The organism is Cupriavidus sp. AU9028 (genome assembly GCF_019795295.1).
Classification (GTDB): Bacteria; Pseudomonadota; Gammaproteobacteria; order Burkholderiales; family Burkholderiaceae; genus Cupriavidus.
Map to the genome: position 1 here is coordinate 56,316 of NZ_JAIMCG010000017.1, position 56,269 is coordinate 112,584.

At 67.0% G+C, this 56,269-nt stretch carries 44 protein-coding genes (1 of these 44 running past the window's edge); 29 read left to right on the forward strand and 15 right to left on the reverse strand.

Annotated features, from left to right (window positions below):
- The 3 genes from K6V06_RS17335 to K6V06_RS17345 form a co-directional block, all read right to left on the reverse strand.
- A protein-coding gene (locus tag K6V06_RS17335; RefSeq protein WP_222245373.1) for a tripartite tricarboxylate transporter substrate binding protein crosses the window boundary here: on the reverse strand, positions 1 to 351 show its beginning. The gene continues 618 nt to the left of window position 1, outside the view; 351 of the gene's 969 nt are visible here — the first part of the coding sequence; the start codon lies at positions 349 to 351; its stop codon lies off the left edge, out of view.
- Positions 352 to 520: 169 nt separating this feature from the next.
- On the reverse strand, positions 521 to 1,411 hold the full coding sequence (locus K6V06_RS17340) for an oxaloacetate decarboxylase (protein ID WP_222245374.1): 891 nt from the start codon (positions 1,409 to 1,411) through the stop codon (positions 521 to 523).
- 11 nt (positions 1,412 to 1,422) lie between these two features.
- Entirely contained in the window at positions 1,423 to 2,586 is a 1,164-nt protein-coding gene (locus K6V06_RS17345; protein WP_222245375.1) for a TauD/TfdA family dioxygenase, read from the reverse strand.
- A gap of 129 nt (positions 2,587 to 2,715) precedes the next feature.
- Here K6V06_RS17345 and K6V06_RS17350 point away from each other — a divergent pair, with 129 nt between their 5' ends.
- Positions 2,716 to 3,615: a LysR family transcriptional regulator gene (locus K6V06_RS17350; protein ID WP_222245376.1), complete on the forward strand. Its 900-nt coding sequence runs from the start codon at positions 2,716 to 2,718 to the stop codon at positions 3,613 to 3,615.
- 602 nt (positions 3,616 to 4,217) lie between these two features.
- The gene (locus tag K6V06_RS17355; protein WP_222245377.1) at positions 4,218 to 5,639 is read left to right on the forward strand and encodes a hypothetical protein; all 1,422 of its coding nucleotides are present in this window, start codon (positions 4,218 to 4,220) and stop codon (positions 5,637 to 5,639) included.
- Here the strand turns inward: K6V06_RS17355 and K6V06_RS17360 are convergent.
- Positions 5,629 to 8,781 carry an FAD-binding and (Fe-S)-binding domain-containing protein gene (locus tag K6V06_RS17360; protein ID WP_222245415.1) on the reverse strand — a complete coding sequence of 1,051 codons (3,153 nt, stop codon included), beginning with the start codon at positions 8,779 to 8,781 and terminating at the stop codon, positions 5,629 to 5,631. The genes K6V06_RS17355 and K6V06_RS17360 overlap by 11 nt on opposite strands.
- Positions 8,782 to 8,852: 71 nt before the next feature.
- Between K6V06_RS17360 and K6V06_RS17365 the strand changes: the two genes are divergently transcribed.
- The 3 genes from K6V06_RS17365 to K6V06_RS17375 all read left to right on the forward strand — a co-directional run bounded on the left by K6V06_RS17365 (position 8,853) and on the right by K6V06_RS17375 (position 14,002).
- Positions 8,853 to 9,641 carry a FadR/GntR family transcriptional regulator gene (locus K6V06_RS17365; protein WP_222245378.1) on the forward strand — a complete coding sequence of 263 codons (789 nt, stop codon included), beginning with the start codon at positions 8,853 to 8,855 and terminating at the stop codon, positions 9,639 to 9,641.
- A 422-nt stretch (positions 9,642 to 10,063) separates the two neighbouring features.
- Entirely contained in the window at positions 10,064 to 11,863 is a 1,800-nt protein-coding gene (locus K6V06_RS17370; RefSeq protein WP_222245379.1) for a methyl-accepting chemotaxis protein, read from the forward strand.
- A 294-nt stretch (positions 11,864 to 12,157) separates the two neighbouring features.
- Positions 12,158 to 14,002, forward strand: a complete 1,845-nt coding sequence (locus tag K6V06_RS17375) for a hypothetical protein (protein WP_222245380.1) — start codon at positions 12,158 to 12,160, stop codon at positions 14,000 to 14,002.
- 24 nt (positions 14,003 to 14,026) lie between these two features.
- Here the strand turns inward: K6V06_RS17375 and K6V06_RS17380 are convergent, their stop codons facing one another.
- The 3 genes from K6V06_RS17380 to wrbA are packed head-to-tail and all read right to left on the reverse strand — an operon-like array spanning position 14,027 to position 16,576.
- Positions 14,027 to 15,460 (reverse strand): FAD-binding oxidoreductase, encoded by a 1,434-nt coding sequence (locus K6V06_RS17380; protein WP_222245381.1) that lies wholly within the window; start codon positions 15,458 to 15,460, stop codon positions 14,027 to 14,029.
- Between the two features lie 58 nt (positions 15,461 to 15,518).
- The gene (locus K6V06_RS17385) at positions 15,519 to 15,950 is read right to left on the reverse strand and encodes a DUF2069 domain-containing protein (protein ID WP_222245382.1); all 432 of its coding nucleotides are present in this window, start codon (positions 15,948 to 15,950) and stop codon (positions 15,519 to 15,521) included.
- A gap of 11 nt (positions 15,951 to 15,961) precedes the next feature.
- Positions 15,962 to 16,576, reverse strand: coding sequence for an NAD(P)H:quinone oxidoreductase (wrbA, locus tag K6V06_RS17390; protein WP_222245383.1), 615 nt, complete (start codon positions 16,574 to 16,576; stop codon positions 15,962 to 15,964).
- A gap of 234 nt (positions 16,577 to 16,810) precedes the next feature.
- Here wrbA and K6V06_RS17395 point away from each other — a divergent pair, with 234 nt between their 5' ends.
- On the forward strand, positions 16,811 to 18,142 hold the full coding sequence (locus tag K6V06_RS17395; RefSeq protein ID WP_222245384.1) for a YihY family inner membrane protein: 1,332 nt from the start codon (positions 16,811 to 16,813) through the stop codon (positions 18,140 to 18,142).
- Positions 18,143 to 18,277: 135 nt separating this feature from the next.
- On the opposite strand, the gene K6V06_RS17400 is transcribed toward K6V06_RS17395, so the two are convergent.
- On the reverse strand, positions 18,278 to 19,111 hold the full coding sequence (locus tag K6V06_RS17400; protein ID WP_222245385.1) for an alpha/beta fold hydrolase: 834 nt from the start codon (positions 19,109 to 19,111) through the stop codon (positions 18,278 to 18,280).
- Positions 19,111 to 20,430 carry an O-acetylhomoserine aminocarboxypropyltransferase gene (locus K6V06_RS17405; RefSeq protein WP_222245386.1) on the reverse strand — a complete coding sequence of 440 codons (1,320 nt, stop codon included), beginning with the start codon at positions 20,428 to 20,430 and terminating at the stop codon, positions 19,111 to 19,113. The genes K6V06_RS17400 and K6V06_RS17405 overlap by 1 nt, the downstream gene beginning before the upstream one ends.
- Positions 20,431 to 20,775: 345 nt before the next feature.
- On the opposite strand from K6V06_RS17405, the gene K6V06_RS17410 reads away from it, so the two are divergent.
- The 3 genes from K6V06_RS17410 to aroC all read left to right on the forward strand — a co-directional run bounded on the left by K6V06_RS17410 (position 20,776) and on the right by aroC (position 24,478).
- A complete protein-coding gene (locus tag K6V06_RS17410) occupies positions 20,776 to 21,222 on the forward strand; it encodes a CBS domain-containing protein (protein ID WP_222245387.1) in 447 nt (148 codons plus the stop codon).
- A 145-nt stretch (positions 21,223 to 21,367) separates the two neighbouring features.
- A complete protein-coding gene (locus K6V06_RS17415) occupies positions 21,368 to 23,275 on the forward strand; it encodes an MFS transporter (protein WP_222245388.1) in 1,908 nt (635 codons plus the stop codon).
- A 102-nt stretch (positions 23,276 to 23,377) separates the two neighbouring features.
- Positions 23,378 to 24,478, forward strand: a complete 1,101-nt coding sequence (aroC, locus tag K6V06_RS17420; protein ID WP_222245389.1) for a chorismate synthase — start codon at positions 23,378 to 23,380, stop codon at positions 24,476 to 24,478.
- Positions 24,479 to 24,501: 23 nt separating this feature from the next.
- Here aroC and K6V06_RS17425 read toward each other — a convergent pair whose 3' ends face one another.
- Positions 24,502 to 25,635, reverse strand: coding sequence for an NAD(P)/FAD-dependent oxidoreductase (locus tag K6V06_RS17425; RefSeq protein ID WP_222245390.1), 1,134 nt, complete (start codon positions 25,633 to 25,635; stop codon positions 24,502 to 24,504).
- A 73-nt stretch (positions 25,636 to 25,708) separates the two neighbouring features.
- Complete coding sequence (locus K6V06_RS17430) at positions 25,709 to 26,407, reverse strand: FadR/GntR family transcriptional regulator (RefSeq protein WP_222245416.1); 699 nt, start codon at positions 26,405 to 26,407, stop codon at positions 25,709 to 25,711.
- Positions 26,408 to 26,655: 248 nt separating this feature from the next.
- Here K6V06_RS17430 and K6V06_RS17435 point away from each other — a divergent pair, with 248 nt between their 5' ends.
- Positions 26,656 to 27,600, forward strand: a complete 945-nt coding sequence (locus K6V06_RS17435) for a flagellar brake protein (protein ID WP_222245391.1) — start codon at positions 26,656 to 26,658, stop codon at positions 27,598 to 27,600.
- Positions 27,601 to 27,748: 148 nt separating this feature from the next.
- On the opposite strand, the gene K6V06_RS17440 is transcribed toward K6V06_RS17435, so the two are convergent.
- Positions 27,749 to 29,434 (reverse strand): electron transfer flavoprotein-ubiquinone oxidoreductase, encoded by a 1,686-nt coding sequence (locus K6V06_RS17440; protein ID WP_222245392.1) that lies wholly within the window; start codon positions 29,432 to 29,434, stop codon positions 27,749 to 27,751.
- 340 nt (positions 29,435 to 29,774) lie between these two features.
- Here K6V06_RS17440 and K6V06_RS17445 point away from each other — a divergent pair, with 340 nt between their 5' ends.
- The 7 genes from K6V06_RS17445 to K6V06_RS17475 all read left to right on the forward strand — a co-directional run bounded on the left by K6V06_RS17445 (position 29,775) and on the right by K6V06_RS17475 (position 35,427).
- Positions 29,775 to 30,560: an SDR family oxidoreductase gene (locus tag K6V06_RS17445; protein WP_222245393.1), complete on the forward strand. Its 786-nt coding sequence runs from the start codon at positions 29,775 to 29,777 to the stop codon at positions 30,558 to 30,560.
- 353 nt (positions 30,561 to 30,913) lie between these two features.
- Positions 30,914 to 31,585 (forward strand): TRAP transporter small permease, encoded by a 672-nt coding sequence (locus tag K6V06_RS17450; RefSeq protein WP_222245394.1) that lies wholly within the window; start codon positions 30,914 to 30,916, stop codon positions 31,583 to 31,585.
- Positions 31,582 to 32,886, forward strand: a complete 1,305-nt coding sequence (locus K6V06_RS17455) for a TRAP transporter large permease (RefSeq protein WP_222245395.1) — start codon at positions 31,582 to 31,584, stop codon at positions 32,884 to 32,886. Before K6V06_RS17450 ends, K6V06_RS17455 begins: the two co-directional genes overlap by 4 nt.
- 78 nt (positions 32,887 to 32,964) lie before the next feature.
- On the forward strand, positions 32,965 to 33,993 hold the full coding sequence (locus K6V06_RS17460; RefSeq protein WP_222245396.1) for a DctP family TRAP transporter solute-binding subunit: 1,029 nt from the start codon (positions 32,965 to 32,967) through the stop codon (positions 33,991 to 33,993).
- Between the two features lie 88 nt (positions 33,994 to 34,081).
- The gene (locus K6V06_RS17465; RefSeq protein ID WP_222245397.1) at positions 34,082 to 34,483 is read left to right on the forward strand and encodes a thioesterase family protein; all 402 of its coding nucleotides are present in this window, start codon (positions 34,082 to 34,084) and stop codon (positions 34,481 to 34,483) included.
- A 160-nt stretch (positions 34,484 to 34,643) separates the two neighbouring features.
- Complete coding sequence (locus K6V06_RS17470; RefSeq protein WP_222245398.1) at positions 34,644 to 35,213, forward strand: hypothetical protein; 570 nt, start codon at positions 34,644 to 34,646, stop codon at positions 35,211 to 35,213.
- Positions 35,200 to 35,427 (forward strand): hypothetical protein, encoded by a 228-nt coding sequence (locus K6V06_RS17475; protein WP_222245399.1) that lies wholly within the window; start codon positions 35,200 to 35,202, stop codon positions 35,425 to 35,427. Before K6V06_RS17470 ends, K6V06_RS17475 begins: the two co-directional genes overlap by 14 nt.
- 104 nt (positions 35,428 to 35,531) lie before the next feature.
- On the opposite strand, the gene K6V06_RS17480 is transcribed toward K6V06_RS17475, so the two are convergent.
- Positions 35,532 to 35,996: a rhodanese-like domain-containing protein gene (locus tag K6V06_RS17480; protein ID WP_222245400.1), complete on the reverse strand. Its 465-nt coding sequence runs from the start codon at positions 35,994 to 35,996 to the stop codon at positions 35,532 to 35,534.
- Between the two features lie 650 nt (positions 35,997 to 36,646).
- On the opposite strand from K6V06_RS17480, the gene K6V06_RS17485 reads away from it, so the two are divergent.
- The 4 genes from K6V06_RS17485 to ntrC all read left to right on the forward strand — a co-directional run bounded on the left by K6V06_RS17485 (position 36,647) and on the right by ntrC (position 41,850).
- A complete protein-coding gene (locus K6V06_RS17485) occupies positions 36,647 to 38,062 on the forward strand; it encodes a 3-hydroxylaminophenol mutase (protein ID WP_222245401.1) in 1,416 nt (471 codons plus the stop codon).
- 139 nt (positions 38,063 to 38,201) lie between these two features.
- Entirely contained in the window at positions 38,202 to 38,843 is a 642-nt protein-coding gene (locus K6V06_RS17490; protein WP_255581921.1) for a DUF4124 domain-containing protein, read from the forward strand.
- Between the two features lie 17 nt (positions 38,844 to 38,860).
- Positions 38,861 to 40,000, forward strand: a complete 1,140-nt coding sequence (gene glnL / locus K6V06_RS17495) for a nitrogen regulation protein NR(II) (protein ID WP_222245402.1) — start codon at positions 38,861 to 38,863, stop codon at positions 39,998 to 40,000.
- Positions 40,001 to 40,071: 71 nt separating this feature from the next.
- Complete coding sequence (ntrC, locus tag K6V06_RS17500; RefSeq protein WP_255581922.1) at positions 40,072 to 41,850, forward strand: nitrogen regulation protein NR(I); 1,779 nt, start codon at positions 40,072 to 40,074, stop codon at positions 41,848 to 41,850.
- A gap of 45 nt (positions 41,851 to 41,895) precedes the next feature.
- Here the strand turns inward: ntrC and K6V06_RS17510 are convergent, their stop codons facing one another.
- Positions 41,896 to 43,146: an Hsp70 family protein gene (locus K6V06_RS17510; RefSeq protein ID WP_222245403.1), complete on the reverse strand. Its 1,251-nt coding sequence runs from the start codon at positions 43,144 to 43,146 to the stop codon at positions 41,896 to 41,898.
- A gap of 103 nt (positions 43,147 to 43,249) precedes the next feature.
- Positions 43,250 to 44,044: an HAD-IIB family hydrolase gene (locus K6V06_RS17515; protein WP_222245404.1), complete on the reverse strand. Its 795-nt coding sequence runs from the start codon at positions 44,042 to 44,044 to the stop codon at positions 43,250 to 43,252.
- A 194-nt stretch (positions 44,045 to 44,238) separates the two neighbouring features.
- Here K6V06_RS17515 and ugpB point away from each other — a divergent pair, with 194 nt between their 5' ends.
- From ugpB to lpdA, 8 genes are all read left to right on the forward strand, one after another.
- On the forward strand, positions 44,239 to 45,564 hold the full coding sequence (gene ugpB, locus K6V06_RS17520) for a sn-glycerol-3-phosphate ABC transporter substrate-binding protein UgpB (protein ID WP_222245405.1): 1,326 nt from the start codon (positions 44,239 to 44,241) through the stop codon (positions 45,562 to 45,564).
- Between the two features lie 108 nt (positions 45,565 to 45,672).
- The gene (ugpA, locus tag K6V06_RS17525) at positions 45,673 to 46,554 is read left to right on the forward strand and encodes a sn-glycerol-3-phosphate ABC transporter permease UgpA (protein ID WP_222245406.1); all 882 of its coding nucleotides are present in this window, start codon (positions 45,673 to 45,675) and stop codon (positions 46,552 to 46,554) included.
- An 87-nt stretch (positions 46,555 to 46,641) separates the two neighbouring features.
- Complete coding sequence (gene ugpE / locus K6V06_RS17530) at positions 46,642 to 47,490, forward strand: sn-glycerol-3-phosphate ABC transporter permease UgpE (protein WP_222245407.1); 849 nt, start codon at positions 46,642 to 46,644, stop codon at positions 47,488 to 47,490.
- A gap of 228 nt (positions 47,491 to 47,718) precedes the next feature.
- On the forward strand, positions 47,719 to 48,831 hold the full coding sequence (locus K6V06_RS17535; protein WP_222245408.1) for a sn-glycerol-3-phosphate import ATP-binding protein UgpC: 1,113 nt from the start codon (positions 47,719 to 47,721) through the stop codon (positions 48,829 to 48,831).
- 245 nt (positions 48,832 to 49,076) lie between these two features.
- Complete coding sequence (ugpQ, locus tag K6V06_RS17540; protein WP_222245409.1) at positions 49,077 to 49,847, forward strand: glycerophosphodiester phosphodiesterase; 771 nt, start codon at positions 49,077 to 49,079, stop codon at positions 49,845 to 49,847.
- A 370-nt stretch (positions 49,848 to 50,217) separates the two neighbouring features.
- A complete protein-coding gene (locus K6V06_RS17545; protein WP_222245410.1) occupies positions 50,218 to 53,070 on the forward strand; it encodes a 2-oxoglutarate dehydrogenase E1 component in 2,853 nt (950 codons plus the stop codon).
- 96 nt (positions 53,071 to 53,166) lie between these two features.
- Positions 53,167 to 54,405, forward strand: coding sequence for a 2-oxoglutarate dehydrogenase complex dihydrolipoyllysine-residue succinyltransferase (gene odhB / locus K6V06_RS17550; protein ID WP_222245411.1), 1,239 nt, complete (start codon positions 53,167 to 53,169; stop codon positions 54,403 to 54,405).
- A 159-nt stretch (positions 54,406 to 54,564) separates the two neighbouring features.
- Positions 54,565 to 56,001 carry a dihydrolipoyl dehydrogenase gene (lpdA, locus tag K6V06_RS17555; RefSeq protein ID WP_222245412.1) on the forward strand — a complete coding sequence of 479 codons (1,437 nt, stop codon included), beginning with the start codon at positions 54,565 to 54,567 and terminating at the stop codon, positions 55,999 to 56,001.
- The last annotated feature ends 268 nt before the right edge of the window (positions 56,002 to 56,269 follow it).

Here is a 56,269-nt window from a genome sequence, read left to right on the forward strand (position 1 = left end):
GCCGGCGGCGACCAGGTCGCGCTCGGGCGTCAGCGATGCCTGCGGGTTCAGCGCCTTCAACGGGGCCAGCGCGCCGGTGGAGGCCAGCAATGCGGTATAGCCGTCGGGCGCGGAACGCGCGACCAGTTCGGCGCCGACCAGGCCGGCCGCGCCGGCACGGTTCTCAACCACCACGCTCTGGCCCAGCGACTTCGACAGTCCCGCGGCAACGATGCGCGCGGTGGCGTCGATATTGCCGCCCGGCGGGAACGGCACCACGAGTTTGATCGGCTTGTCGGGATAGGCGGCCGCTGCGGCAGTGGTGGCGGCGCAAAGAAGGGCGCCAAGGAAGGCGCGCAATTGGGGCTTCATGGGGTTGTCTCCCTGTTTCTAATGATTCGGCTTGGGGCTGCCGATGTCTTGCCGTCGTCCCCGCGCAAGCGGGGACCCAGTGGCTTTGAAACCGCGATAGGGCGGGAAGGAAGTCGCTGGGTCCCCGCCTGCGCGGGGACGACGAGGTGGTTGCTGCAACTGCCGGAGGTCAGGCGGGATCGTCTTCGGCGTACCTGCGTCCTCTCTCCAGCAATTCGGGCGTTCCAATCAGCCCGTTCAACGCATCGAAGTCGTTCATCTCGTCCTTGAACCCGCGCGTGCTGCCGTCGGCCTTGAGGCCGGCGAAATAACGCTGCAGCTGGCGCGAGGCGAAACGCACGGTGCCGCCGGGGTAGATCACGATGCGATAGCCGCGCGCACCGAGTTCGCCGGCGCTGTGGATCGGGGTCTTGCCGCCTTCGACCATATTGGCCAGCAGCGGCACGCGGGAGGCAAAGCGGCCGCAGACGCGGTCCATGTCGGCGGCCGATACCACGGCCTCGATAAAGAGCGCATCCACGCCGCATTCCAGATAGGCTTCGGCGCGTTCGATGGCGGCTTCGAGTCCTTCCACCGCCACCGCGTCGGTACGGCCGAGGATCAGCGTGTCGGCGCTGTGGCGCGCGTCGAGCGCGGCCTTCAGCTTGCCGCACATCTCGCGCACCGGCACCACCGTCTTGCCGGCCAGATGACCGCAGCGCTTGGGAAAGCCCTGGTCCTCGAGCTGGATCATGGCGGCGCCGGCACGCTCGAAGGCGCGCACGGTGCGCTGGGTATTCAACGCATTGCCGTAACCGGTGTCGCCGTCGACGATGATCGGCAGCGACACGCGATCGGCGATGCGGGCGAGGACATCGGCGGTCTCGCTGGCGGTGGTCAGCCCCACATCGGAGCGGCCGAGCAGGGTGTAGGCGACCGCGCCGCCCGACAGGTACAGCGCTTCGAAACCGGCCTGTTCGGCCAGCAGGGCGGACAGCGCGTCGTAGACGCCCGGCGCCAGTACCGGCTCGGACTGGCGCAGCCTCTCCTTCAGGGAAGCGCTTTGCGCTACGTTCTGCATCGCCGGCTCCATCAGGCGGATGCCATGTCGGCATTGGCGGCGGCGACGATGCGCGCCATGTCTTCCTGTCGCACCTGCGGCTGCCACGGCTCGTAGGTCATCCCCAGTGCCGCGGCCTGCCGCTTCTCGTAAGCGAGGAATTCCTGCGTGATCGCGCTGCCGCGCACGCCGCCGCGCACCGCACCGGGCCGCACGTCGCCGAAGTACTCCTTCCAGTTGTCCGGCAGCGGTTGCGAGCCGGGGACCGACAGCCACAGGCGGAACAGATGGCGCTTGCGGTCGGGTTCGTCGAAGTCCTCGAAGGGCGTGCGCGAATGCAGCGTGACGTAGTTGTTCAGCAGCTGCATGTCGCCTTCCTCCAGATCCATGGAGTAGCACAGCAGTTCGCTGGGCATCAATTCGTCGAGCAGGTCCAGCGCCTCTTCCTGTGCGCGGGTCAGGCGCGGCACTTCCGGGAAGTCGCGCTGCGCGGCGACGGTGTTCTTGCGGTTGGCGCGCGCGGCGAAGAACTCCGGGTGATTGCCGAAGATCGGGCAGCGGTAGTAGGGCGGCTGCACCGGGTCCTGGGTGCCCTGGTAGCTGTGGAACCAGGTGCCCTTGAGGACCGGAATCAGGTCCGGGCGGCGGCGCTCGACTTCCTCGTACAGCGCAATCGAGCTGATGACCTTGCTGCTGCCGCCGGACTTGGCGGTGCGCCGGCACAGCAGCCCGACCACGTCGCAGGAGTCCTGGTGGAAGTCCAGTCCCGCGTTGGTGTTGTAGCCACGGCCGCCCTTGACCTTGTATTCGCCGCCTTCATTGCGCACATCGTTCATGAACTGGCTGGCGCGGTTCTGCGTGCGGCCCACGCCCATGTAAAGGCTCATGCCCCAGTAGGCCAGGCGCGCTTCCTCTTCGGTCCACTCGCCGACCGGGAAGCCCTTGACCAGGCACATGCCCCAGCGTCCCTGGGTGGTGTCGATGGCGCGCTTGAGCACGTCACGCGCGGCGTCGTTGAGCGGGAAGTCCGCCTGCTCCATCTCGAGCAGCGGCTTGTTCAGGGTCCTGGCGTGGTTCAGCGCCTCGCGCATGCCCTGGATTTCGGCCTCGGAGAGGCGCAGGATCCAGGAGTTGTCTTGGCGGACCTGCTGGGCGGTCCAGGCTTGCGGGCGCTGGGAGGCGGGGGTACCGGACATTGAGGGGGTCTCCACTTGTGGTGCGGGTTGTGCGCGTTGTGCGGGTTGTGCATCGATGTGAAGACAGTCTATGGTCTGGCGTATGATTAAAAAAGCGAACTTATTTGAGACTCCTCATAAGAGTTTTTGATGAAGCTGGAAACCTTTCATACCCTTGAAGCCGTGCTGCAGACCGGCACTTTTGCCGCCGCCGCGGGCCAGATGAACCTCACGCCCAGCGCGGTAAGCATGCAGATGAAGCAGCTGGAGCAGTATCTGGGCAAGCCGCTGTTCGACCGTTCCGGCCTGCAGGCGCGGCCCAACCGGCTGGCGCACGAGGTGTCGGACGCCATGCGGCAGGCGCTGCTGAACCTGGAAGCACTGCGCGCCAGCAGTGGCCTGGCGGTGGAGGGCGTGGTGCGCGTCGGTGTCATCGAGTCCCTGCAACCGGTGGTGCTGCCGGGGCTGCTGCGCCATCTGCGCGAGCGTCATCCGCGCCTGGAGCTGCGCCTGGTGCGGGGACGCAGCAGCACGCTGACCGCGGCGGTGAAGGCCGGCGAGATCGACGCCGCGCTGGTGGCGCAGCCGGTCGATGGCGGCTCGGTGCGGCTGCGCTGGACCCCGATGCTGCGGCGGGAGCTGGTGCTGATCGCACCGCCGGGCGCCACCGAGGGCAATGCCGGCTCGCTGTTCCGGCTGTACGACTGGATTCGCTACGACCGCCATACGGTGACAGGGGCGATGGCCGTGCAGTACGTCAACAGCCATATCCCCGAGATCCGCGGCACGCTGGAGTTCGACAGCGCCCCGGCCATCGTGGCGATGGTGCACGCCGGGCTGGGGGTGTCGATCGTGCAGACGCCGGACCCGGTAACCCTGCAGAGCTACCCGGTGCGCATCGTACGGCTTGGGCGTGCGGCGCCGGTGCTGACGCTATCGATGGTCACGCGCAAGACCGACGACGACAATCGCTCGGTGGAAGCGGTGCGCGATGCCATGCGCATGACGCTCGGGACCTTCCAGCGGCAATCGGTGGCCGCGGCGCATTGAGGTCGCAGGGCCGCGGAAGGGACGTGCAGCGACAGCTTCCGGAATTTGCCGACAATCGGGCGGCGTTGCAGATTGAATGATGACGGGTTTGAACTGTTCGAATTGCCGAACTGAACATGCCCGATCGCCTCTTCTCTCCGCTGTCCTGCTTCTCCCCGCGCAAGGTAGTTCCGGAATTGCCCCTGCATGAGGGGACCATCCCATGGAAAGGGTACCGGGTGACCCTCGTCGCGACGCCGAGTGGCGATGTCGAGGCGGTGCAGTCGGGGCGCCCCCCGTCGCTGACGTTATGGCAGCGCTTCCTTTATCTGCTGCGATCGCTGTTCGGGCGGCCCGGTGGAAGCCGGTGGCGGTTGTCGGAGCGAGAGTGCGGCGAGGCACACGCGCTTCTCGCCGTCCTGCGGCGCCGCAGGGGCCTGCCCGCCCCTGCGGTGAGCGCGTCGCCGAAGCCGAGGCCCGGCAGTCCTGTGTCGTGCAGTGGGCGATTCCCGGGCAGGATGCCCGGCCTGCAACTTGTCCAGTTGCCCGTGGAATGTCTTTGGAGGGTGGTGCGACGCCTGGGGCTTCACGATCTCCTGCGCATTTCGCGAGCGAGCCGGCAGATGCACGGCATCTTCCGTCGCTACTCCGCATTGCTGCTTCTGCCGGCCCTGTACTGGGAACGCGGCACGCTGGTGAAAGACGAGGCGCACTTCCGCGCCTTGCTCAAGACGGTCAGCGACGCTCCCATCCGAGACGCCGAAAAGGTGGTGGCGCTGCACGCGATGGCGGTGAGCCTGGCGCGGTTCCCCTGCAACTCCGCACCGGCACTGGAGCTGCTCGACGTGCTCGTGCGCCTGTCGCCGAGGGCACTGATGAAGACGCGCCTGGCGGTACCACGGGCGTGGAGTATCGCCGCGGCAATCGCGTTCGCGCTATACCGGCAAGGCGGCGTTGACTTCCTGCATGATGCAGTGCTGGAGAGGCTTGGCCGGCTTTCGGTGGAGGTGCGAAGCCAGGTTGCGCTCGGTTATGCCGAGCAGTTGCACGTCATCTGCATGCAGACCGGAGACCGTGAGACGCGTGTTGGCATGGCGCCCATCGCTGGGCTCGTGCCGGCCAGGATTGCGCAGATGCTGGCAGCAATCGAGCGATCCTCCGAACCCGTGTCGCTGGCGGAGCGGGTTGCGCTGCTGCGGCAGGCCATCGATTCCAGGTGGGAAGCGCGCATCATCACCTGGCTGCTGGAGGTCTGGGTGCACCATATCGACGACGACGAGCCCCTCGAGCACGCGCGGGCCATCTGGCAAGCCATCGCGCATTGGTTCCGCGTGGATCCGCCCACCAGCCCGCTGCTGCAGCCCTGGGCTGCGCGGCTCGAGCTGGCGATCGCTGTCTGCCTGCGATTGACACTGACCGGCGAGCCGGGACAGGAAGCGCTGCTCGTCGAACCATCGTCCCTGCCGTCGCCAGAGGCGGCTGCGGCATTGCAGTTCGCACACGTCGTGGTGGCGACCCGGGTCGCCGTAAGCGAAGACGGGCCGCTGCTCCGACATGCCGAGGCGATGGTGCAGGACTTGCCGCCGGCGCTGCGGGAAGCCGGGCGTTGTCTGCAAATTGTCCTGGCAGCGCGGGACGCAGCGACGATACGCGTCGCGATCCGGTCCTGTCAGCGACTGCAGTCCAGGGAGCGTTATCCCGTGCTGCAATGCATCTTGGCATCGGTGTGGAACCTGCCGGAGGACGAGCGCGTGCCTGCTGCCGCTGCGGTATTGCACGCCTTCCTTGCCTTGCCGCCAGCCGAGCGGCCCTGTCGCTACGACGCCCCGGCCCTGCTGGAAGTGATGAAGTCCTTTCTGCGAGCCGTGCCCGCCTGGTGGTGGACCCCGTGCAATGGGGAGATAGCCGACTTCCTTCTGGCGACCGCCCGGTCCCTGGTGGAAGCCGAGCGGCGCGTCATGCTCGCTGTCATCGAGGAAAGCCTCTACATCGTGCCGGAGGAAGCGAGGCACGACCTGCGGCAACGCCTGCTCGTCATGCGGTAGAGCCCTCGTGCTGGTTCCGCTCACGGGGAGCCGCATCCTTCGTTTCCGTCCCGAGGTGCGCAAGCAGGACCTCGATTGGATGCCGCAATCTCTTGTCCGAGAATCGCTTCACCTGGCTGCGGCACGAATAGCCGGTCGCCAGCCATTCGCCACCTTCGTCATCGGCTTGCTGCATCAGCGGCTCCCAGCTTTGGCCATAGATCACGCGGGAGGTTGCCACATTGCGCGCTTCGTGCCCGTAGGTGCCGGACATGCCGCAGCAGCCGGTCGCCTGTGGGAGCAGCCGAAGCCCGGCGCGGGCGAACAGCGCCGGCCATAGCGCGGCGGTGGCGGGGGAGGTCGTCTTCTCGGTGCAATGGGAGAGCAGCCGATAGGTGGGGAGCGCGGGATCGGCCTTCGCTTGCGCGTGCGGCCAGGCCTGCATCAGCCATTCCTGCGGCAGCAATACCGGCGGGCAATCGGTCGCGCCATCGGTCTTCGCGTATTCCTGCCGGTACACCAGCGTCATGGCAGGGTCCAGGCCCACCATCGGAATGCCGCTCGCGGCGAGCGCCTTCAGCATGGCCGCGTTGCGACGCGCGGCACGGGCAAAGGGCTGCAGGAAGCCCTGCACCTGCAGCGGCTTGCCGTTGGGCCGGAAGGGCGCCAGCCACACGGTATAGCCCAGCCGCACCGCCAGCTCCACCAGGGCTGCGAACACCGGTGTGTCGAACCAGCGGGTGAAGGCATCCTGTACCAGCACCACGCTGCGGGATCGCTGCGCGTCGGATAGCGCGGCCAGGCCTTCCGGGCTGGCGTCGCGCACGTCCAGCCGGCGGCGCAGCGCACCGAGATCGAAGCGGCTGAGCAAGGGACTGTCGACCATGCCGGCGTGGCGTTGCAGCGCGCGGCGCACCAGCGGGGAGGACATCGCCGCGTTGTAGGCGCGCGGCATGCGCGCGAGCCAGGGCAGGGTGGTTTCCAGCGAGCCAATCAGGTAGTCCTTCAACGGCCGCGCATAGCGGCTGTGATATCGCTCGAGGAACCGCGCGCGAAACTCCGGCACGCTGACCTTGACAGGGCATTGCCCCGCGCAGCTCTTGCAGGACAGGCAGCCCGCCATGGCTTCGTAGACTTCATGGGAAAAGTCCTCCCGGTCGCGGCGCGTATTGCGCCAGCGCGTCGGCAGGCTGCGCAGCGCGGCCACTGCGCCGGTCTGGACCGGCCGCAGCACGTCCACGCCGGCCGCCTGCTGCAGGCGCAGCCATTCGCGCATCAGGGAGGCGCGCCCCTTGGGAGAGTGGCGGCGCTCGCGCGTGCCCTTCCACGACGGACACATCGCATCATCAGGATCGAAGTTGTAGCAGGCGCCATTGCCGTTGCAGTGCATCGCGGTGCCGTAGCTTTGCCAGACGCGCTCGTCGATGGTCCGGTCCGCATCCCCTCGCATCGGCACTTCGTCGATCCTCAGCAACGGGGCCTGGGGCACGGTGGCGGGCGTGGCGATCTTGCCGGGGTTGAGCTGGTTGTAGGGATCGAACGCCGCCTTCAGTTCCTGCAGGGCGGGATAGAGCGGGCCGAAGAACTTCGGTGCGTACTCGCTGCGAACGCCCTTGCCGTGCTCGCCCCACAGCAGGCCACCGTAGCGCTGCGTCAGTTCGGCCACGCCATCGGAGATGGTGCGGATCATCGCCGCCTGGGCCGGGTCCTTCATGTCCAGCGCGGGCCGGACGTGCAGCACGCCAGCGTCGACGTGGCCGAACATGCCATAGCGAAGGCCGTGGCTGTCCAGCAGCGCGCGGAACTCGGCGATGTAGTCGGCCAGGTTCTCCGGCGGCACCGCGGTGTCCTCGACGAACGGTTGCGGGCGCGCTTCGCCCTGCACGTTGCCCAGCAGGCCGACGGCGCGCTTGCGCATCGCGTAGACCTGTTCCACCGCCTTCTGGCCGCGCGCGATGGTATGGCCCAGGCGCATCACGCTGTTGTCCTGCTGCAGATGGGCGACGAAGGCGGCGACGCGCGCATCGAGTTCGTCGGCGTCGTCGCCGCTGAACTCGATCAGGTTGATGCCACGCGTGGGCGGCTGGGCGTCGCCTTGCGGGAAGTACTGCGCCACGCCGGTCCAGACGATGTCCTTCATCGCCAGCATCAACACGGTGGAATCGACGGTCTCGATCGACAGCGGCCGATGCGCCATCAACGCTTGGGCGTCGCGCAGCGCGTCCATGAAGCCGGCGTAGCGCACGTTGACCAGCACGGAATGCCGTGGGATCGGCAGCACGTTCAGCTCGGCCTCCACCACGAAGGCGAGCGTTCCCTCGGCACCGCACAGCACGCTGTTCAGGTTGAAGCGCCCATCGGGCTCGCGCAGATGGGCCAGGTCGTAGCCGGTCAGGCAGCGGTTGAGCCTGGGAAAGCGCGCCGCGATCTGCTCGCGCCGGGTTTGCTCGATCCGTGCCGCACAGCGGTAGGCGTCGCCGATGCGGCCGGGCTGCTCCAGCGCGCTGTGCAGATCCTCCTCGCTCAGCGGCCGGCTTTCGAAGCGCTCCCCGCCGAGCAGCACGCAATCGAGCGCCAGCACGTGGTCGCGCGTCTTGCCATAGGTGCAACTGCCCTGGCCGCTGGCATCGGTATTGATCATGCCGCCAATGGTCGCGCGGTTGCTGGTCGACAGCTCCGGCGCGAAAAACAGGCCGTGCGGCTTCAGCGCGGCGTTAAGCTGGTCCTTGACCACGCCGCCCTGCACACGTACCCGGCGGGCGGCCGGATCGATGGCGAGGATGGCATTCATGTGGCGCGACATATCTACCACGATCCCGTCGGTCAGCGACTGCCCGTTGGTGCCGGTGCCGCCGCCGCGCGGCGCCAGCGCGATGGCGCGGTGCGCCGGTTCGCCGGCCACCCGCGCCAGGACCTGCACGTCGGCGGCGTCGCGGGGGAAGACGGCCGCCTGCGGCAGGCGCTGGTAGATCGAATTGTCGGTGGCCAGTACGGTGCGGTCGGCATGGCGCACCGAGATCTCGCCGCGGAATCCGCTGGCGCGCAGTGCATCGAGAAACGACCGGTACGCCTGCGCGGTGGGCTCGGGCGGCAGTACCGGGGCGATCGCGGCGGCAGACGAAGGCCGCGCGGCGGGAATGACGGTGGTGGGCAAGGCAGGCATGCGGCTGCGGCGATCCAGGGGATTCATCATACGTATGATGTTACAGTAACAGCCACCGCGCGCGAGCGGATATGCTTCACGTTTTCCTGCCCGCCAATTCCACCGACGCCTCGTTGCCCATGCAGCCGCCTTCGCTCTCCCTTCCCGAACGCGTCTACGCCACGCTTTCCGCGCAGATTCGCAACGGCAGTCTGCCGCCCGGCACGCGCCTGCCGATCGAGCCGGCGCTGTGCGAACGCTATGGCGTCAGCCGCACGGTCCTGCGCGAAGCGATTGCCCGGCTGAAGGCGGAAGGGCTGCTGGACGTACGGCAGGGCAGGGGCACCTATGTGCTGCCCGCCAGCGCCGCCACGAGCTTTCGCTTTGCCATCGACGGCGCTGGGCAGGCCGAGCAGATCGCGCAGATCCTCGAACTGGCCGAATTGCGGCTGGGCGTGGAGATTACCGCGGCGGGGTTGGCGGCCCAGCGTCGCAGCAAGCCACAACTGGCGCAGCTCAAGCGCTGCCTGGATGCGATGGAGGACGCGGTGCGCAACGGCACCGATGGCAGCGGGGCAGACCTGGCCTTTCACGCGGTGGTCGCGCAGGCCACCGGCAACTCGCAGTACCGGATGTTCATGGATTTCCTCGGCGGGCGTTTTGCCACAGCCATTGCCACATCGCGGTTGCACAGTGCGCACCGGGGCATGACCGAGGAAGCGCAGCGCGAGCACCGGGCGATCTATGAGGCGATCGCCGCTGGCAAGCCCGCTAGCGCCGAGCGTGCGATGCGGCGGCATATCGAGGCGGCCGCGGCCCGCCTTGCGGACGGACAGCCGGCCCGTGCGAAGGACCAACGGGGGCAGTCAACAGCACAATGATGGCCCATGGTCGGGCTCGGCCATACGGTTCGGAGCAGATCAGATCGCAGCTTCAGGGCAGCGGTGAAACCATGCGCGAGATCGTGAGCAATGTCACAACGGGTGAGATGCGAAGGCGGCGCGCTTCCCCTTAATCCAGTTTGAACGTGCGTACCACGGCTGCCAGCCGGCCCGCCTGATCCGAGGGCGGTTCCTTTTTCCGGGTTATCCCGCGGCCGGGTAAATCCTGATGCGATGCTCGGCTTTCCTTTCCTTTCTAAAAGTAATTCGAACGCCATTTTTGCGCGTCGGTGCCCTTATAAATAGCGCCTGTAAAAGCACATCTGGCAGAGCGGTGTTTATCCCTACTCAAGGCCCTCATTCCTACGCCGTAAATCCGATGCATCCGTCAACTGCATTCGGTTCAGCACGAGGGACCTTCCATGCTTTCTTCGCTCCGCGCGCGCATCGTTGCGCTGTCTGTGGCCATCGTCATCGTGGCGCTTGCCGCCAACGCCGTCGTCAATCACGTGGTGGCCCGCGCCCACAATGACGAGGCCATCGTCAACAACCTGAGGGCGGTACAGTCGGGGCATGTGCAGGCCATTGCGGAGTGGGTGGCGGCGCATACCCAGAGCATGGCCGCCATGCAGGACGCCGTCATGCAGGACGATCCGGTTCCCTTGCTGAAACTCGTCTCGAATGCCGGCGGTTTCCTGAATACGTTTGTCGGCTTTCCGGACAAGCGCCATCACTTTTCCAACCCGGAAGGGGTGAAGCCGGGTTTCGATCCCACCAGCCGGCCCTGGTTCAAGCAGGCGTCCGCCGCCGGCAAGCCCATCGTCACGCCGCCCTACGTATCGGCGAGCACCGGCAAGATGGTGGTGACCTTCGCCGTGCCGATCATCCGCGACGGCAGCCTGCGGGCGGTGGTCGGCGGCAACGTGCAGATGGAAGGCGTGGTGGAGAACGTGCGTTCGATCCATCCGACGCCTGCCAGCTTTGGCATCCTGGTCTCCCGCAGCGGCCAGATCGTCGCGCATGGCGACGACAAGCTGATGCTCAAGCCGATCGGCGATCTGATTCCCGGCCTGGACGGCGACAAGCTGGCGGCACAGATCGACGCGAGCTCGCCGCTGGAAGTGTCGGTCGGCGAGGAGGCCAAGCTGCTCGGCGTGACGGCGATCCCGGGCACGGACTGGATGGCGGTGCTGGCACTGGACAAGGCCGAAGCGACGGCCGGCATGCGTTCCGTGCTGATCGCCTCGGTGATCTCGCTGGTGGTGGTGGCGATTGCCGCTGCGCTGATCATGGCCGCCGTGACGGCGGTGTCGTTCCGTCGTCTGTCGTTGATCCGCGATGCGATGGCGGCGATCGGCAGCGGTGACGGCGACCTGACGCGCCGGCTGCCGGCGCAGGGCAAGGACGAGGTGGCGCAGATCGCCGCCGCCTTCAATACCTTCGCCGACAAGCTGGTGCGCGTGATGCGGCAGATTCGCGAGACCAGCGAATCGGTGCACGTGGCGGCCAACGAGATTGCCGAGGGCAACGCCGACCTGTCGCGCCGCACCGAATCGGCCGCGGCCAGCCTGGAGGAAACCGCGGCGTCGATGGAGCAGATTACCGCGACGGTCGGACAGTCCGAAGCGTCCGCCCGCGCGGCGGAACGCTCGGCCAGCGAGGCACAGCGGGTGGCGACCACGGGTGGCAGTTCGATCAGCGCCGCCGTGACGACGATGAGCGAGGTCGAGCAGGCCGCGGTCAAGGTATCGGACATCACCGGTGTGATCGACGGCATCGCGTTCCAGACCAATATCCTCGCGCTGAACGCGGCAGTGGAAGCGGCCCGTGCCGGCGAGCAGGGCCGCGGCTTCGCGGTGGTGGCAGGCGAGGTGCGTGCACTGGCACAGCGCAGCTCGCAGGCGGCCAAGGAGATCAAGACGCTGATCGAATCGACCGTGAGCAGCGTGAACACCGGGTCGCAGCAGGTACAGCACAGCGGCGAGACCATGCGCGAGATTGTCGGCAACGTCGGACGCGTGACCTCGGTCATCTCCGAAATCCTGCATGCCGCGCAGGAGCAGACGCGTGGCATCCAGGAAGTGAACGCGGCGGTCGGTCAGCTGGACCAGATGGTGCAGCAGAACGCTGCGCTGGTGGAGCAGTCCACGGCCGCCGCTGCCACGCTGCAGGATCAGGCCGGACGACTGGCCAGCGTGGTGCGCACCTTCAAGCTGGACTGATAGGGCAGGGCGACCGTAGCGACAGCCCGCCCGCAAGGGTGGGACAAACGGACCCGCGGCACAGCTGCGGGTTTTTTTGCTTTTGTCGCACCTGCACGCTGCATCTGGTGCAGATACGAAAATCGAAACCCATTTGACACCGCCAGCGTGGGGCCAAATGCGCAAACATTGGGCTTTCCGGAATCATTCACCTGTCCGTTCATGCCTGTGTCATCCTGCTTTCCGCTTGCCGCTGGTCTCGCCCGTCGTCTCTTCTCCCGCTGTTGCGGTTCACTGCCAGACAATTTGCACCCCATGCATGAGGGCTATCGGCAGTGGCGAGGCTACTCGGTCCGGTTTTTTTCGTCGGCGGGAAACGGGATCTATGCATCCTGCGAGCGGCCGCCGGCGTCGGCCAGTGTCTTCGAGAAGTTCGCGTACCTGATTCGTTCCCTGTTCCGCCTGCAGGGAGGGCAGTGCTGGAAGCTGTCCATCGACGATACCACGGACGTGTACACAGAGCTGGGGTGCCGGGCCAGCAGCACCGGCCATACGGCGACTTCCGCCGCCGGCAGGATGGCGGGGCCAGCCGCGGTACAGCCTTGGCCGAGCAATGCCGAAAGCGGGCCAGCGCCTGTACCGGCGCGGGAGGCGGTGCAAGAAGCGGTGCAAGAAGCGGTGCGAGAAGCGGTGCAGGTAGCCGCGTCATCCCGACGGCCGTCGTTCCAACCGCGGAATGGCAGAATCAGCCAGCTGGTGCACGCCGACCGGGACGGAGAGGCATCGCCCGGGACATCGGGGCGGGAAATGCAGGCGGATGGTCCCGCGCCCGAGCAAGTTTCGCCAGACTCGCCTGTCCCGGCAACGCGCCCGCGGGGCCGCGCCAGCCGGGTCGAGCGCAGCGTCGCCATGCCGCCGCCCATTCCGCCGTGCACGCCTGCGGTCGAGGCTGCCACCACGCCGACGACGATGCCGCCGACAGCGGCAGTCGACGCGCCTGAACGCCCCACCGGCGCGCAGGAAGCGATCGAAGCGGCGAGCGGGAGCGAACCGTTGCAACGGCTTGCCGGTCGGCTGCGTCGTTGCTCGGCCGATGCATTGCGCCGTGTGGTCAGCACCATCTGCTCGGTGCCGGACAACGGGAAGGACCTCATCGCCGCGGTGGCACCGTTCGCGGCGTCTGCACGATCGGAGCAAGCCGAGGCGCCACCGTTGCCGCGGCTACAACTGGAGATGCAAGCCTGGCAAACGGTGGAGACGACGCGAGTCGTCAGGGACAAGCCGCTGGTCGATTTCGCCGCCAGATTGATGTGCGCCTGCAATCGAGAGGGTGACGACAGGACAGTCGCAGCGGGCTTGCTTGACTGCATCGCCAGCCTGAGCGCATGCCACTCGAGTCTCAGGCCGGACGCGGCGGTCATCTTGCTCGAGTGCATGGCGCAGTGGCTGTCAAATCCCCGGCAGCGGCAGTCGCCGCAGTTGCTGCTGCTGGCCGGCAGTGTGCTGGAACAGGGCCTGTCATGCAATGACGCGAACGACCAGGCTCTGGCGTTTCGCCTGCAGACGTTACCGGCTCGGCTGCAGAATGCGCCGGCTGCACTGGTGCTCGCGTTGGCGATTCATCTGCCGCAGCTACCGCAAGAATCGCGCGTCGCTCTGATGGCCAGCCTGCTGCAAATGCCCGTCACGACGCCGCCGTCGATGGCGGAATCCATCCGCATCCTGCTGGAGGCATACAGCGCGGGATCGCAGCGGACCTTTACCAGACTGGTGGAACGCGTGGACTCCCTGTCCCCTCGTTACCAGCCGCTGTTGCTGGCCGCCATGGCGTCGACCTTGCACCATCGCCCGGGATTCGACCGAACCGAAGGCGGAGTGGCGATCGTGCGGGCGTGCGTAGCGTTGCCGACGGAGGGCGAGGGGAGTCCTGACCCGGATGGGCCAGGGTCGATGGCCACCATCGTCAGCCGCGTCGTCCGTGCGATGCCAGCGTTGCGTGGACTTGCACGCGACACCGCTGTGATAGACCGCCTGCAGGCGTGTGGCGATGCGCTGCCCGAGGCACGCAAACGGGCCTTCCTGCAGGCGCTGTGGGAGGCCTTGGCATCGAGCGAGCCCGAGACGGTCGCCCAGCCGGCGGCCGGCGTCGGGACCGAGTGAGAGAACGGCCGGGGCCTGCCCTGCTCAGACGACCTTGCCCGGGTTCATCAGCCCCATCGGATCGAGCGCCTGCTTGATCGACGTCATCAGCGCGATCTCGACCTCGCTCTTGTAGCGCTTGTTCTCCTCGCGCTTGAGCTGCCCCAGGCCGTGTTCGGCGGAAATCGAGCCCCCGTGCGCGTCGACGCTGTCGTGGACGATGTGCTTGATGGCGTCCTCGTTGGCGAGAAAGGCGTCGTGGTCCTGGCCCAATGGCGGCGAGACGTTGTAGTGCAGGTTGCCGTCGCCCAGATGACCGAAGGTGATCATTCGCACGCCGGGGAAGGCCGCCGCGATCCTGGCGTCGGTGGTCTCGATGAAGTCGGCGATGCGCGAGATCGGCACGGCGATATCGTGCTTGATGTTCTTGCCTTCGTCGGCCTGCGCCAGCGGAATGTGCTCGCGCAGATTCCAGAAGTCGCGCGATTGCTGCACCGACTCGGCCACCACGGCATCGAGCACGATGCCCGCTTCGAAGGCGGCTTCCATCAGTGTCTCGAAGGTATTGCGCGCATGTGCCTCGCTCTCGTTGTCCGACAGCTCCAGCAGCACGACCTGATCGTGCTGCTCGGCGAATGGATAGCGCATCTGCGGGTAGTGATGGGTCACCAGCGACAGGCAGATGTTCGACATCAGCTCGAATCCGGTCAGCATCGGGCCGGCATGCTGCTGCGCCGTTTCCAGCAGCTTCAGCGCGGCACGCGGATCGGCGACGGCGGCCAGCGCGGTGACGCGGGCGCGGGGGGCGGGGTACAGCTTCATCACCGCGGCGGTGATGATCCCGAGCGTGCCTTCCGCGCCGATGAACAGATCGCGCAGATCGTAGCCGGTATTGTCCTTGCGCAACCCGCGCAGCCCGTTCCAGATCTCCCCCGAGGGCGTCACCACTTCGAGTCCGAGACACAGTTCGCGGGTGTTGCCATAGCGCAGCACCGCGGTGCCGCCGGCGTTGGTCGACAGGTTGCCGCCGATGGTGCAGCTGCCTTCCGCCGCCAGGCTCAGCGGGAACAGGCGGTCCTGCTCGCGCGCGGCTTCCTGGATCTGCTGCAGGATCACGCCGGCTTCGACGGTGATGGTGTTGTTCAGCGGATCGACCTGGCGGATGCGGTTCAGCCGCTTCAGCGACAGCACCACCGATGGGGTCACGTGGTCGGGCGTCGCACCGCCGCAAAGCCCGGTATTGCCCCCTTGCGGCACGATGGCGAGCTGGTGGGCGTGGCAGGCCTTGACCGCCGCGGCCACCTCTTCCGTCGAGCCGGGCAACAGCACGGCCACGGCATCGCCGGTGAAGCGGCGGCGCCAGTCGATCAGGTACGGCGCCTTGTCGCCGGGTTCGGTCAGCACATGGGTGGGACCGAGGGCGGCGCGGCACAGCGAGAGAAAGGACTGCAGGCGGGAATCGGATGCGGCGTTGCTCATGACCTTGCTCGTGGGTGGGTTGGGCGCGGATGGGGAAGGCACGGTGCGGCGGTGCGGTTCATGCCGGCCCGCTGCTCGGTTTCGACCTGGCACGCGCCCGGCGCTTGTACGGGCGGAGATAGAAAATGATGGCGAAGAAGTAACACAGCGTCAATGCGACTTCGACCCATGCCAGCAGCGACGACGGTGCGCGGTCGCTCGCGCCGCGCACCACGCCTTCGGTGAAATACAGCAGGATCAGCATGGTCGACCACTGCATGGTGTAGCGGTCGCGCGCGAACAGCCCGCGCAGGGGCAGCAGCAAGGGCAGCGCCTTGAGCAGCAGCCACGACCCGCCCGGGCGCAGCGGGGCCAGAAACCACTCCCAGGCGACGGCCAGCGCGATCAGCGCGAGCCAGCTTGCCAGGCCGGTGCGGTAGAGCAGGGAGTTGTGCAGGTCGGCGTCGCTGCGCCGCGCCAGTTCGGCATCGGGGACGTCCGGGACGCGCATGCGCTGCCCCTTCAGCGCGCGGCGGCAGCGGGGGCGACGCTGAGCCGTAGCGCGGTTTCCGCCAGGCGCTGACCCATGGCGATCGCCATGGTGGCCTCGTCGTCGCTGACCGCGCGGGCATTGTCGCCGCCCGCATGATGGCTGGGGCCGTAGGGCGTGCCGCCCCCGCTGGTCGTCATCAACGGCGTGTTGCCGTAGGGCAGGCCGAGGACCAGCATGCCGTGATGCAGCAGCGGCAGCATCATCGACAGCAGCGTCGCCTCCTGTCCCCCGTGCAGGCTGCCGGTCGAGGTGAATACGCAGGCGGGTTTGCCGGTCAGCGTGCCGCCCAGCCACTCCGCGATGGTGCCATCCAGGAAGTACTTCATCGGCGCGGCCATGTTGCCGAAGCGGGTCGGGCTGCCCAGGGCCAGGCCGATGCACTCGTGCAGGTCGCGCAACTCGACATAGGGCGGGCCCTCGTCGGGAATGTCCGGGGCGGTCGCCTCGCATACCGTGGAAACCGGCGGCACGGTGCGCAGCCGGGCCTGCACGCCGGGGACCCGCTCGATACCGCTGGCGATCAGTTCGGCCAGCTTGCGTGTGCTGCCGTGTCGGCTGTAATAGAGAACGAGTACGTCGGGCATGTGGAAGTGGACAGTGGCGGATAGCCGGATGATGGTACCCCGAGGCCGACAGGGGGAACGTCGTATTATAGTGGCGGCCTCATCGCTTGCCGCATATCGGCCGGTGCCGCCGCCGCCACGCAGGCCTTCCCCGCCGGCATGCGCTCGGCGCAAGCGCTGCGTCAACGCCTGCGCCGGTCTGACGCCCGCCGCACCGTCCGGTTGATTGCCACGCTTCTGGAGCCAGCAGCACCCATGTCCGCCGCCTCGCCTCTCTCGCGCCTCGTCCGCTTGCGGCGCGAATGGAACCTGCAGAAACTGCGGGCGCTGCTGCGCTACGCGCGCCGTCGTGCCGCCGAGGACAGGCTGCCGCAGGTCGCGGCCAGCCTCACCTTCACCACCGTGCTGTCGGTGGTGCCGGTGCTGACGGTCGCGTTTGCGCTGCTGGCCGCGTTCCCGATGTTCGGCGACTTCCGCGCCGCCATCGAACGCTTCCTCTTCAGCAACCTGATTCCCGGCAACCTGACCGACATGATCACCGGGTATCTGGGGCAGTTCGCGCGCAATGCGAAGGGCTTGACCGCGGTGGGCCTGATCGGCCTGATGCTGACCGCGGTGCTGACCATGCTGACCGTCGAGGACGCCCTGAACGCGATCTGGCGGGTGCGGCAGAAGCGGCGGTTCGCGCAGCGGGTGCTGGTGTTCTGGGCGGTGCTGACCTGCGGGCCGGTGCTGATCGGCGGCAGCCTGTCGATCAGCTCGTACCTGATCTCGGTCTCGGCCGGCTACGTCGGCAACCTGTCGCTCGGCATCAACCTCGCCGTCAGCCTGGCGCCGGTCCTGCTGTCGGCGTTCGCGTTCACGCTGCTGTACACCACGGTGCCGAACGCCTACGTCGAATGGCGCGATGCCGCCATCGCCGGCCTGATCGCGGCGCTCGCCTTCGAGTTTTCCAAGCGCGGCTTCGGGCATTTCGTCACGCGCTTCCCAACCTATACCGCGGTCTATGGCACTTTCGCGGCGCTGCCGATCTTCCTGCTGTGGATCTACCTGAGCTGGCTGGTCACGCTGCTCGGCGCCACCATCGCGGCCAATCTTCCGGTGGTCCGCCGCGGCTACTGGCGCCGCCGCACCTTCGCCGGCAGCGAGTTCTACGATGCGCTGGGCGTGCTCTATGTCCTGTACCGGGCGCAGGCGCAATCGCCGCGCAGTGTCGGCGAGCTGGACCTTGGACGGCGGCTGCGGGTCGAGGCCGACTATCTGTCGGATCTGCTGGCCCGGCTCCAGTCGATGCATCTGATTGGCCGCCTGCAGCGCGATCGGGGGCAGGTGCACTGGGCGCTGATCTGCGATCCGGCGCGCGTGCCGCTGCGCCTGCTGCACGACCGGCTGGTGCTCAACCTGGCGCGGTTGCCGCGCACCTCGCTGGCGCAGCAACTGCAGGGCGCGGAGGCGTTGCGGCGGGTGCTGGAGAATCCGCTGCTGGACCAGAGCCTGGCGGAGATCTTCGAGCAGGCGGCGCCGGCCGACGAGCCGCGCCGGCGCACGCTGGAGGTGGTGCCGCCGGGGTGGCACGGGCAGGTCTAGCGCCTGCAGGGATGCCAGCGCTCGATGTCCTCTCCCCCGGGCTCTCTCCCGTGCGGGAGAGGGGAGCGAACCCCGTAGCGCCGGGTATTCGGCCGGTTTTGCCCCTCGCCCCTTCAAGGGGAGAGGGGTTGGTCTTCAGCCGGCCCCAGCACCGGCCACCACCCGCCGCGCAAATCCCGCCATCGCATCCAGTACCGCATCCGGCTGCTCGCCCATCAGGTTGTGGCCGGATGGCACTTCCACCAGCGTGGCTTGCTTCATCCGCGCGGCGAGGGCGCGCGCCGAGCGGGCCGGCGTCATCATGTCCTTGCTGCCCGACAGCACCAGCGCCGGGCACGACACGCTGGCCGCGGCCTGTTCGCCGTGGGTGTAGGCGTTGCAGGCCTGGAAGTCGTTGTGAAAGACCTGCGCCTGCGGGTGGCGCGCGCTGACCCGTTCCATCAGCCGGCGGTTGACCCCCTGCATCCAGAAGCCCGGTCCCGGCGACGACGGCTTGTTGGCGAGGCTGGAATGCGACCACGCATTCACCATCGCGATGGCCTCGTCCTCGCGTTCGCGGGCGGCCTCCAGCAGCGCGTCGGACACCTTCATCGGAAAGGCGGTGGCGAGCATGCCGATGCCGCGTACCCGCTCGGCATGGCGTGCCGCGCATTCGAGCGCGATCAGCGACCCCATGCTGTGGCCGAACACCAGTACCGGTCCCTGCGCCTTCGCCGCGTCCGCAAGCGCCATCGCCCAGTCGGCCATCTGCTCGACGGTGGGCAGCGGCGCGCCTTCGCTGCGGTTGTGGCCCGGCAGGTCCACGGCCAGCACGGAAAAGCCGTGATGCGCGAACCAGCGCGATTGCAGCCCCCAGACACTGTGGTCGTTCTGCGCGCCGTGGATCAGCAGCACGCAGGGCAGGGTGGGATCGAAGGGTTTGCCGCCGGTATAGGCGTAGGCGCGGCGGCCGTCGATGTCGAGCTGCATCAGGCGTTTCCTCCCTTGTCCATGGACTTCTGCGCGGCCTTCAGGCCTCGCTTGAGATCGTCGATCAGATCGTCGGGGTCCTCCAGCCCGATCGACAGCCGGATGGTGCCTTCGGCGATCCCGGCTGCGCGCAGGGCGTCCGCATCCATGCGGAAGTGGGTGGTCGAGGCGGGGTGAATCACCAGCGAGCGTGCGTCGCCGACATTGGCCAGATGCGAGAACAGCGCAAGGCTCTCGATGAACCGCTGGCCGGCCACGCGGTTGCCCTTCAGGTTGAAGCTGAACACCGCGCCACAGCCGCGCGGCAGCAGGCGTTTGGCGAGCGCGTGGTCGGGGTGGCTCTCCAGTTCCGGATAGCCGACCGACTCCACCATCGGGTGGCCCGCCAGGAAGCTGACGATCCGGCGGGTGTTGTCGATATGGCGGGCCATCCGCAGCGGCAGGGTCTCGATGCCCTGCAGCAGTTGCCACGCCGCCATCGGATTCATGCAGGCGCCGAAGTCGCGCAAGCCCTCGCGTCTTGCCCTCAGCAGGAACGGCGCGACCGGGCTCTCCTCGGTAAAGACCATGTCGTGAAAGCCGCCGTACGGCTCCGACAGTTCCGGAAAGCGGCCGGACGCATCGAAGTCGAAGGTGCCGCCTTCGACTAGTACGCCGCCGATGGTGGTGCCATGGCCGCCGAGGAATTTGGTGGCCGAGTGATAGAGCAGCGCAGCGCCATGCTCGAAGGGCTGCATCAGCCAGGGCGTGGTGAAGGTGGAGTCGACCAGCAGCGGCAGCCGGTGCTCGCCGGCCAGCTGTGCGAGCGTGGGGATGTCGAGCACGTCCAGCCCGGGATTGCCCAGCGTCTCGCCGAACAGCAGCCGGGTTTCGGGCCGGATCGCGGCGCGCCAGGCATCGATGTCCCGCGCCGGCACGAAGGTGGTCTCGATGCCGAAGCGGCGCAGCGTGTAGTGCAGCAGATTGTGCGAGCCGCCGTACAGCGCGGCGGAGGCGACGATATGCCCGCCCGCGCCCATCAGCGTGGCGATGGCCAGATGCAGCGCGGCCTGTCCCGATGCAGTGGCGATGGCGCCCACGCCTGCCTCCAGCGCGGCGATGCGTTCCTCGAACACGGCCACGGTGGGGTTGGAGATGCGGGAGTAGACGTGCCCCGCGCGCTCCAGGTTGAACAGCGAGGCGGCATGTTCGCTGTCGCGGAACACGAACGAGGTGGTCAGGTGGATCGGCGTGGCGCGCGCCCCGGTGGCGGGGTCGGGCGCCGCGCCGGCATGCAGCGCGAGGGTGTCGAAGCGAGGATCGAAGCGATTGTCGGACATGGCGGTTCCAGTCAGGTGCCATCCCGGCGCGCACGGCGACAGGCGTGCCGGCAGCGCCCCGGGGGGCTGCGTTCGGTACTGCGTCTTTGCTGCTGAGGTTTGCTGCCGAGGTTTGCCGTCGAGGTTCCCCTGGCATGCGGGCGGGGCGCCGCGCCGGCCAGCGGCTTTACTTGGCCGCCCGCTTTCGGCTAGCATCGCGCAAATTGCAGCCCCGGCACAAGGTACCGGGCGCTGCGCCCGCTGTCACTGCGGGCTTATACTGCAAGCGCCTGGCGAGCGCCGGGCCGAACCGGATGCGCAGCCCGAGCCGGCCCGCCCGGGGCGCATCATCCAGCGGAGACGACCATGAAAGTCAGCGACATCCTGCAGATCAAGGGCAATACGCTCTATACCGTCAAGCCGGATACGTCACTACTGGAGGCCGTCAGCACCATGGCCGAGCACGACATCGGCTCGCTGGTGGTGATGGAGTTCGGCGACCTGGTCGGCATGCTGACCTTCCGCGAGATCATCCAGACGCTGGCGGCCAACGCCGGCAATGTCGGCACCGCCACCATCCGCAAGGTGATGGACGACGCGCCGCTGACCTGCACGCCCGAAACCGATGTCAACGAAGTCCGGCGCATGATGCTGGAGCGGCATGCCCGTTATATGCCGGTACTGGACAGCCGCACGTTGATGGGCGTGATTTCGTTCTATGACGTCGCCAAGGCGGTGGTCGAGGAGCAGAGCTTCGAGAACCGCATGCTCAAGGCGTATATCCGCGACTGGCCGGAAGAAAAGGCCAGCTGAAGACGGCAGGCTGCCGGCAACGCGGTCCCTGGCAGTCCCGTCACGTCCGTCTGCGCTTGCCTGCCGCTGCATCTTGCCGGCAGGGCGCGCCGGTGCGCCTGGGCGCTTCCGCCCGCACGCGCCGCTCCCCGTGCGTCCCGATCCCATGTCCCGTCCTGACTCTTCCAGCCAGTATCGCCTGCTGCGCGAGCGCCGCTTCGCCCCGTTCTTCTGGACCCAGTTCCTGGGGGCGATGAACGACAATGTCTTCAAGGTCGCCTTCACCTCGTTGGTCACCTACCAGACCGCGCGCTTTGCCGGGGTGGACGGGCAAAGCGCGGCCTTCCTGATCTCTGCGATCTTCATCGCGCCGTTCGTGCTGTTCTCGGCCACCAGTGGCCAGCTCGCCGACAAGTTCGAGAAGTCGCGGCTGATCCGGCTGGTCAAGACGCTGGAAATCGCCATCATGCTGGTCGGCCTGGCCGGTTTCGCGCTGTACAGCGCGCCGCTGCTCTATGTCGCCACCTTCCTGATGGGGCTGCATTCGACGCTGTTCGGACCGGTCAAGTACGCCTACCTGCCGCAACACCTGCACGAGACGGAGCTGGTGGGCGGCAATGGCCTCGTCGAGATGGGCACCTTCGTCGCCATCCTGCTCGGCACCCTGGTCGGCGGCGAGCTTGCCAGCCTGGAAGGGGGCGGGGCGCTGGGGGGACCGGTCTGGGTCGGCGCCGCCTGCGTGGTGCTGGCCATCGCCGGGCGGGTGACGGCATCGCGCGTGCCGCAGTCCCCCGCACCGCAGCCGCAGTTGCGCATCAACTGGAATCCGTTCACCGAGACCTGGCGCAACCTGCGGCTGGCGGCAGAGAGCCGCACCGTGTTCCTGAGCCTGCTTGGCATTTCCTGGCTGTGGTTTCTCGGCGCGACCTTCCTGACGTCGTTCTTCGCCTTCGCCAAGACCGTGCTGGGCGGCGACCAGAACGTGGTGACGCTGCTGCTGGCCGTGTTCTCGGTCGGAATCGGCGTGGGCTCGCTGCTGTGCGAGCGGCTGTCCGGCCGGCACGTGGAAGTCGGGCTGGTGCCGTTCGGTTCGATCGGCATGACGGTGTTCGCGGTGGACCTGTATTTCGCCAGCCGCGGCGGCAATGCGGTGCAGCTGACCGGCGTGGCCGGTTTTCTCGCCGAAGCGCGGCACTGGCGCGTGCTGGCCGATCTGTTCCTGCTGGCAATGTTCGGCGGCTTCTATAGCGTGCCGCTCTACGCGCTGATCCAGAGCCGCAGTGCGCCGACGCACCGCGCCCGCATCATCGCGGCCAACAACATCCTGAACAGCCTCTTCATGATCGCGTCGGCGCTGCTCGCGATGGCAATGACCGCGGCGGGCTTCAGCCTGCCGCAGCTGTTCCTGGCGGTGGGCCTGCTCAATGCCGCCGTCGCGATCTATATCTACTCGCTGGTACCGGAATTCCTGCTGCGCTTCGTCGCCTGGATCCTGGTGCATACCGTGTACCGGCTAGAACGCATCCATGCCGACCGCATTCCCGAGAGCGGACCGGCGGTGCTGGTCTGCAACCATGTCAGCTTCGCCGATGCGGTGGTGCTGATGGCGGCCAGCCCCCGGCCTGTGCGCTTCGTGATGGACCATCGCATCTTCCGCATTCCGGTGCTGTCGTGGCTGTTCCGCCAGGCGCGCGCCATCCCGATCGCCCCCGCGCATGAAGATGCGGCGATGCTGGAGCGCGCCTATGCCGAGGTTGCGCTGGCGCTGGAGGCGGGCGAACTGGTGTGCGTGTTTCCCGAAGGCAAGATCACCGCGACAGGGGAGATCAATCCGTTCCGCCAGGGCGTGCAGCGGATCGTCGCGCGCACGCCGGTGCCGGTGGTGCCGATGGCCCTGCGCGGGCTGTGGGGCAGCTTCTTCTCGCGCAAGGGCGGCGCGGCGATGACACGGCCATTCCGCCGTGGCATCCTCAGCCGCCTGCAACTGGTGGTGGGAGAACCGATCGCACCGGAGCGGGCCAGCCCGGAATATCTGCAGCAGCTGGTGCAGGGGTTGCGCGGCGAGTTGCGCTGACGCGGCGCTGCCGCTGGGCTGCCGCGCCGGCGGATTGACCGTACAGGCCGTACCATTGGCCGTACAATACGGGCCTGTTTCCATTCCCGCCTGGTTTCCATCATGTCCGGCAATACCCTCGGCCTGCTCTTTACCGTTACCACCTTCGGCGAGTCGCATGGGCCGGCCATCGGGGCGGTCGTCGATGGCTGCCCGCCGGGGATGGCGCTGACCGAAGCCGATATCCAGGCCGACCTGGACCGCCGCAAGCCGGGCACCTCGCGCCATGTGACGCAGCGCAAGGAGCCGGATACCGTCGAGATCCTGTCGGGCGTCTTTGAGGGCAAGACCACCGGCACGCCGATCTGCCTGCTGATCCGCAATACCGACCAGCGCAGCAAGGACTACGGCAATATCGTCGAAACCTTCCGGCCGGGTCACGCGGACTACACCTACTGGCAGAAGTACGGCATCCGCGACTATCGCGGCGGCGGCCGATCGTCGGCGCGTCTGACCGCTCCGGTAGTGGCGGCGGCCGCGGTCGCGCGCAAATGGCTGCGCGAGCAGTACGGCACCGAGATTCGTGGCTATATGTCGCAGCTGGGCGAGATCGCCGTACCGTTCACCGACTGGGCGCACGTCGGCGAGAACCCGTTCTTCGCAGCCGACGCCAACATCGTGCCGGAACTGGAAACCTATATGGACGCGCTGCGCCGCGATGGCGACTCGGTCGGCGCGCGCATCGAGGTGGTCGCGAGCAATGTGCCGGTGGGCCTGGGCGAGCCGTTGTTCGACAAGCTCGATGCCGATATCGCGCACGCGATGATGGGCATCAACGCCGTCAAGGGCGTGGAGATCGGCGCGGGCTTCGATTGCGTGGCGCAGCGGGGCAGCGTGCACGGCGACGAGCTGACGCCGGAAGGCTTTCGCAGCAATAACGCCGGCGGCGTGCTGGGCGGCATTTCGACTGGCCAGGACGTCACCGTGTCGCTGGCGATCAAGCCCACCTCCAGCATTCGCACCCCGCGCCAGTCGATCGACAAGGCGGGCGCGCCCGCTACGGTGGAGACCTTCGGCCGGCACGATCCCTGTGTCGGCATTCGCGCCACGCCGATCGCCGAGGCGATGCTCGCACTCGTGCTGATGGACCATGCACTGCGCCATCGGGCGCAGTGCGGGGACGTGCGCGTCGACACGCCGCGGATCCCCGGCACGGCCGCCTGAGGCGCGCCGCCTTCAGCAACGCATCAGCACAGCGCGGCGACGTACTCGCCAATCGCCAGCGACGCGGTCAGCCCCGGCGACTCGATGCCGTACAGGTGCACGAGCCCCGGGATGCCGTGTACCGCCGGGCCGTCGATGCGAAAATCGGCGGCCGGCTCGTCGGGCGCGTTGATCTTCGGCCGGATGCCGGCATAGCCGGGCTGTAGCGCCCCATCGGCGAGCGCCGGCCAGTAGCGGCGCACCTCGTCGTAGAAGACGTCGGCGTCCGCCGGATCCACCCCGTACTCGATCTCGTCGATCCAGCGGACATTGGGGCCGAAACGCGCCTGGCCACCCAGGTCCAGTGTCAGATGGACACCCAGGCCAGCGGCTTCGGGCACCGGGTAGATCAGGCGCGAGAACGGTGCGCGGCCGGCCAGCGTGAAATAGCAGCCCTTGGCGTAGTACTGTGGCGGGATGGCCGTGGCGGGCATGCCTTCGATGCGGCGCGCCAGCGCCGGCGCGGTCAGGCCCGAGGCGTTGACCACGGTGCGGGCCAGCAGCGTGCTGGACGTTCCGTCGCCCATTCCTTCGCCCATTCCTTCGCCCATGCCGCCGCCCACTTCGAGCACGATGCCCTCCGGCGTGGCCTTGCCCTGCAGCACCGGCGACTGCACTGCCAGCATCGCGCCATGCTGCTCGGCGTCGCCCAGCAGCGCCAGCATCAGGCCGTGGCTGTCGATGATGCCGGTAGACGGCGACAGCAGCGCCGCGTCGCATCGCAGGTTCGGCTCCAGCGCGAGCGCTTCCTCGCGCGTCAGCAGGCGCAGATCGTCCACGCCGTTGACCGCGGCCTTGGCGCGGATCGCTTCCAGCGTGGCGAGCTGGGCGGCACTGGTGGCGACGATCAGCTTGCCGCAGCGCTGATGGGCGATGTGGTGGCTCCGGCAATAGTCGTACAGCATGGCCTTGCCGCGCACGCACAGGGCCGCCTTCAGCGAGCCGGCGGGGTAGTAGATGCCGGCATGGATCACCTCGCTGTTGCGTGCGCTGGTGATGGTGCCGAAGGTGTTTTCCGCCTCCAGCACGATGACCTCGCGTCCGGCCATGGCAAGCGAGCGCGCGATTGCGAGTCCCACTACGCCGGCGCCGATCACCACGCAATCCACCGATTCCATTGCTGTCCCTCTGTATCTGGGCGGCCGGGATGCCGGCCGCTGGTTGTTGTCCGATCGTTGTCCTGACCGTCGTTCAGTCGAGCCGAAGGCCCATGCGCCTGGCCGCGCCCTCCAGATGCCGCCTGGCCGCCTTGCCGGCTGCGCGGGCGTCACCGGCTTCGATGGCGGTGGCGAGCGCTTCGTGTTCGGCATCGGCGCCGTGCGCACCGCCATGGGCGCGCGCCGCGTTCTCCCAGGCGGCATGCCGCGCCGCCAGCATCTGCTGGCCGACGAAATCGGTCAGGCCGGTGAAGCAGGGGTTGTGCGCGGCGCGGGCGATGGCCTGGTGGAAAGCAATATCGGCCTGCGCGGCGCGGCCGAAGTCGCCGGCATCGCGCCGCATCGCGTCGAGCGTGAGGTGGATGGCATCGATATCGGCCGGCGTGCGGCGGCGTGCTGCCAGTTCCGCGCAGGCGGTCTCCACCGTCATTCGCAGCTCGAACAGCTGCGGCAGCGTCGGCGCGTTGTCGTCGTCCGAGGGCAGCCGCCACACTTGTCCGCCGGGCGTGGCGGAAACGTAGGTTCCGGAGCCCTTGCGCGTCACCAGCACGCCGTCCGCCTTCAGCTGCGCGATGGCCTCGCGCACGACCGGGCGGCTGACGGAGAAGCTGGTGGCCAGCGCCGCTTCGGCCGGCAAGCGGCCGCCGGCCGCCAACCGTCCTGCCGAGATCTCGGCGCGCATGGCGGCGGCAACGCGCGCGGCGAGCGAGGAGGGGCGGGCGAGCGGTTCCAGAGCGGCTCCTGAACGAGTGTGATGCTGTCAGGCTGTCTGACAGCTTTTGGCGATTTTCGCGGAAAGGCGGGGAGGGGTCAAGCCGGCGGCAGGCAGGGATGCAGCCCCGGCCCCCTCCGGTGGGGGGGGTAAAGCATTGGCCTGGCGCGCCGATAGGGCTTTTCAGAGGGACGGCACGACGGCCCCCTCGGCCTTGCGCGCGTCGTGCCCGCGCTACGCCCCATCCGAGGGCGACAACCGGAAAAGCCATGATCCCATTGAAACCGAACGACCTGCCGGTCGGGCAGCCCCTGCCCTGGTCGCTGCTCGACGGCGAAGGAAACCTGTTGCTGGGCAGCGGCAATGTGCTGGCCGACGGCAGGGATGTCGCCCTGGTGTTCCGCCACGGCGATGTCTGCCGGCCAGATGAGGACGACGGTCCCGCCGCGGCCGAGCTGCACGGTGGCGCCGCAACGTCCGACTCGCCGGCCAGCGGCTCGTCGGGTTGCCAGCCGGCGGGCTCGCTGGGGCTGCAGGTCGGCACGCTGCTGCAGATCAAGTCGCCGAGCGATCCGGGCCGGGCGGCGGCAAGCCGTCTGATCGGCTTCATCGAACACGGTCTGTTCGCCAGCTGGCCCCAGTTCAACGGACGCGACGTCCAGTTCCAGGCGGGCGAACAGGTGCTGCTGCGCGGCTTCACCGGGCGCAGCATCCAGAGCTTCCTCTGCACCGTCACCGCGGTTTGCCGCAGCCCGTTCCGTTATCTGGTGCTGTCCGATCCGACCCAGGTCGAACAGATTCCGGTACGCAGCAGTCCGCGCGTGCCGACGCGGCTTGCCGCGCAATTGCTCGTACATGACGATGCGCAGACGGGACGCCTGGCCGTGCTGTCGGATATGAGTACTGGCGGCGCGCTGGTGCAGACCGCGGCGCCGATGCCGCCCGCGGGCTCGCGCGTGCGGCTGCGTTTCGTGCTGCGCACCGCGGGGACGGACAGCGAGGTCACGCTGGACGCGTGGGTCCGCCAGCAGTCGCGCGAAGCGTCGGATAGCGAGTTTCCTGCGTTCGGGGTGTCGTTCGGCATGCTGGGCGAACGCGAGGCAGCACTACTGCACTGCTTTATCTACGAACAGATGCTCGCAGCATCGTCGATGCGGCTGCGCGAGGCGCAGAACCAGGCGCCGGTGGACATCGGCGAGGGAAGGGCGAGCTGAGGATTGTGGTTCCGCTCCCCTCTCCCACTTGTGGGAGAGGGGTTGGGGGAGAGGGCAGTGGGGGGGCTGAACGATTGACGGTCGTCGGTTGCGCGGCGTTACCCTCTCCCCGGCCTCTCCCGCATGACGGGAGAGGGGAGTCACATCATTACATGCCGACGTAGTTCGGGCCGCCGCCGCCTTCCGGCGTCACCCAGACGATATTCTGGGTCGGGTCCTTGATGTCGCAGGTCTTGCAGTGCACGCAGTTCTGCGCATTGATCTGCAGACGCTCGCCACCGTCCTCGGCCTTGACGAACTCGTAGACACCAGCCGGGCAATAGCGGCTTTCGGGGCCGGCGAAGCGGTTCCAGTTGATCTCCACCGGTACGCTCGGGTCCTTCAGCGTCAGGTGGGCCGGCTGGTTTTCCTCGTGGTTGGTGTTGCTGATGAACACCGAGCTGAGGCGGTCGAAGGTCAGCTTGCCGTCCGGCTTGGGATAGACGATCTTCTCGCACTCGGCAGCCGGCTTCAGATAGACGTGGTCCGGCTTTTCGCGGTGCAGGGTCCAGGGCGGGTTGCGGATGCCCAGCTTGGGCAGCAGCCATTGCTCGATGCCGGTCATCAGCGTGGCGGTGGTGCGGCCCTTCTTGAACCACTGCTTGAAGTTCTTCGCCTGCAGCAGTTCCTTGTACAGCCAGCTCGCTTCGAACGCGGCCGGGTAGGCGCTCAGCTCGTCGTGCTGGCGGCCGGCCTGCAGCGCGTCATACGCGGCCTCGGCGGCCAGCATGCCGGTCTTGATCGCCGCGTGGCTGCCCTTGATGCGCGAGGCGTTCAGATAGCCGGCGTCGCAGCCGACCAGCGCGCCGCCCGGGAACACCGTCTTCGGCAGCGACAGCAGGCCGCCCGCGGTGATGGCGCGGGCGCCATAGCCGATCCGCTTGCCGCCCTCGAAGTAGCCGCGGATTTCCGGATGCGTCTTGAAGCGCTGGAATTCCTCGAAGGGCGACAGCCACGGATTGGTGTAGTCCAGACCCACCACGAAGCCCACCGCGACCTTGTTGTCCTCCATGTGATAGAGGAAGGAGCCGCCATAGGTGGCAGGATCGAGCGGCCAGCCGGCGGTATGCACGACCAGGCCCGGCTGGTGTTTGGACGGGTCGATTTCCCACAGCTCCTTCAGGCCGATGCCGTAGCTCTGCGGGTCCTTGCCCTGGTCGAGCTTGAAGTGCGAGATCAGGTGGCGGCCCAGATGGCCACGCGAACCTTCCGCGAAGATGGTGTACTTCGCGTGCAGCTCCATGCCGAGCTGGAAGTTCTCGGTCGGTTCGCCATCCTTGCCGATGCCCAGGTTGCCGGTGGCCACGCCCTTGACCGAGCCGTCCTCGTTGTAGAGCACCTCCGCCGCCGGAAAGCCGGGGAAGATCTCCACGCCGACCGCTTCGGCCTGCTGGCCCAGCCAGCGCACGAAGTTCGACAGGCTGACGATGTAGTTGCCTTCGTTATGGAAGCACTCGGGCAGCAGCGCGGGCGGCGTGCCGCGCGAGCCGGTTTCGTTCAGGAACAGGAACTTGTCTTCGGTCACCGGCTGGTTCAGCGGCGCGCCGAGTTCCTTCCAGTCGGGCAGCAGCTCGGTCAGCGCGCGCGGGTCCATGATGGCGCCGGACAGGATGTGCGCGCCGGGCTCGGAACCCTTTTCCAGCACGCAGACATTGACCTCGGTGCCGTTCTGCTGCGCCAGCTGCTTCAGGCGGATCGCCGTCGCCAGGCCGGCGGGACCGCCACCGACGATGACGACATCGTATTCCATGGATTCGCGGGGGCCGAACTGCTCCACGAGCTGTTGCTGATCCATTGTCTCTAACCCTTTTGATCTTGGCAGTACTGAATTTGCGGGGCGATCTGCTCGATGGACCGGCGCGCGGCCTTAGGCGTTTACGCGGGGTCGGCCGGCCCGGAGTTCCTTTTTTCTGCCCGAGTTCTTAGAATCTCCGGCATTGTCCGGGACTCGACACCCACAGGCAAGACATTTTTTTGAACGACCGTTCTTTTTTCTGATCGCGGTGCGCCATCATAAGGCGCGGCCGGAGAGGCGGCAACGGCAGCAATGGCCGAAACGCCGGAATGAACCGAACATCGCACAAACTTTGCGCGATGCGGGGCGCAGCCCTGTATCGCGCCTTACCGAGAGAACCATGGGCCTGTCGATCAATCTGGAAGGGAAAGTCGCGCTTGTCACCGGCGCATCGAGCGGCCTTGGCATGCGTTTCGCGCAGGTGATGGCCTCCGCCGGGGCCAAGGTCGTGCTGGCGTCGCGCCGCGCGGAACGGCTCAAGGAGTTGCGGGCGGCGATCGAGGCCGACGGCGGCAGCGCGCATGTCGTGCCGCTGGACGTCACCGATCCGGACAGCATCCGCGCCTGCGTCGCCCATGCCGAGACCGAGGCGGGCGCGATCGATATCCTGGTCAACAACTCCGGCGTGTCGACCACGCAGAAGCTGACGGACGTCACCGCCGAGGATTTCGATTTCGTCTTCGATACCAATACGCGAGGGGCGTTTTTCGTTGCCCAGGAAGTGGCCAAGCGGATGATCGCGCGGGCCAAGGGCGCGGAGCGCAACGGCACGCCGCTGCCGCAATCGCGCATCGTCAATATCGCTTCGGTGGCGGGCCTGAAGGTGCTGTCGCAGATCGGCGTCTACTGCATGAGCAAGGCCGCGGTGGTGCATATGACCAAGGCGATGGCGCTGGAATGGGCCCGCCACGGCATCAATGTCAATGCCATCTGCCCGGGCTATATCGATACCGATATCAACCATCATCATTGGGACACCGATGCCGGCCAGAAGCTGATCCAGCTGCTGCCGCGCAAGCGCCTGGGCAAGCCCGAAGACCTCGACGGACTGCTGCTGCTGCTGGCCTCCGACCAGTCGCAATTCATCAATGGGGCGGTGATCACCGCGGACGACGGTATGGTATAAAGCCAGCCGCATCAGTGCCGCATCGGTGCGGCGGCCACCAGCCCGGTGCCCGTCGACCGCCTGCCGCCAACGCAGCTGCCTGTCCGCGTTCCGCCAGAAGCGGGGCCGGCGTTTTCCGCCCGGGGCTTATCCGGTCCCCTCGGGCGTCGGGCCGCTGCCAGACCGCCTTCATGCCGACGTATCCCTAGGGAAATGGAGGTGGTCCGCTCGACGCCTGCCCGGCATAATGGCCAGCGGCGTCCGAACGCCGCCATGCGCGGATCAGAAGCAAACTCACAAGCGCGCCAGCAGGCGCCAAGCACCATCGCGCCGGGGCCGCAGCCCGGCCGCGAGCCGGACCGGAGGCCGGGGAGATGACGCAACAACCGGAACAACTGCGCAAGCAGGGTTCTGCAAAGGACCCTGTCCAGTCGCCTGGGCAAACGCGCCCGGGCCAGCATGACGCGCGCGACCACGGCGCGCCACAGCGCGCGATCGACTCCGCCATCGTCACCGATCCCCTCGATTCCGCCGCGGACAGCGATTTTCGCGTCAGCCCCCGGGTCGAGGACTGGATCGGCGTGATCGTGATGGCGTTGCTGGTCTTCATCACCTTCGCCAATGTGGTGGTGCGCTACCTGACCGACGAATCCTTCGCCTGGACCGAGGAGTTCTCGGTCTTCCTGATGATCGTGCTGGCGCTGGTCGGCGGCAGCGCCGCGGTGGCACGCGATCGGCATATCCGCATCGAATTCTTCTTCGAACGAGGTAGCGAGGCCCGGCAACGCCGGCTGGCGATCCTCAGCGCGCTGGCGGTCGCCCTGATGTTCGCCGGGCTGGCGGTGCTCGGCGCCCGCGTGACCTGGGACGAGTACCAGTACGGCGAGACCTCGCCCGGCATCGGCGTGCCGAGCTGGTGGTACTCGATCTGGCTGCCGCTGCTGTCCGCCGGCATTGCGCTGCGCGCGCTTGGACTGGCGGCGCGCAACGTCCGCGCGCTGAAGGCGCTGCATGTGGCGGCGCAGACTGGCAGGGAGCGGGCATGACGCTGATCGCCATCGTCCTGTTCGCCGTCTTCATCGTGCTGATGCTGCTGGGCGTGCCGATCGGCGTGGCGCTTGGCCTGGGCGGCGTCGCGGCCATCGGCCTGTCGAACCTGGACACGCAGATGTTCGGGCTGCTGGCCGGGCCGCAGAATTTCTACGCGGGGCTGGCCAAGTATCCGCTGCTGGCCATCCCCATGTTCGTGCTGGTCGGCTCGATCTTCGATCGTTCCGGTGTCGCGCAGCGTCTGGTGACGCTGGCCATCGCCGTGGTGGGACGCGGCCCGGGCATGCTGCCGCTGGTGGCCATCGTCGTGGCGATGTTCCTGGGCGGGATCTCCGGCTCCGGGCCGGCCAACGCCGCCGCCGTCGGCGGCGTGATGATCGCGGCGATGGCGCGCGCCGGCTATCCCGGCTCGTTCAGCGCCGCGGTGGTGGGCGCCGCGGCCGCGACCGACATCCTGATTCCGCCCTCGGTGGCGTTCATCGTCTACAGCGTGCTGGTGCCCGGCGCCTCGGTGCCGGCGCTGTTTGCCGCCGGCATGATTCCCGGCGTGCTGGCCGGACTCGCGCTGATCGTGCCGGCGGTATGGCTGTCGCGCCGGCATGGCATGGGCGCGGCCGAAGCGTCGCTGCCGCGTCCGCCGTTCTGGCGCAGCCTGCGCGAGGCCGCCTGGGGCCTGTTCGCCCCGGTGCTGATTCTCGGCGGCATGCGCGCCGGCTGGTTCACCCCGACCGAGGCCGCCGTCGTCGCGGTCGTCTACGGTCTCTTCGTCGGCATGGTGGTGTACCGCACCATCGGCATGCGCGACCTGTTCGTGATCTTTCGCGAGGCCAGTGAAACCTCGGCGGTGATCCTGCTGGTAGTGGCGCTGGCCGGCATCTTCGCCTATGCGCTGTCCACGCTGGGCGTGATCGACCCGCTGGCGCAAGCCATCGCCAACTCCGGACTCGGCGAGTACGGCGTGCTCGCGCTGATCGTGCTGCTGTTGATCACCGTCGGCATGTTCCTCGACGGCATTTCCATCTTCCTGATCTTCGTGCCGCTGCTGCTGCCGATCGCCAATGCCTTCCAGTGGGACCCGGTGTGGTTCGGCGTGGTGCTGACGCTGAAGGTCGCGCTCGGCCAGTTCACGCCGCCGCTGGCGGTGAACCTGATGGTGTCGTGCCGGATCGCCCGCGTGCGGATGGAAGAGACCGTGCCATGGGTGATCTGGATGCTGCTGGCGATGTTCGGTGCGATGGTCCTTGTGCTTGCCTATCCGCCGCTTGCCACGTGGCTGCCGGCCCGGCTCGGCTATTGAGCGTGGGCCCGCCGCAGGACCCCGGTCCATGCGGACCCAGTTGAAATAACGAACTCGATTCGAGAGGAGATGCAGACGATGAAACGCCGTGCCCTGATGCTGTCCGTGGCCGCCACCCTTGCCGCCGCGGCGCTTGCCCCGGCAAGCGCGGTCGCCCAGACCTACAAGTCCGAATACAAGATGTCGCTGGTGCTCGGTCCCGCGTTCCCGTGGGGCAAGGGTGGCGAGATCTGGGCCGACCTGGTGCGCCAGCGCACCAACGGCCGTATCAATATCAAGCTGTATCCCGGCACGTCGCTGGTGGCCGGCGACCAGACCCGGGAGTTCTCGGCGATCCGGCAGGGCGTCATCGACATGGCGATCGGCTCGACCATCAACTGGTCGCCGCAGGTGCGCGAGCTGAACCTGTTCTCGCTGCCGTTCCTGATGCCCGACTACAAGGCGCTGGACGCGCTGACGCAGGGCGAGGTCGGCAAGTCGCTGTTCGAGCGGCTGGAGAAGGCCGGCGTGGTGCCGCTCGCCTGGGGCGAGAACGGCTTCCGTGAAGTGTCGAACTCGAAGCGCGAAATCCGCAAGCCGGAAGACCTGAAGGGACTGAAGCTGCGGGTGGTGGGATCGCCGCTGTATATCGACACCTTCAACGCGCTGGGCGCCAACCCGACCCAGATGAGCTGGGCCGACGCACAGCCGGCGATGGCCTCGGGCGCCGTCGATGGCCAGGAGAACCCGCAGTCGGTGTTCGCCGCGGCCAAGCTGTACACCGTGGGCCAGAAGTTCGTCACTACCTGGGGCTATGTCGCCGACCCGCTGATCTTCGTCGTCAACAAGCAGGTGTGGGAGAGCTGGACGCCCGCCGACCGCGAGATCGTCCGCCAGGCCGCGCTGGACGCCGGCAAGCAGGAGACGGCGCTGGCCCGCAAGGGCCTGGCCGAGCCGGGCGCCCCCGCATGGAAGGAAATGGAGGCGCACGGCGTCAAGGTCACGCATCTGTCGCCGGCCGAGCACGACGCTTTCCGCAAGGCAACGGCCAAGGTCTACGACAAGTGGAAGAAGCAGATCGGCACGGACCTGGTGACCAAGGCGGAAGCGGCGATCGCCAAGCGTTGATCCGTTGACGGGGGCGAAGGCCGGCTGCCTGTTTCGCCGGCCCTCGCCGCCGTTGCCTTGCCTGACCAACCACTGCGCCGGAGATCCGATGAAGCATGTCTTCACGCTGCGCATGCCCATTCGCTGGGGCGACATGGACGCGATGGGCCATGTCAACAACACCATCTATTTCCGCTATCTCGAACAGGCCCGGATCGAATGGTTCGAATCGCTGGGTTGCTCGGGCCGCGACGAGCACGGCCACGGGCCGGTCATCGTCAACGCGCACATGAACTTTCGCCGCCAGCTGCGCTATCCCGGCGAGGTGGAACTACGGCTCTACGCCGGCGCACCGGGACGCAGCAGCTTCGAGACCCGCACCGAGATCCTCCGTACCGACGAGCCGGACGTCGTCTTCGCCGATGGTGGGGCGAAGGTCGTCTGGTGCAGCTACGAGGAAGAGAAGTCGGTGCCGTTGCCGGGGGCGATCCGGGAATTGATGGAGGGATAGGTTTCAGGCAAGCTCGGGCGGATCGGTCTGCCGTCCCGAGGCCGGTGTTCTTAACAATTTCGTCACGATGTTAAGAATCGATAGGTTTTCGGAAGTCCTGGTATTCGATGTGCGTTGAGGGGCGGAAACTCGCGGCCTGGTCTTCCGCGACTGCCTGCTCATGTACCACTACATTACCCCTGCGTTGCTTGCCCACCTGTTTGCGGACACGCCGAAGAAGGATGCCGCTGATGCCGCTCACGCGGCCATCACGCAGCCAATGACCGCTGGCGAAACGGGAATCGAGGTGATCGGTATCGCGCTTGGCCTGCTGCGCTTCGTCGTTTTTTTCGCCAGCGCCCTGGTCTACGCTGGCGGCAATCGGCAGTGGGTACAGGAGACGGCGGACGGATGGGCGAACGGCTTCACGCCTGCTGCTTCCGGGCGGCTCGTCAAGTTCATGCGAGCCGAAGCCGATGGCGAAACCATGTTCGACGCGCGGTACTGGCCATTGCCCAATCCGAATATGGTTTGGCGATTTGCGGATCTGCTCGGGAGGGCACTCGCCGTTCACGCCGGCGCCTTTCCCGACGTGCCACAATACTTCTACCTACCGCAGACCGGCCAGCTGGAACGCCTCTATGCGCGCGTAGGCAAACGCTTCGAAAGCGGGTCCTACGGCGTGACGTTCCGTTGTGTCATCAGGCCTGCTCAGCAAACCGGAGGGTTCCATGGGTATGAGCGTACGTAAGCAGGTGCATTCCCGGCTTGAGCCCGCGGCCAGGCCGGCCAAGGAACCGCGGCCGGAGATCATCGCCTTGCACAAGCGGGGCATGCAGGTGTTGCTTGGCAGTATCGAACGAGGCTGGGCGAAGCAGCCCGCCGCGATTCGGCCCGTCGGCATCGCGTATTCCAGCGAGCTGCCCGCCGCGCTCGTGGCTCCGGGTCCTGTGCGCAGGCGATAAGGCGGGCCCTTGTCCCCGGGAACCAGGGAGCAAAGAGGCCTCCGCAAGGAGGCCTGTTTCGTCAGCAATGGAACGCGCCGGCCGCGTTCAGCACAAGGGCAGAATCACGCCCCATGCCACGGCAGCCCGCGCACGCACCAGCCCTCGACCGTCTTGCGGTGGTGCTCGGTGTCGCGGGCGCCTTCGAACCCTTCCAGCACGTCCATCGCCAACTGGTAGCCAGCCTGCGTCGCGACGCGCGCCGCGTGCTTGGAGCGTGCGGCACTGCGGCACAGGAACAGGACCGGGGCGTCCTTGGGCACGCGTGCCTGCAGCTCTTCGACGAAGCGCGGATTCTGCTGGCCGCCCGGGTAGCTCGACCATTCGACGTGGACCATCTTCTCTTCCGGCAGCGCCGGGCCGCCGACCCAGTCCAGCTCGGCCTGGGTGCGCACATCCACCAGCACGGCCTTTGGATCGGCCTGCAGCAGGTCCCACGCCTGTTGGGGCGTCAGGGCGCCGTAGTAGGGCAATTGGTCCTGTTGCTGGCGCGCATTGGCGGCCTGGAGCAGTTCGTCTCGTGTGGTCATCGGCGGGTCATCGAAGGTTGGGACACTCCCGCCCCGGGAGGCATCGGGAAGCCGGCGCGACGGAGGGCGGGTGGAGGGGCATTTTACTCCCGCCAGTGGGACGGTCGAACGACGACTTGCAGCGCGGGGACATCCTGTGCCCGAGAATGGTGCCGCTGCGGGTTTGGTGCACCAACAAGGTGCGATGAAGAATCAAATGCACTGACTCTGTGCGCGGCTTTCTGCCAGCTTGCGCGCCTGTGTTTCGGTCGATGGGCCTCAAGCGTCACCCGCATGACAGCTCTTGGCACACACCGACAGGCGCTTCGCCTGCGTTCGAGGGCCACCAAAGACCAGAGCCCGGGAGAGGCATTGGCAAGCGACGTAGCGACCGCAAATGCGCCACAGCGGTGCCGGCGCTTGTTCTGGCAGGGTTGCACCGGTTCCGGGACACCCGGCGAAAGGTCGGCACATGCCCGTTGACAGGGCGTGCGGACCTACCCACCCCGGCTGACACGCCCTGTCATGGGGCGCACGTAGGAATTGTCTGGCACGCAATCTGCTAACATCGTCCGTCCCTTTGATGGCCGGTTGCCCAAGGCGCATGACTCGCGCGGCGGCTGGCGAAGAATGGCATTCACTGACTCAAGCCGAATTACCAGGAGAAAGGCATGGCGCAGAGCGTTGCAGATGTGATGAAGCTGGTGCAGGAGAACGACGTCAAGTTTGTCGACTTCCGTTTCACCGACACCAAGGGCAAGGAACAGCACGTGTCCGTGCCGACCTCGCACTTCGGTGAAGACAAGTTCGAAAGTGGCCATGCTTTCGACGGCTCGTCCATCGCTGGCTGGAAGGGCATCGAAGCCTCCGACATGCTGCTGATGCCGGACCCGAACACCGCCCATATCGATCCGTTCTACGAAGAGCCCACGCTGGTGCTGACCTGCGACGTGGTGGAGCCGTCGGACGGCAAGGGCTACGACCGCGATCCGCGTTCGATCGCCAAGCGCGCCGAAGCCTATCTGAAGAGCACCGGCCTGGGCGATACCGCCTTCTTCGGTCCGGAGCCCGAGTTCTTCATCTTCGACGGCGTGACCTGGAACGTCGACATGCAGGGCTGCTTCGTCAAGATCCACTCGGAAGAGGCGCCGTGGTCGTCGTCGCGCGAATTCGAACACGGCAACAGCGGTCACCGTCCGGGCAAGAAGGGCGGCTACTTCCCGGTCGCACCGATCGACACCTTCCAGGACATGCGTTCGGAAATGTGCCTGATCCTCGAATCGCTGGGCATCCCGGTTGAAGTGCACCACCACGAAGTGGCGGGCCAGGGCCAGAACGAGATCGGCACCAAGTTCAGCACGCTGGTGCAGCGCGCCGACTGGACCCAGCTGCAGAAGTACGTGATCCAGAACGTTGCGCACACCTACGGCAAGACGGCGACTTTCATGCCGAAGCCGGTGGTGGGCGACAACGGCTCGGGCATGCACGTGCACCAGTCGATCTGGAAGGACGGCCAGAACCTGTTCGCGGGCAACGGCTACGCCGGCCTGTCCGACTTCGCGCTGTACTACATCGGCGGCATCATCAAGCATGCGCGCGCGCTGAATGCGCTGACCAATCCGGGCACGAACTCGTACAAGCGTCTGGTGCCGGGCTTCGAAGCGCCGGTGAAGCTGGCCTACTCGGCCCGCAACCGTTCGGCTTCGATCCGCATCCCGTATGTGGCCAACCCGAAGGGCCGCCGCATCGAGACCCGCTTCCCGGATCCGCTGATGAACCCGTACCTGGGCTTCTCGGCGCTGATGATGGCCGGTCTGGACGGCGTGCAGAACAAGATTCACCCGGGCGAAGCCGCGGACAAGAACCTGTACGACCTGCCGCCGGAAGAAGACGCGAAGATCCCGACCGTGTGCGCGAGCCTGGATCAGGCCCTCGAGCACCTGGACCAGGACCGCGAGTTCCTGACCCGTGGCGGTGTGTTCACCAACTCGATGATCGATGCCTACATCGAACTGAAGATGGAGGAAGTCACGCGCTTCCGCATGACCACCCATCCGATCGAGTTCGAGATGTACTACTCGCTGTAATCGCCGACGGTTGCCGGGCGCGTGCCGGGCAACCGGCGGTTGCATTGCACTGCAAGGGGGCGGCTTCGGCTGTCCCTTTTTGTTTGCCTCGCTAGAATTGGGCTCTTCCCAGTCGTCCGGAACCGTACCCGTTCGAGCCATGTCCGTCGCAGTCCGCATCCGCAAGATTCGCAAGATCCGCAAGTCGACCCACGAAGCCGGCGTCGGCACGGCGCACAGCGCTGGTGCCCCGTTTCTGGTGCGCGGGGCCCAATTGTTGTGCGCGCTGGCGTGCCTGGGCGCGGTGGACCCCGCGCTGGACGGGCGCCTGAGCGTGGTGCCGGCACGGGCCTCGACGATCTGGCTGTGCGAAGGTCCCGGCAACGTGCCGGAATACCGCAACGACAGCGCGGGCAAGGGTTGCCGGCGGCTGGACATGCCGGAGGTGGTGTCCGTGCCCGGCGGGTCCCGCGTCCCCGGCGCGGCGCGCTCGGGCGGCGGTTCGGCAGGCGCGGTGAACGGCGGCAGGCGCGACGCGCCGGCGGCGGCGGGGTTTCCCCGCATCGATGCCGCGACGCAGCGGCTGCGGGACAACGACCGTCGCGCGGTGCTGGAGCACGAACTCGATGCCGAGCAGGCGCGGCTGGCCCAATTGCGCGCCCGCGCGATCGGGCTGGCGGGGCAGCAGGGTGGGCAGGGCAACGGCAACGGTGAATCCCTGCAGGCGCTGCGCGAGGACATCGGGCGCGCCGAGGCCAATTCCGCCGCGCTGCGGCGAGAACTGGCCAATCTCAGAGACTGAATCGAAAGGACAGCAGCATGCGTCGGCTTATTCGCAGCGTTTCTCGCAAGGTAGGAGGCGCGGACCGCAACCCGGCCGGCGACGAGGTCGGCGTCAACATCGCGCCGTTCTGCCCGGGCCTGGACATGATGCCGAACCCGGTGCTGCTGGTGCGCCAGCCCGGCATGCGGGTGGTGTTCGCCAACCCGGCGGCGGAAGCCAGCTTCGGGCTGTCGCGCAAGACGATGCAGGAGCAGTCGCTGGACCAGCTGTTCAGCGGCGCCGAGGAACTGGACGGCATGATCGACTCGGTACTGACGCGCCATGTCGATGCGCGGCGCCAGGATGTGGTGCTGCAGCCGGCGCAGCGCGAGCCGATGCACGCGCATGTGGTGATCGGCAGTATCGATGGCGTGCCCGGCGTGGCGCTGGTCGAGGTGTTGCCCAACGAGCAGAAGGTGCGCAGCGAGCGCGAGGAGCGGATCCTCGACCTGACCTCGGCCAACAAGGAGCTGATCCGCAATCTCGCGCACGAGATCAAGAACCCGCTGGGCGGCATCCGTGGCGCCGCCCAGCTGCTCGAATTCGAATTGCCCGAGCGCGGGCTGCGCGAGTACACGCAGGTCATCATCAAGGAGTCGGACCGGCTGCAGACGCTGGTGGACCGGCTGCTGGAGCCGCACCGTCATCCGCATATCGTCGGCGAGCTGAATATCCACGAGGTGCTGGAGCGCGTGCGCTCGGTGGTGCTGGCCGAGTTTCCGAGCGGCCTCGAGATCGTGCGGGACTATGACGCGAGCCTGCCGGAGCTGTGCGGGGACATGGAGCAGCTGATCCAGGCGGTGCTCAACATCGTCCATAACGCGGCGCAGGCATTGTCCGAGCGAATCGCCCGCGGCGATGCGCAGATCGTACTCAGAACGCGCGTCGCACGGCAGGTCACGATCGCGAAAAAACTGGTCAAGCTGGCATTGGACTTGCATGTGATCGACAACGGTCCGGGAATCCCCGAGGACATCCGCGAACGCATCTTTTACCCCCTTGTTTCAGGGCGCGATGGCGGTAGCGGACTCGGTCTCACACTCGCGCAAACCTTCGTGCAGCAGCATGAGGGCTTGATCGAATGCGAGAGCCGGCCGGGCTGCACCGACTTCCGCATCCTGCTTCCACTGCGCTAACGCCTGACCCGCGCGCGACGGATCGCGGCCCAACGAATCACCGAGCATCAACGAGCAGACAAGCGACGCACATGAAGCCGATCTGGATAGTCGACGACGATCAATCAATCCGCTGGGTCCTCGAAAAGGCCCTCGCACGCGAAAGCCTGCTGTCGCGCAGCTTCACCAATGTGCGGGACGTGCTGGCCGCGCTGGAGGATGACGAGCCGCAGGTGTTGATCTCCGATATCCGCATGCCCGGCGGCTCCGGCCTCGATCTGCTGCAGGCGATCAAGGCGCGCCATCCCGGCCTGCCGGTGATCGTGATGACGGCGTACTCCGATCTGGACAGTGCGGTGGCGGCGTTCCAGGGCGGCGCATTCGAATACCTGGCCAAGCCGTTCGACGTGGACAAGGCCGTCGAGCTGATCCGCCGCGCGCTCGAAGAGAGCCTGCGCGAGGAGGAGCTCGACGACCGGCTGCTCGATGCGCCGGAGATTCTCGGCCAGGCGCCGGCGATGCAGGACGTGTTCCGCGCGATCGGGCGGCTGTCGCAATCGAACGTGACGGTGCTGATCACCGGCGAGTCGGGCACCGGCAAGGAGCTGGTGGCGCGGGCCCTGCACAAGCACAGTCCGCGGGCGAGCGGCCCCTTCATCGCGCTGAACACCGCGGCGATTCCCAAGGACCTGCTGGAATCGGAGCTGTTCGGCCACGAGCGCGGCGCCTTCACCGGCGCGCAGACCATGCGGCGCGGCCGCTTCGAACAGGCCGAGGGCGGCACGCTGTTCCTCGACGAAATCGGCGACATGCCATTCGACCTGCAGACGCGCCTGCTGCGCGTGCTGTCCGACGGCAACTTCTATCGGGTGGGCGGACACAGTCCGCTGCGCGCCAATGTGCGCGTCATCGCGGCGACCCACCAGAACCTGGAGACGCGGGTAAAGGACGGGCTGTTCCGCGAGGACTTGTTCCACCGGCTCAACGTGATCCGGCTGCGGCTGCCGTCGCTGCGCGAACGGCCGGAAGACATCACGCTGCTGGCGCGCCATTTCCTGCAGAAGAGCGCAAAGGAACTGGGCGTCGAGCCCAAGCGCATGTCCGACGAAGCGCTGTCTTATGTCAGCACGCTGCCGTTTCCAGGCAACGTGCGGCAGCTGGAAAACCTGTGCAACTGGCTGACCGTGATGGCGCCCGCGCAGACCATCGAGGTCAAGGATCTGCCGCGCGAGATGATCGGCGGCATGGCGGTGCCCCCGGCGGGGCAGGGTCTGGCCGGCATGGCGCCGGGCAACGCCGGTGCACGGGCATTCGAGCGCGACACCGCGATGGCGGAGGAGGGCGGCAATGCAGCCGCCGGCTTCTCCGGCGGCAGCGTGTTCGGCAGCGGGTTTGCAGGCGGCGCGGAGCCGGATGCGCCAGGCGGCGAGCGCGCGAGCGAGGCAGGAGCCAGCGGATTCATGGCACGCCCGGCCGGTGCGCCGTTCGGCGGCATGGCGGGTCTTGGCGGCGGCTCGGCCGGGCCGGCACCGAACGGTAGCCTTGCCGGCGGGGCCGGCTTCGCTGCGACAGCCGCTGGGGGGCTTGGCGGCATGGGCGCCGGCATGGGCGCTGGCATGGGCGCCGGCATGGGCGCAAGCAGTGCGGCAGCGCCATCGCCCGGCTGGGAAAGCCTGCTGGCCGGCGAAGCCCGCGCCATGCTGGAAGCGGGGCAGCCGGAGGTGATGGACGCGTTGACGCGGCGCTTCGAAAAGGCGGTGCTGGAAGCCGCGCTGGGCGTGACCCGCGGTCGGCGGGTCGAGGCGGCGACGCGGCTTGGCATCGGCCGCAACACCATCACCCGCAAGCTGCAGGAGCTGGGCTTCGATTGACGGCGCCTGGCGCGCTTGCCCTGCGCGAGCGGCGCGGGCAGCGGCTCATCCGAACTTGCGCCGCGCGTCCAGGGCCAGACCGGAGCCGATGCCGCCGAAGCGGTCGCCCTCGACCTTGCGCGCCGCCGGCAGCAGCGCCGACAGGCGCTCGCGCAGCACCGGCACGCCGCTGGAGCCGCCGGTAAACAACACCGTATCGACGCGCTCGGCTGCCACGCCGGCGTCCGCCAACAGTGCGCGCACCGCGGCTTCGATGCGAGCGACGGGCTTTTCCACCGCGGCGTCGAACGCGGGACGGGACACCGTCAACGTCTGGCCCGGCGCGATGCGGTCCATCGCCATTTCCGTCACCTCGCTCGAGGACAGCGCGATCTTCGCCTCTTCCACCTGCATCGCCAGCCAATGCCCGCTGCGGTCGTCGATCAGCCGCAACAGCCGGTCCAGCGGAGCCGTGTCGGCCGCGTCGCGATAGTTGTCCATCACGTGGGCGCGCGCCTTCCGAGTGTAGATGCGATTGATGGTGTGCCAGGCCGCCAGATCGAAGTAGTAGCCCGACGGCATCGGCTTGCCGTTGCGCAGCGTGCCGCCCAGGCCAAGCCACGGCATCGCGGTGGCCAGGCTCAGCTGCTGGTCGAAATCCGTGCCGCCGAGATGGACGCCGCCGTTGGCCAGAATGTCGTCGCGGCGGTCGGCGCGATTCGCACGGTCGGGGGAGAGGCGCACCAGCGAGAAGTCCGAGGTGCCGCCGCCGATATCGGCCACCAGTACCAGCGCCTCCGCCGTCATCGTCGCCTCGTAGTTGAACGCGGCCGCGATCGGTTCGAACTGGAATTCGATCTCGGCAAAGCCGGCGGCTCGCGCGATCTCGCCCAGGGTGTCCTCGGCCAGCCGGTCCGCGGCCGGGTCGTCGTCGATGAAATGGACAGGCCGGCCCAGCACCGCGCGGTCGAAGGTCACGCCCGCGGCCGCTTCCGCGCGTCGCTTCAGTTCACCGATGAAGTGGGCAAGCAGGTCGCGAAATGGCACCGGCCGGCCCATCAGCTCGGTACTTTCCTCGATCATCGACGTGCCCAGCACGCTCTTGAGCGAACGCATCATCCGCCCTTCGTAACCGGCCAGATAGTCGGCCAGCGCCGCGCGGCCGTAGCGGATCAGCGGTTCCTCGGCGTGGAAGAACAGCACCGATGGCAGCGAGTCGCGCCCGTCTTCGAGCGGCAGCAGGGTGGGCTGGCCGGGCCGCAGCCAGCCGACGGTGGAATTGGAGGTGCCGAAATCGAGGCCGCAGGCGTGAGGCATGGGAGTTCCCGGCATGGCCGGTCAGTCGGAAAAGCCGCGCATGATAGCAAGCCGCGGCGACGGCGTAGCGACATCCCGCCGCCAGCCGCGGCGGCGAGTCCGGTCAGCCGTGGCGGGCGGCCAGCAGCAGGGCGGCCATCTCGGCGAAGCCTTCGCCGCCCGCGGCGTCGGTGACGTAGGCTGGCGCATGCGGCAGCTCGTGCAGCACCTCGCGCACGTTCGCCACGCCGACCGACAGCGGGAAGTGCTCGAACATGGCCGCATCGTTGGCCGAGTCGCCAATGAACAGCCACTCTTCCTTGTTCGCGTCCACATCGTCGCCCAGCAGTTCCGCGACGCACAGCCGGCTCATGCTCAGCTTGTCGTGCCTGCCGAACCAGCCGTTGACGTGGATCGAGCTGACCGTGGCGGTCATGCCGGCCTCACGCATCATCAGGGCGATGCGCTCGACCGCCGCCGGCGGCAGCGGCGCGACATCCTCGGCATGGTCGACGGCCAGGTCGGCCGCATGCCAGTGCTGGTCGGAGGCCAGCGCGCAGCCGGGCACCTCGCGCAGGATGCGCGCGCCCAGTTCGGCGATCCGCTCCAGGTTGCGGCGCCGCGTGGCCTCGTCGTCCAGGTAGCGGGTATGCAGACGGCCCTCGCGCAGATGGGAGTAGAACGCGCCGTTCTCCCCGATGATCGCGTCCACCGGCCAGAGCCGGGTCAGGATCTCCGCCCAGGCGATGCAGCGGCCGGTGACCGGAATCACGTGCAGTCCCGCCCGGCGCAGCGCGTCGATCGCCGAGTAGGTGGCAGCGGGCAGGCGTCCGCCGGTGGTCAGCGTGCCGTCGATATCGGTCAGGACGCCGCGTACCCGGCGCAGGGAAGAAGGGTCTAGGGTATGGATCGGTTGCATGGCGGCGCATTGTACCGGGCACCGGATTAGAGGATGTCATCAAATCGTCACGAAAGGAAATCGTAAGGTTCCATTGGTACAAACGCGCCTTTTGCGTGACGGGTACGGAGGAGTAACATCCGACTGTCATAAAAAATGCATAAATTCGGCCTCGGAATTCCGACCCGAAGATAGCGAAAAAAGGAGAGCCGTCGATGTCCATTCCTCGTACCACGAAGCTGGCCGCCGCAATTGCCGCTGCCGCAGCCCTGTGCGGCGCCGGCACCGCGCATGCCGCCGTCGAGATCCAGTGGTGGCACGCCATGCAAGGCGCGCTGAACGACAAGGTGAACGAGATCGCCAACAAGTTCAACGCCAGCCAGTCCGACTACAAGATCGTGCCGGTCAACAAGGGCAACTACGACGAGACCATGGCGGCGGGCATTGCGGCCTTCCGTGCCGGTGGCGCGCCGGCCATCCTGCAGGTCTTCGAAGTCGGCACCGCGACCATGATGAGCGCCAAGGGCGCGATCAAGCCGGTATCCACGGTGATGAAGGAAGCGGGCGAGAAGTTTGACCAGAGCGTCTATATCCCCGCGGTCGCCGGCTACTACACCTCGGCTAGCGGCGAGATGCTGTCGTTCCCGTTCAACAGCTCGACCACGGTGTTCTATTACAACAAGGACGCCTTCAAGAAGGCCGGTCTCGATCCGGAAAAGCCGCCCAAGACCTGGCCGGAAGTGATGCAGTACTCCGCCAAGATCAAGGCCTCCGGCGGCAACTGCGCCTACACCACCGACTGGCAGGGCTGGGTCCATCTGGAGAGCTTCTCGGCGTGGCACAACACGCTGTATTCGAGCAAGAACAATGGCTTCGGCGGCACCGATACGCGCCTGCTGTTCAACAGCCCGCTGCATGTCAAGCACATCGGCAACCTGCAGGACATGGTGAAGAAGGGTTACTTCAGCTACGGCGGCCGCAAGGCGGAGTCGGGTGCCAAGTTCTATAACGGCGAATGCGCGATGTTCACCGGCTCGTCGGCGACGCTGGCCAACGTGCGCAAGAACGCCAAGTTCGCCTATGCCGTGGCGCAGCTGCCGTACTACCCGGACGTGCAGGGCGCTCCGCAGAACACCATCATCGGCGGCGCCTCGCTGTGGGTGATGAGCGGTCGCAAGGCCGACGAGTACAAGGGCGTGGCCAAGTTCTTCAGCTACCTGTCGCGCCCCGAAGTTCAGGCCGACTGGCACCAGGCCACCGGCTACCTGCCGGTGACGACGGCAGCCTACGAGCTGACGAAGAAGTCCGGTTTCTATGAGAAGAACCCGGGCGCCGACGTGTCGGTGCAGCAGATGGTCGTGAAGACCACCGACAAGTCGCGCGGCGTGCGTCTGGGCAACATGGTCCAGGTCCGTACCGTGGTCGACGAAGAGCTGGAAGCCGTCTGGGCCGGCAAGAAGGAGCCCAAGGAAGCGCTCGATACCGCGGTCAAGCGCGGCAACGAGCTGCTGGAACGCTTCCAGCGCACCGCGCGCCAGTAAGGCCGCCGGCCGCTGCCACATCCTGCCCGTCGCTGCGGGCAAGGCTGACGGCAGCGGCCTTATCCCATCTTACGGGGCCGGCTTCCGGCCCCTCAGTTTTCACCTCGCATGGAAAAACGGGTCGTCTTTCGCTCGCCCTGGCTGCCGTATCTGCTGGTCGCGCCGCAGATCGCAATCACGCTGGTCTTTTTCTTCTGGCCCGCCGGCCAGGCGCTGTACCAGTCCGTCCTGCAGCAGGACGCCTTCGGCATCAGCCTCGAATACGTCGGCGCCGCCAACTTCGAGATGCTGTGGAACGACCCGAACTATCTGGAGTCGTTCCGCATCACCGCGGTCTTTGCCGCCGGCGTGGCGCTGGTCGGCATGTCGTTCGCGCTGCTGCTCGCCTATTTCGCCGATCGCGCCCTGCGCGCGGCGACCGCCTACAAGACGCTGCTGATCTGGCCGTACGCGGTCGCGCCCGCGGTGGCCGGCGTGCTGTGGATGTTCCTGTTCAATCCGACGCTGGGCATCGTCTCGTACGGTCTGCATGCGCTGGGCGTCGACTGGAACTTCCTGCTCAATGGCAACCAGGCGATGCTGCTGGTGGTCATTGCCGCCGCGTGGAAGCAGGTCAGCTACAACTTCCTGTTCTTCCTCGCCGGGCTGCAGAGCATTCCGCGCTCGCTGATCGAGGCCGCCGCCATCGACGGGGCAGGGCCGTGGCGCCGCTTCTGGTCGATCGTGTTTCCGCTGCTGTCGCCGACCACGTTCTTCCTGATGGTGATCAATATCGTCTATGCCTTCTTCGATACGTTCGCCATCATCGACGCGGTGACGCACGGCGGTCCGTTCAATTCGACCAACACGCTGGTCTACAAGGTGTTCCACGACGGCTTCCGCGGCATGGACATCGGCGGTTCCGCCGCGCAGTCCGTGGTGCTGATGGGCATCGTGATCCTGCTGACCGTGGTGCAGTTCCGCTACGTCGAGCGCAAGGTGCAGTACTGAAATCCGGCGCGCCTTCCCCGCGGGAAGGGCGCGCCGCTGCCGGCTCGCCGGCGAACGACTATTCCGCGAATTTCTGGCATCCCTGACATGGTAGAACGCCGTCCCTTCCTGGACTTCCTCACGCATCTGGTGCTGATCGTCGGCATCCTGATCGTGGCCTTTCCGGTCTACGTGACCTTCGTCGCCTCGACGCTGACGGCCGAAGAGGTGCTCGATGCGCCGATGACGCTGATTCCGGGCGCGCACTTCCTGGAGAACTACCGCACGGTGCTGTTCTCCGGCGTGGGCGTGGCCGCCTCGCCGGTGTCGACCATGATGATGAACAGCATGGTGATGGCGCTGGGTATCGCGCTGGGCAAGATCGCCATCTCGATCATCTCCGCCTTCGCCGTGGTGTACTTCAAGTTCCCGCTGCGCAAGACCTTCTTCTGGATGATCTTCATCACGCTGATGCTGCCGGTGGAAGTGCGCATCCTGCCGACCTACGAGGTGGTGTCGGACCTGGGCATGCTCGACAGCTATGTGGGCCTGACCGTGCCGCTGATCGCGTCGGCGACGGCGACCTTCCTGTTCCGGCAGTTCTTCCTGACGATTCCCGACGAGCTGGCCGAGGCGGCCCGCATCGACGGCGCGAGCCCGATGCGCTTCTTCGTCGACGTGGTGCTGCCGCTGTCCAAGACCAGCATCGCGGCGCTGTTCGTCATCCAGTTCATCTACGGCTGGAACCAGTACCTGTGGCCGCTGCTGATCACGACGCAGAAGTCGATGACGCCGGTGGTGGTGGGCGTGACGCAGATGATCTCGCGCTCCGGCGACGCTGCCACCGAATGGAACCTGGTCATGGCAACCGTGATGCTGGCGATGATCCCGCCGGCGGTGGTGGTGCTGCTGATGCAGAAGTGGTTCGTCAAGGGGCTGGTGGAGACGGAGAAGTAGGGCGTTTTTTTCGGGGGGGCTCGGGTCAATTGCCCTCTCCCCCAACCCCTCTCCCGCTGGGCGGGAGAGGGGAGCAATCCACCAGCATCCCGATTCCCGTCGGTGTGCTCCCCTCGCCCGCTTGCGGGAGAGGGGCCGGGGGAGAGGGCAGTGGACCACCGCCGCCCCCGGCACCAAACAGACAATCGCATTGAACCCGGGCCCAACCGGCCCCAGAAGACAACAACGATGGCAAAACTGTCGCTCAGGAACGTACAGAAGACCTACGCGGGCAACGTCACCGCGGTGCACGGCATCGACATGGAAATCGCCGACGGCGAATTTATCGTGATTGTCGGTCCGTCGGGATGCGGCAAATCGACGCTGCTGCGGATGGTTGCCGGACTCGAAACCATCAGTGGCGGCGAAGTCCATATCGGCGACCGGGTGGTCAACCAGCTGGAACCGGCCGAGCGCGATATCGCGATGGTGTTCCAGAACTACGCGCTGTACCCGCACATGAGCGTGTACGACAACATGGCCTACGGCCTGAAGATCCGCGGCATGGCCAAGGCCGAGATCGAGCAGCGCGTGCGGCACGCCGCGGGCATCCTCGAACTGGCGCCAATGCTGGAACGCAAGCCGCGCCAGCTCTCCGGCGGCCAGCGCCAGCGTGTGGCCATGGGCCGCGCCATCGTGCGCGAGCCGTCGGTGTTCCTGTTCGACGAGCCGCTGTCCAACCTGGACGCCAAGCTGCGCGTGCAGATGCGCCTGGAGCTGAAGGAGCTGCATCGCCGCTTGCGCACCACCAGCCTGTACGTGACCCACGACCAGGTCGAGGCCATGACGCTGGCCGACCGCATGATGGTGCTCAACGGCGGCCGCGTCGAGCAGATCGGCACGCCGCTGGAGGTGTACAGCCGGCCCGCCAGCACCTTCGTCGCCAGCTTCATCGGTTCGCCGCCGATGAACCTGATCCCGGTTACGCGTAACGACCTCGTTTCCAGCAACGCCGGCCCGCAGGCGCAGATGCGTGTGCTCGGCGCCGATGGGCAGCCGACCGACGCCACGCTGGGTCATTTGCCGATGGGCCTGCATCTGCCGGAGCAGGCGCTGCTGGGCCTGCGCCCCGAGCATGTCGAGCCCTGCGCGCCGGAAGACGCCATTGCCCATATCGATGTGCGCGTGGTGGAGGCGCTGGGCGCGGACTCCTACGCCTATGGCCTGCTCGGTGGCCAGCAGGTGGTGGCGCGGCTGGACGGCCATGCGCATGTCCGTGCCGGTGAGCGGCTGCCGGTGACGGCATCGGCCGATCATCTGCATTTCTTCGATCGCGAGACGGGCAAGCGTATCGAGGCTTGAGGCGCGCGATGCCCTCTCCCCCGACCCCTCTCCCGCAAGCGGGCGAGGGGAGAACACCGACCGGATCTGACACCCTGCCGGTTTGCTCCCCTCTCCCGCCCGGCGGGAGAGGGGCCGGGGGAGAGGGCACTCCGTCCGCAGCGAATGTCATGAGCCCGTCTTTCTCCCCTCTCCCGCCCGGCGGGAGAGGGGCCGGGGGAGAGGGCAATGCACCACCGACCTTCCCCATATCCGTCAAGCCACCCATGCCGACCGATACTCGTAACCTCCCCGCCTGGCCCTATCCCCGCACCATCGCCCATCGTGGCGCCGGCAAGCTGGCGCCGGAGAACACGCTGGCCGCAATGCGCCATGGCGCGAGCTTCGGCTACCGGATGTTCGAGTTCGACGTCAAGCTCTCCGGCGACGGGCGCGCGGTGCTGCTGCACGACGCCACGCTGGACCGCACCACCAGCGGGCGGGGCAGGGCCGATGCGCTGACCCTGGCGGAACTGGTATCGCTCGATGCGGGTTCCTGGCACGGACCGGCCTTCGCTGGCGAACCGGTGCCGACGCTGGCCGCCGTGGCGCGCTATCTGCGCGCCAACGATCTCCACGCCAACATCGAGATCAAGCCAGTGCCGGGCGCGGAAGCCCGTACGGGCGCCGCCGTGGCGCTGGACGCCTTGTCGCTGTGGGCGGACGCCAGCGTGCCGCCATTGCTGTCCTCGTTCTCCCAGGAAGCCCTGGCGGCGGCGCGCCGGGTCGCGCCCGCGCTGCCGCGCGCCTTGCTGCTGGACAAGCTGCCGCCGGACTGGCTGGACCGGCTGCGCCAGCTCGATTGCGTGGCGCTCGATGTCAATCACCGCGAACTCGATGAGAATGTGGTGAAAAAGGCTCACGAGTCCGGCTTTCGGGTCGCCTGCTACACCGTCAACGACCCCGAACGGGCGGCGCAGCTGCTGGCGTGGGGCGTCGATGGCGTGATCACCGACCTGGTTGACCGCATCCCTCCGGTCCCTGCCGACGGCAACTGAAGCCGGACCGAAACCGGCGCAAAACCGGTCCGGTCGCGCGCGAAAAGGCGTATCGAAAGGCCGCTGTAAGCAAGTGACGTAAAAAAGCCGCACTTTTGTGCCATGCCGGGGTTGGGCAGGGATGCCCGTGCATGCCAACGTCAAAAGAGGCTGGCCGTTTTCTCAAACGTGCTATTCTTACGCGCAGTGAAGACTTAGGTCCTTCCTCGCACAACTTGCCCCAACCGGCTTCTGTGTAACGGCACCGCAAGGTGCCGTTTGCTTAGTCGCCCTTCTGAGTTGTTTGCAATCCGCTAACCGGTCAAGCCGTGTCGCGGAAGGTTGATAAACCCGCTTAACTCCGGCAGACCCGGAGAATAGTGAGCGCCCCATGATGCAGCAGTATCAGAGCAATTCGTACCTCTTCGGCGGCAATGCGCCTTATGTCGAAGAACTGTACGAGGCTTATCTCCAGAATCCCACCTCCGTCCCGGACAACTGGCGCGCGTATTTCGACGCGATGCAGCACGTCCCCGCAGTCGACGGCACCAATTCCCGCGATATTCCCCACGCCCCGATCGTCGCTTCGTTCGCCGAACGCGCCAAGCAGGGCCCGATCAAGACCATCGTCGCTTCCGCCGACGTGGACATGGGCCGCAAGCGTGTCGCCGCGACCCAGCTGATCGCCGCGTATCGCAATATCGGTTCGCACTGGGCCGACCTCGATCCGCTCAAGCGCCAGGAGCGTCCGCCCCTGCCGGATCTGGATCCGGCCTTCTACGGCTTCTCGGAAGCAGACCTGGACATCGTCTTCAATGCCAGCAATACGTATTTCGGCAAGGAGTCGATGAGCCTGCGCGAGCTGCTGCAGAATCTGCGCGAGACGTATTGCAGCAGCATCGGCGCCGAGTTCATGTATATCAGCGACCAGGCGCAAAAGCGCTGGTGGCAGGAACGCCTGGAATCGACCCGCGCCCGCCCGGTCTTCACCGCCGAGAAGAAGAAGCACATCCTCGAGCGCCTGACCGCCGCCGAAGGCCTGGAGCGTTTCCTCCATACCAAGTACGTCGGCCAGAAGCGCTTCTCGCTGGAAGGCGGCGAGAGCTTCATCGCCGCGATGGACGAACTGATCCAGCATGCCGGCAGCAAGGGCGTGCAGGAAATCGTCATCGGCATGGCCCACCGTGGCCGCCTGAACGTGCTGGTCAACACGCTGGGCAAGATGCCGGCGGACCTGTTCGCCGAATTCGAAGGCAAGCACGTCGATGACCTGCCGGCTGGCGATGTGAAGTACCACAAGGGCTTCTCCAGCGACGTGTCGACCCCGGGCGGTCCGGTCCACCTGTCGCTGGCGTTCAACCCGTCCCACCTCGAAATCGTCAACCCGGTGGTCGAGGGTTCGGCCAAGGCGCGTCAGGAGCGCCGCGGCGAGTCGGGCCATGCCGAAGTGCTGCCGGTGCAGGTGCACGGCGACGCGGCCTTCGCCGGCCAGGGCGTGGTGATGGAAACGCTGAACCTGGCGCAGACCCGCGGCTACGGTACCGGCGGCACGATGCACATCGTGATCAACAACCAGATCGGCTTCACCACCTCGGACCCGCGCGACGCCCGTTCGACGCTGTACTGTACCGACGTGGTCAAGATGATCGAGGCGCCGGTGCTGCACGTGAACGGCGACGATCCCGAGGCCGTGGTGTTCGCCATGCAGCTGGCGGTCGAGTACCGCATGGAATTCAAGAAGGATGTCGTGGTCGACATCATCTGCTTCCGCAAGCTGGGTCACAACGAGCAGGACACCCCGGCGGTCACGCAGCCGCTGATGTACAAGAAGATCGGCCAGCACCCCGGCACCCGCAAGGTCTACGCCGACAAGCTGGCGACCCAGAACGTCGTGCCGGCCGATTTCGGCGACGAGCTGGTCAAGCAGTACCGCGCCGCCATGGACGCGGGCAAGCATACGGTCGATCCGGTGCTGTCGAACTTCAAGAACAAGTTCGCGGTGGACTGGATGCCGTTCCTGAACCGCAAGTGGACCGACGCCGCCGACACCGCCGTGCCGGTGACCGAGCTGAAGCGCCTGGCCGAGCGGATCACCACCATCCCCGAGCACTTCAAGGTGCACCCGCTGGTCGAGCGCGTGATCAAGGATCGCGCCGCCATGGGCCGCGGCGACCAGCCGCTGGACTGGGGCATGGGTGAGCACCTGGCCTTCGCCTCGCTGGTGGCTTCGGGCTACCCGGTGCGTATCACCGGCCAGGACGCCGGCCGTGGCACCTTCACCCACCGCCACGCCGTGCTGCATGACCAGAACCGCGAGCGCTGGGATGCCGGCAGCTACGTGCCGCTGCAGAACGTCTCGGAAGGCCAGGCGCCGTTCACGGTGATCGACTCGGTGCTGTCGGAAGAGGCGGTGCTGGGCTTCGAATACGGCTACTCGACCGCCGAGCCGAACGCGCTGGTGATCTGGGAAGCCCAGTTCGGCGACTTCGTCAACGGTGCGCAGGTCGTGATCGACCAGTTCATCTCGTCGGGCGAAGTGAAGTGGGGTCGTGCCTCGGGCCTGACCATGATGCTGCCGCACGGCTACGAAGGCCAGGGTCCGGAGCACAGCTCGGCCCGCATCGAGCGCTTCCTGCAGCTTTGCGCCGACCACAACATGCAGGTCGTGCAGCCGACCACGCCGGCACAGATCTTCCACCTGCTGCGCCGCCAGATGATCCGGCTGTTCCGCAAGCCGCTGGTCATCATGACGCCGAAGTCGCTGCTGCGTAACAAGGATGCGGTCTCGCCGCTGTCCGACCTCGCCAACGGTCATTTCGAAACCGTGATCGGCGAGAAGGAAGAGCTGAACGCCGCGAAGGTCAAGCGCGTGATCATGTGCTCGGGCAAGGTCTACTACGACCTCGTGGCGACCCGCCGCGAGCGCGGCCTGACCGACGTCGCCATCGTGCGTCTGGAGCAGCTGTACCCGTTCCCGCACAAGGCGCTCGCCGCCGAGCTGAAGAAGTACCCGGCCGCCACCGAGATCGTGTGGTGCCAGGACGAGCCGCAGAACCAGGGCGCCTGGTTCTTCGTCCAGCACTACATCATGGAGAACATGACCGAAGGGCAGAAGCTGGGCTACGCCGGCCGTCCTGCCTCGGCCTCGCCGGCAGTCGGTTACTACGCCAAGCACAACGAGCAGCAGAAGGCGCTGCTCGACGCGGCCTTCGCCAAGCTCAAGGGCTTCGTGCTGAACAAGTAAAGCCGAATGATCGCGGCATGCACCCGAGGGGGCATGCCGCGGTTTTTTCGAACGCATCCTCCCGAATACACGCAGATAACCGAGGAAACTCACACCATGGCCATTGTTGACGTCAAGGTTCCGCAGCTGTCCGAATCCGTCGCCGAAGCGACGATGCTCAACTGGAAGAAGAAGCCTGGCGAAGCCGTTGCCCAGGACGAAATCCTGATTGAAATCGAGACCGACAAGGTCGTGCTCGAAGTGCCCGCGCCGTCCGCCGGCGTGCTGTCGCAAATCATCAAGAACGACGGCGACACCGTGGTTGCCGACGAAATCATCGCCAAGATCGACACCGAAGCCGCCGCTGGCGCCGCTGCCCCGGCCGCTGCCGCGCCGGCTCCGGCCGCCGCCGCACCGGCTCCCGCTGCCGCAGCAGGCACGACCGGTGGCGTCGCGATGCCGTCGGCAGCCAAGCTGATGGCCGAAGGCGGCCTGTCGGCCGACCAGATCAGCGGCACCGGCAAGGACGGCCGCATCACCAAGGGCGACGTGCTGGCCGCCGGCTCGGCGCCGGCCGCCAAGGCCGCCGCACCCGCACCGGCCGCCAAGCCGGCGCTGCAGCAGGTTTCCGCACCGGTCGACACCGCGCTGGGTGACCGTCCGGAGCAGCGCGTGCCGATGAGCCGCCTGCGTGCCCGTATCGCGGAGCGTCTGCTGCAATCGCAGTCGACCAACGCCATCCTCACCACCTTCAACGAAGTCAACATGAAGCCGGTGATGGATCTGCGCAACAAGTACAAGGACCGCTTCGAGAAGGAGCACGGCGTCAAGCTGGGCTTCATGTCGTTCTTCGTCAAGGCCGCCGTCCACGCGCTGAAGAAGTACCCCATCCTCAACGCGTCGGTCGATGGCAACGACATCCTGTACCACGGCTACTTCGATATCGGTATCGCGGTCGGTTCGCCGCGCGGCCTGGTGGTGCCGATCCTGCGCAACGCCGACCAGATGAGCCTGGCCGACATCGAGAAGAAGATCGCCGAATACGGCGCCAAGGCCCGTGACGGCAAGCTGTCGCTGGAAGAGCTGTCGGGCGGCACCTTCTCGATCTCCAACGGTGGCGTGTTCGGTTCGATGCTGTCGACCCCGATCATCAACCCGCCGCAGTCGGCCATCCTGGGCGTGCACGCGACCAAGGACCGTCCGGTGGTGGAAGACGGCCAGATCGTCATCCGCCCGATCAACTTCCTGGCCATGTCCTACGACCACCGCATCATCGACGGCCGCGAAGCCGTGCTGGGCCTGGTGGCGATGAAGGAAGCGCTGGAAGATCCGGCCCGCCTGCTGCTGGACCTGTAATCTTCATCCGCGCGCGGCGCCCGCCGGTGCGGGCCGCGCTGCCGGAAGCCGCCGGGCCGGTCTTCGCGGACCGGCTGGCGACGCAACATCATGCCGCACGCCTGCCTGCCGCCTTCGAGCGCGGCGGGCGGGGGCGGGCGGCTCCAACGAGGAATTCCCATGAGCAAACAATTCGACGTGCTGGTGATCGGCGCGGGCCCCGGCGGCTATATCGCCGCCATCCGGGCAGGGCAACTCGGACTGAACGTGGCCTGCTGCGAAGGCAATGCCTACGATGATCCCAAGGGCGACGCACGCCTGGGCGGCACCTGCCTGAACGTCGGTTGCATCCCGTCCAAGGCACTGCTGGCCTCTTCGGAAGAGTTCGAGAACGTCCAGCACCACCTCGGCGACCACGGCATCACCGTGGGCGACGTCAAGGTCGATCTGGGCAAGATGCTCAAGCGCAAGGACGATATCGTCGGCAAGATGACCAAGGGCATCGAGTTCCTGTTCCGCAAGAACAAGGTCTCGCTGTTCAAGGGCTACGGCAAGTTCACCGGCAAGACCGCCGAGGGCTTCCAGGTCGAGATCGCCGGCAAGTCCGGCACCGAAACCATCGTCGCCAAGCAGGTCATCATCGCCACCGGTTCGAAGGCCCGCCATCTGCCCGGCATCCCGGTCGACAACAAGCTGGTCAACGATAACGAAGGCGCGCTGAAGTTCGACAGCGTGCCGAAGAAGCTTGGCGTGATCGGTGCCGGCGTGATCGGTCTGGAGCTGGGCTCGGTCTGGCGCCGCCTGGGTGCCGACGTCACCGTGCTCGAAGCGCTGCCGTCGTTCCTGGGCGCGGCCGACGAGGGCGTGGCCAAGGAAGCGCAGAAGCTGCTGACCAAGCAGGGCCTGAAGTTCAGCCTGGGCGTCAAGGTCAACGAAGTGAAGACCGGCGCGGACAACGTCACCGTCAGCTACACCGACAAGGATGGCAACGCGCAGACGCTGGAAGTGGATCGCCTGATCGTGTCGGTGGGCCGCGTGCCGAACACCGACAACCTGGGTCTGGACGCGGTCGGCCTGTCGACCGACGAGCGCGGCTTCATCGCCGTCGACGAGCACTGCGCCACCTCGGTGCCGGGCCTGTGGGCGATCGGCGACGTGGTGCGCGGTCCGATGCTGGCCCACAAGGCCGAGGACGAAGGCGTGGCGGTGGCCGAGCGCATTGTCGGCCAGAAGCCGCATATCGACTACAACTGCATTCCCTGGGTCATCTACACCTATCCGGAAATCGCCTGGGTGGGCAAGACCGAGCAGCAGCTCAAGGCCGAAGGCCGCGAGTACAAGTCGGGCCAGTTCCCGTTCGTGGCCAACGGCCGTGCGCTGGGCATGGGCGCCTCGGACGGCTTCGTCAAGATGCTGGCCGATGCGAAGACCGACGAAATCCTTGGCGTGCACGTGGTCGCCGCCAACGCGTCGGACCTGATCGCCGAAGCCGTGGTGGCGATGGAGTTCAAGGCCGCCAGCGAGGATATCGGCCGCGTCTGCCATCCGCACCCGTCGATGTCGGAAGTGATGCGCGAAGCCGCACTGGCGGTGGACAAGCGTCAGCTCAATATGTAAGCACGACGGTGTTCCCCCTCTCCCGCGTGCGGGAGAGGGCAGTCGACCGCCGGTTTTCCCCCTCTCCCGCTTGCGGGAGAGGGCCGGGGAGAGGGCAGTCGACCGCCGGTTTTCTCCCTCTCCCGCTTGCGGGAGAGGGCCGGGGAGAGCAACCGTCTTGCCGGTCAAGCGGAAAGAGCAGGATTCCAGGGGCAACGGTGCTTGGCCATGGCGTTGAGCATGCCAAGGACTTTTCGCATGGCTGCCACCAACGCCACCTTTTTGAGCT

Excerpts from the sequence above, each read along its gene's own strand:
- K6V06_RS17340 (WP_222245374.1), bottom strand. The coding sequence starts at position 1,411 with ATGCAGAACGTAGCGCAAAGCGCTTCCCTGAAGGAGAGGCTGCGCCAG.
- K6V06_RS17345 (WP_222245375.1), bottom strand. The coding sequence starts at position 2,586 with ATGTCCGGTACCCCCGCCTCCCAGCGCCCGCAAGCCTGGACCGCCCAG.
- K6V06_RS17350 (WP_222245376.1), top strand. The coding sequence starts at position 2,716 with ATGAAGCTGGAAACCTTTCATACCCTTGAAGCCGTGCTGCAGACCGGC.
- K6V06_RS17355 (WP_222245377.1), top strand. The coding sequence starts at position 4,218 with ATGCACGGCATCTTCCGTCGCTACTCCGCATTGCTGCTTCTGCCGGCC.
- K6V06_RS17360 (WP_222245415.1), bottom strand. The coding sequence starts at position 8,781 with ATGCCTGCCTTGCCCACCACCGTCATTCCCGCCGCGCGGCCTTCGTCT.
- K6V06_RS17365 (WP_222245378.1), top strand. The coding sequence starts at position 8,853 with ATGCTTCACGTTTTCCTGCCCGCCAATTCCACCGACGCCTCGTTGCCC.
- K6V06_RS17370 (WP_222245379.1), top strand. The coding sequence starts at position 10,064 with ATGCTTTCTTCGCTCCGCGCGCGCATCGTTGCGCTGTCTGTGGCCATC.
- K6V06_RS17375 (WP_222245380.1), top strand. The coding sequence starts at position 12,158 with ATGCATGAGGGCTATCGGCAGTGGCGAGGCTACTCGGTCCGGTTTTTT.
- K6V06_RS17380 (WP_222245381.1), bottom strand. The coding sequence starts at position 15,460 with ATGAGCAACGCCGCATCCGATTCCCGCCTGCAGTCCTTTCTCTCGCTG.
- K6V06_RS17385 (WP_222245382.1), bottom strand. The coding sequence starts at position 15,950 with ATGCGCGTCCCGGACGTCCCCGATGCCGAACTGGCGCGGCGCAGCGAC.
- wrbA (WP_222245383.1), bottom strand. The coding sequence starts at position 16,576 with ATGCCCGACGTACTCGTTCTCTATTACAGCCGACACGGCAGCACACGC.
- K6V06_RS17395 (WP_222245384.1), top strand. The coding sequence starts at position 16,811 with ATGTCCGCCGCCTCGCCTCTCTCGCGCCTCGTCCGCTTGCGGCGCGAA.
- K6V06_RS17400 (WP_222245385.1), bottom strand. The coding sequence starts at position 19,111 with ATGCAGCTCGACATCGACGGCCGCCGCGCCTACGCCTATACCGGCGGC.
- K6V06_RS17405 (WP_222245386.1), bottom strand. The coding sequence starts at position 20,430 with ATGTCCGACAATCGCTTCGATCCTCGCTTCGACACCCTCGCGCTGCAT.
- K6V06_RS17410 (WP_222245387.1), top strand. The coding sequence starts at position 20,776 with ATGAAAGTCAGCGACATCCTGCAGATCAAGGGCAATACGCTCTATACC.
- K6V06_RS17415 (WP_222245388.1), top strand. The coding sequence starts at position 21,368 with ATGTCCCGTCCTGACTCTTCCAGCCAGTATCGCCTGCTGCGCGAGCGC.
- aroC (WP_222245389.1), top strand. The coding sequence starts at position 23,378 with ATGTCCGGCAATACCCTCGGCCTGCTCTTTACCGTTACCACCTTCGGC.
- K6V06_RS17425 (WP_222245390.1), bottom strand. The coding sequence starts at position 25,635 with ATGGAATCGGTGGATTGCGTGGTGATCGGCGCCGGCGTAGTGGGACTC.
- K6V06_RS17435 (WP_222245391.1), top strand. The coding sequence starts at position 26,656 with ATGATCCCATTGAAACCGAACGACCTGCCGGTCGGGCAGCCCCTGCCC.
- K6V06_RS17440 (WP_222245392.1), bottom strand. The coding sequence starts at position 29,434 with ATGGATCAGCAACAGCTCGTGGAGCAGTTCGGCCCCCGCGAATCCATG.
- K6V06_RS17445 (WP_222245393.1), top strand. The coding sequence starts at position 29,775 with ATGGGCCTGTCGATCAATCTGGAAGGGAAAGTCGCGCTTGTCACCGGC.
- K6V06_RS17450 (WP_222245394.1), top strand. The coding sequence starts at position 30,914 with ATGACGCAACAACCGGAACAACTGCGCAAGCAGGGTTCTGCAAAGGAC.
- K6V06_RS17455 (WP_222245395.1), top strand. The coding sequence starts at position 31,582 with ATGACGCTGATCGCCATCGTCCTGTTCGCCGTCTTCATCGTGCTGATG.
- K6V06_RS17460 (WP_222245396.1), top strand. The coding sequence starts at position 32,965 with ATGAAACGCCGTGCCCTGATGCTGTCCGTGGCCGCCACCCTTGCCGCC.
- K6V06_RS17465 (WP_222245397.1), top strand. The coding sequence starts at position 34,082 with ATGAAGCATGTCTTCACGCTGCGCATGCCCATTCGCTGGGGCGACATG.
- K6V06_RS17470 (WP_222245398.1), top strand. The coding sequence starts at position 34,644 with ATGTACCACTACATTACCCCTGCGTTGCTTGCCCACCTGTTTGCGGAC.
- K6V06_RS17475 (WP_222245399.1), top strand. The coding sequence starts at position 35,200 with ATGAGCGTACGTAAGCAGGTGCATTCCCGGCTTGAGCCCGCGGCCAGG.
- K6V06_RS17480 (WP_222245400.1), bottom strand. The coding sequence starts at position 35,996 with ATGACCACACGAGACGAACTGCTCCAGGCCGCCAATGCGCGCCAGCAA.
- K6V06_RS17485 (WP_222245401.1), top strand. The coding sequence starts at position 36,647 with ATGGCGCAGAGCGTTGCAGATGTGATGAAGCTGGTGCAGGAGAACGAC.
- K6V06_RS17490 (WP_255581921.1), top strand. The coding sequence starts at position 38,202 with ATGTCCGTCGCAGTCCGCATCCGCAAGATTCGCAAGATCCGCAAGTCG.
- glnL (WP_222245402.1), top strand. The coding sequence starts at position 38,861 with ATGCGTCGGCTTATTCGCAGCGTTTCTCGCAAGGTAGGAGGCGCGGAC.
- ntrC (WP_255581922.1), top strand. The coding sequence starts at position 40,072 with ATGAAGCCGATCTGGATAGTCGACGACGATCAATCAATCCGCTGGGTC.
- K6V06_RS17510 (WP_222245403.1), bottom strand. The coding sequence starts at position 43,146 with ATGCCTCACGCCTGCGGCCTCGATTTCGGCACCTCCAATTCCACCGTC.
- K6V06_RS17515 (WP_222245404.1), bottom strand. The coding sequence starts at position 44,044 with ATGCAACCGATCCATACCCTAGACCCTTCTTCCCTGCGCCGGGTACGC.
- ugpB (WP_222245405.1), top strand. The coding sequence starts at position 44,239 with ATGTCCATTCCTCGTACCACGAAGCTGGCCGCCGCAATTGCCGCTGCC.
- ugpA (WP_222245406.1), top strand. The coding sequence starts at position 45,673 with ATGGAAAAACGGGTCGTCTTTCGCTCGCCCTGGCTGCCGTATCTGCTG.
- ugpE (WP_222245407.1), top strand. The coding sequence starts at position 46,642 with ATGGTAGAACGCCGTCCCTTCCTGGACTTCCTCACGCATCTGGTGCTG.
- K6V06_RS17535 (WP_222245408.1), top strand. The coding sequence starts at position 47,719 with ATGGCAAAACTGTCGCTCAGGAACGTACAGAAGACCTACGCGGGCAAC.
- ugpQ (WP_222245409.1), top strand. The coding sequence starts at position 49,077 with ATGCCGACCGATACTCGTAACCTCCCCGCCTGGCCCTATCCCCGCACC.
- K6V06_RS17545 (WP_222245410.1), top strand. The coding sequence starts at position 50,218 with ATGATGCAGCAGTATCAGAGCAATTCGTACCTCTTCGGCGGCAATGCG.
- odhB (WP_222245411.1), top strand. The coding sequence starts at position 53,167 with ATGGCCATTGTTGACGTCAAGGTTCCGCAGCTGTCCGAATCCGTCGCC.
- lpdA (WP_222245412.1), top strand. The coding sequence starts at position 54,565 with ATGAGCAAACAATTCGACGTGCTGGTGATCGGCGCGGGCCCCGGCGGC.